The 57,671-nt window shown below is 54.0% G+C and carries 59 protein-coding genes (2 of these 59 cut by a window edge); 57 read left to right on the top strand and 2 right to left on the bottom strand.

Annotated elements, in window-relative coordinates; all coding sequences use genetic code 11:
- The 11 genes from HMPREF1207_RS05780 to HMPREF1207_RS30710 all read left to right on the top strand — a co-directional run.
- On the top strand, positions 1-830 hold the 3' portion of the coding sequence (locus tag HMPREF1207_RS05780) for an NAD-dependent epimerase/dehydratase family protein (protein ID WP_009673340.1). 187 nt of this gene lie to the left of the window's left edge; the window shows 830 of its 1,017 coding nt (coding positions 188-1,017); its start codon lies beyond the left edge, outside the window; its stop codon occupies positions 828-830.
- Positions 831-832: 2 nt separating this feature from the next.
- Entirely contained in the window at positions 833-1,903 is a 1,071-nt protein-coding gene (locus tag HMPREF1207_RS05775) for a dihydrodipicolinate synthase family protein (protein WP_009673301.1), read from the top strand.
- Between the two features lie 470 nt (positions 1,904-2,373).
- Entirely contained in the window at positions 2,374-3,054 is a 681-nt protein-coding gene (sdaAB, locus tag HMPREF1207_RS05770; RefSeq protein WP_009673333.1) for an L-serine ammonia-lyase, iron-sulfur-dependent subunit beta, read from the top strand.
- Positions 3,051-3,938, top strand: coding sequence for an L-serine ammonia-lyase, iron-sulfur-dependent, subunit alpha (sdaAA, locus tag HMPREF1207_RS05765; protein WP_009673351.1), 888 nt, complete (start codon positions 3,051-3,053; stop codon positions 3,936-3,938). The genes sdaAB and sdaAA overlap by 4 nt, the downstream gene beginning before the upstream one ends.
- A 489-nt stretch (positions 3,939-4,427) precedes the next feature.
- The gene (locus HMPREF1207_RS05760; RefSeq protein ID WP_009673321.1) at positions 4,428-5,357 is read left to right on the top strand and encodes an ADP-ribosylglycohydrolase family protein; all 930 of its coding nucleotides are present in this window, start codon (positions 4,428-4,430) and stop codon (positions 5,355-5,357) included.
- Positions 5,358-5,503: 146 nt separating this feature from the next.
- A complete protein-coding gene (locus tag HMPREF1207_RS05755; RefSeq protein WP_009673306.1) occupies positions 5,504-6,097 on the top strand; it encodes a hypothetical protein in 594 nt (197 codons plus the stop codon).
- 103 nt (positions 6,098-6,200) lie between these two features.
- Positions 6,201-6,548, top strand: coding sequence for a hypothetical protein (locus HMPREF1207_RS05750; protein WP_009673334.1), 348 nt, complete (start codon positions 6,201-6,203; stop codon positions 6,546-6,548).
- Positions 6,538-6,888 carry an immunity 51 family protein gene (locus tag HMPREF1207_RS05745; RefSeq protein ID WP_009673332.1) on the top strand — a complete coding sequence of 117 codons (351 nt, stop codon included), beginning with the start codon at positions 6,538-6,540 and terminating at the stop codon, positions 6,886-6,888. Before HMPREF1207_RS05750 ends, HMPREF1207_RS05745 begins: the two co-directional genes overlap by 11 nt.
- A gap of 261 nt (positions 6,889-7,149) precedes the next feature.
- On the top strand, positions 7,150-7,842 hold the full coding sequence (locus HMPREF1207_RS05740) for a hypothetical protein (RefSeq protein WP_009673350.1): 693 nt from the start codon (positions 7,150-7,152) through the stop codon (positions 7,840-7,842).
- Between the two features lie 154 nt (positions 7,843-7,996).
- On the top strand, positions 7,997-8,422 hold the full coding sequence (locus HMPREF1207_RS05735; RefSeq protein ID WP_009673315.1) for an SRPBCC family protein: 426 nt from the start codon (positions 7,997-7,999) through the stop codon (positions 8,420-8,422).
- Positions 8,409-8,501 carry an excalibur calcium-binding domain-containing protein gene (locus HMPREF1207_RS30710; RefSeq protein ID WP_170318645.1) on the top strand — a complete coding sequence of 31 codons (93 nt, stop codon included), beginning with the start codon at positions 8,409-8,411 and terminating at the stop codon, positions 8,499-8,501. Before HMPREF1207_RS05735 ends, HMPREF1207_RS30710 begins: the two co-directional genes overlap by 14 nt.
- Before the next feature lie 44 nt (positions 8,502-8,545).
- Here the strand turns inward: HMPREF1207_RS30710 and HMPREF1207_RS05730 are convergent, their stop codons facing one another.
- Positions 8,546-9,148 (bottom strand): copper amine oxidase N-terminal domain-containing protein, encoded by a 603-nt coding sequence (locus HMPREF1207_RS05730; RefSeq protein WP_009673314.1) that lies wholly within the window; start codon positions 9,146-9,148, stop codon positions 8,546-8,548.
- Positions 9,149-9,508: 360 nt separating this feature from the next.
- Here HMPREF1207_RS05730 and sigK point away from each other — a divergent pair, with 360 nt between their 5' ends.
- The 35 genes from sigK to HMPREF1207_RS05560 all read left to right on the top strand — a co-directional run bounded on the left by sigK (position 9,509) and on the right by HMPREF1207_RS05560 (position 48,978).
- A complete protein-coding gene (gene sigK, locus HMPREF1207_RS05725; protein ID WP_009673339.1) occupies positions 9,509-10,210 on the top strand; it encodes an RNA polymerase sporulation sigma factor SigK in 702 nt (233 codons plus the stop codon).
- 156 nt (positions 10,211-10,366) lie between these two features.
- Complete coding sequence (locus tag HMPREF1207_RS05720; protein WP_009673324.1) at positions 10,367-10,885, top strand: DUF2569 domain-containing protein; 519 nt, start codon at positions 10,367-10,369, stop codon at positions 10,883-10,885.
- A gap of 243 nt (positions 10,886-11,128) precedes the next feature.
- Positions 11,129-12,565 carry a hypothetical protein gene (locus HMPREF1207_RS05715; RefSeq protein ID WP_009673297.1) on the top strand — a complete coding sequence of 479 codons (1,437 nt, stop codon included), beginning with the start codon at positions 11,129-11,131 and terminating at the stop codon, positions 12,563-12,565.
- Positions 12,566-12,634: 69 nt separating this feature from the next.
- Positions 12,635-17,512: a DUF6603 domain-containing protein gene (locus tag HMPREF1207_RS05710; RefSeq protein WP_009673328.1), complete on the top strand. Its 4,878-nt coding sequence runs from the start codon at positions 12,635-12,637 to the stop codon at positions 17,510-17,512.
- A 14-nt stretch (positions 17,513-17,526) separates the two neighbouring features.
- On the top strand, positions 17,527-19,878 hold the full coding sequence (locus tag HMPREF1207_RS05705) for a hypothetical protein (protein WP_016423495.1): 2,352 nt from the start codon (positions 17,527-17,529) through the stop codon (positions 19,876-19,878).
- A gap of 14 nt (positions 19,879-19,892) precedes the next feature.
- Positions 19,893-23,825, top strand: a complete 3,933-nt coding sequence (locus HMPREF1207_RS05700; RefSeq protein ID WP_009673319.1) for a hypothetical protein — start codon at positions 19,893-19,895, stop codon at positions 23,823-23,825.
- Between the two features lie 108 nt (positions 23,826-23,933).
- Positions 23,934-25,580 (top strand): hypothetical protein, encoded by a 1,647-nt coding sequence (locus HMPREF1207_RS05695; protein WP_009673326.1) that lies wholly within the window; start codon positions 23,934-23,936, stop codon positions 25,578-25,580.
- A gap of 359 nt (positions 25,581-25,939) precedes the next feature.
- Positions 25,940-28,033, top strand: a complete 2,094-nt coding sequence (locus HMPREF1207_RS05690) for a methyl-accepting chemotaxis protein (RefSeq protein ID WP_231392015.1) — start codon at positions 25,940-25,942, stop codon at positions 28,031-28,033.
- Positions 28,030-28,410, top strand: a complete 381-nt coding sequence (locus tag HMPREF1207_RS05685; protein ID WP_009673298.1) for a YhcH/YjgK/YiaL family protein — start codon at positions 28,030-28,032, stop codon at positions 28,408-28,410. The genes HMPREF1207_RS05690 and HMPREF1207_RS05685 overlap by 4 nt, the downstream gene beginning before the upstream one ends.
- A gap of 171 nt (positions 28,411-28,581) precedes the next feature.
- Positions 28,582-29,313 carry a metallophosphoesterase family protein gene (locus HMPREF1207_RS05680; protein WP_009673296.1) on the top strand — a complete coding sequence of 244 codons (732 nt, stop codon included), beginning with the start codon at positions 28,582-28,584 and terminating at the stop codon, positions 29,311-29,313.
- Between the two features lie 23 nt (positions 29,314-29,336).
- Positions 29,337-29,861, top strand: coding sequence for an HXXEE domain-containing protein (locus tag HMPREF1207_RS05675; RefSeq protein WP_231392014.1), 525 nt, complete (start codon positions 29,337-29,339; stop codon positions 29,859-29,861).
- Positions 29,862-29,937: 76 nt separating this feature from the next.
- Positions 29,938-30,288, top strand: coding sequence for a VOC family protein (locus HMPREF1207_RS05670; protein ID WP_009673337.1), 351 nt, complete (start codon positions 29,938-29,940; stop codon positions 30,286-30,288).
- 73 nt (positions 30,289-30,361) lie between these two features.
- Entirely contained in the window at positions 30,362-31,102 is a 741-nt protein-coding gene (locus HMPREF1207_RS05665; protein ID WP_009673343.1) for a YdcF family protein, read from the top strand.
- A gap of 26 nt (positions 31,103-31,128) precedes the next feature.
- Positions 31,129-32,175 carry a hypothetical protein gene (locus HMPREF1207_RS05660; protein WP_009673316.1) on the top strand — a complete coding sequence of 349 codons (1,047 nt, stop codon included), beginning with the start codon at positions 31,129-31,131 and terminating at the stop codon, positions 32,173-32,175.
- A gap of 22 nt (positions 32,176-32,197) precedes the next feature.
- Entirely contained in the window at positions 32,198-32,554 is a 357-nt protein-coding gene (locus HMPREF1207_RS05655; protein ID WP_009673304.1) for a glyoxalase superfamily protein, read from the top strand.
- 103 nt (positions 32,555-32,657) lie between these two features.
- Positions 32,658-33,737, top strand: coding sequence for a DUF418 domain-containing protein (locus HMPREF1207_RS05650; protein ID WP_009673327.1), 1,080 nt, complete (start codon positions 32,658-32,660; stop codon positions 33,735-33,737).
- 81 nt (positions 33,738-33,818) lie between these two features.
- Positions 33,819-34,517 carry a cysteine hydrolase family protein gene (locus tag HMPREF1207_RS05645; RefSeq protein ID WP_231392013.1) on the top strand — a complete coding sequence of 233 codons (699 nt, stop codon included), beginning with the start codon at positions 33,819-33,821 and terminating at the stop codon, positions 34,515-34,517.
- Between the two features lie 176 nt (positions 34,518-34,693).
- Positions 34,694-35,275, top strand: coding sequence for a DJ-1/PfpI family protein (locus HMPREF1207_RS05640; RefSeq protein ID WP_009673318.1), 582 nt, complete (start codon positions 34,694-34,696; stop codon positions 35,273-35,275).
- A gap of 143 nt (positions 35,276-35,418) precedes the next feature.
- Complete coding sequence (locus HMPREF1207_RS05635; protein ID WP_009673336.1) at positions 35,419-36,141, top strand: stalk domain-containing protein; 723 nt, start codon at positions 35,419-35,421, stop codon at positions 36,139-36,141.
- Between the two features lie 783 nt (positions 36,142-36,924).
- Positions 36,925-39,141 (top strand): NPCBM/NEW2 domain-containing protein, encoded by a 2,217-nt coding sequence (locus tag HMPREF1207_RS05630; protein ID WP_009674058.1) that lies wholly within the window; start codon positions 36,925-36,927, stop codon positions 39,139-39,141.
- 200 nt (positions 39,142-39,341) lie between these two features.
- The gene (locus tag HMPREF1207_RS29120; RefSeq protein WP_231392012.1) at positions 39,342-39,518 is read left to right on the top strand and encodes a YHYH domain-containing protein; all 177 of its coding nucleotides are present in this window, start codon (positions 39,342-39,344) and stop codon (positions 39,516-39,518) included.
- Between the two features lie 442 nt (positions 39,519-39,960).
- Positions 39,961-40,989, top strand: coding sequence for a serine hydrolase domain-containing protein (locus tag HMPREF1207_RS05625; protein ID WP_009674020.1), 1,029 nt, complete (start codon positions 39,961-39,963; stop codon positions 40,987-40,989).
- 85 nt (positions 40,990-41,074) lie between these two features.
- A complete protein-coding gene (locus HMPREF1207_RS05620; protein ID WP_009674041.1) occupies positions 41,075-41,530 on the top strand; it encodes a hypothetical protein in 456 nt (151 codons plus the stop codon).
- A gap of 177 nt (positions 41,531-41,707) precedes the next feature.
- A complete protein-coding gene (locus HMPREF1207_RS05615) occupies positions 41,708-42,709 on the top strand; it encodes a phosphotransferase enzyme family protein (protein ID WP_009674042.1) in 1,002 nt (333 codons plus the stop codon).
- A 67-nt stretch (positions 42,710-42,776) separates the two neighbouring features.
- A complete protein-coding gene (locus HMPREF1207_RS05610) occupies positions 42,777-43,286 on the top strand; it encodes a GNAT family N-acetyltransferase (RefSeq protein WP_009674021.1) in 510 nt (169 codons plus the stop codon).
- A 10-nt stretch (positions 43,287-43,296) separates the two neighbouring features.
- Positions 43,297-43,776: a GNAT family N-acetyltransferase gene (locus HMPREF1207_RS05605; protein ID WP_009674046.1), complete on the top strand. Its 480-nt coding sequence runs from the start codon at positions 43,297-43,299 to the stop codon at positions 43,774-43,776.
- 37 nt (positions 43,777-43,813) lie between these two features.
- Positions 43,814-44,296, top strand: a complete 483-nt coding sequence (locus HMPREF1207_RS05600) for a tetratricopeptide repeat protein (protein ID WP_009674024.1) — start codon at positions 43,814-43,816, stop codon at positions 44,294-44,296.
- Positions 44,297-44,344: 48 nt separating this feature from the next.
- The gene (locus HMPREF1207_RS05595) at positions 44,345-44,548 is read left to right on the top strand and encodes a hypothetical protein (RefSeq protein ID WP_009674040.1); all 204 of its coding nucleotides are present in this window, start codon (positions 44,345-44,347) and stop codon (positions 44,546-44,548) included.
- Positions 44,549-44,731: 183 nt separating this feature from the next.
- Positions 44,732-45,169: a hypothetical protein gene (locus HMPREF1207_RS05590; protein WP_009674054.1), complete on the top strand. Its 438-nt coding sequence runs from the start codon at positions 44,732-44,734 to the stop codon at positions 45,167-45,169.
- Positions 45,170-45,181: 12 nt separating this feature from the next.
- On the top strand, positions 45,182-45,625 hold the full coding sequence (locus HMPREF1207_RS05585; protein ID WP_009674018.1) for a GNAT family N-acetyltransferase: 444 nt from the start codon (positions 45,182-45,184) through the stop codon (positions 45,623-45,625).
- The gene (locus HMPREF1207_RS05580) at positions 45,595-46,161 is read left to right on the top strand and encodes a DinB family protein (RefSeq protein WP_331271685.1); all 567 of its coding nucleotides are present in this window, start codon (positions 45,595-45,597) and stop codon (positions 46,159-46,161) included. Before HMPREF1207_RS05585 ends, HMPREF1207_RS05580 begins: the two co-directional genes overlap by 31 nt.
- A gap of 182 nt (positions 46,162-46,343) precedes the next feature.
- Positions 46,344-46,742: a hypothetical protein gene (locus HMPREF1207_RS05575; protein WP_009674032.1), complete on the top strand. Its 399-nt coding sequence runs from the start codon at positions 46,344-46,346 to the stop codon at positions 46,740-46,742.
- A gap of 31 nt (positions 46,743-46,773) precedes the next feature.
- Positions 46,774-47,346 (top strand): histidine phosphatase family protein, encoded by a 573-nt coding sequence (locus HMPREF1207_RS05570; protein WP_009674029.1) that lies wholly within the window; start codon positions 46,774-46,776, stop codon positions 47,344-47,346.
- Positions 47,347-47,384: 38 nt separating this feature from the next.
- Positions 47,385-47,954 (top strand): GNAT family N-acetyltransferase, encoded by a 570-nt coding sequence (locus HMPREF1207_RS05565; protein WP_009674033.1) that lies wholly within the window; start codon positions 47,385-47,387, stop codon positions 47,952-47,954.
- A gap of 37 nt (positions 47,955-47,991) precedes the next feature.
- Complete coding sequence (locus HMPREF1207_RS05560; RefSeq protein WP_009674039.1) at positions 47,992-48,978, top strand: aldo/keto reductase; 987 nt, start codon at positions 47,992-47,994, stop codon at positions 48,976-48,978.
- A 256-nt stretch (positions 48,979-49,234) separates the two neighbouring features.
- Here HMPREF1207_RS05560 and HMPREF1207_RS05555 read toward each other — a convergent pair whose 3' ends face one another.
- Complete coding sequence (locus HMPREF1207_RS05555; RefSeq protein ID WP_009674022.1) at positions 49,235-50,074, bottom strand: helix-turn-helix domain-containing protein; 840 nt, start codon at positions 50,072-50,074, stop codon at positions 49,235-49,237.
- Between the two features lie 226 nt (positions 50,075-50,300).
- Between HMPREF1207_RS05555 and HMPREF1207_RS05550 the strand changes: the two genes are divergently transcribed.
- The 11 genes from HMPREF1207_RS05550 to HMPREF1207_RS05505 all read left to right on the top strand — a co-directional run.
- Positions 50,301-51,932, top strand: a complete 1,632-nt coding sequence (locus HMPREF1207_RS05550; protein ID WP_009674047.1) for an alkaline phosphatase — start codon at positions 50,301-50,303, stop codon at positions 51,930-51,932.
- A gap of 217 nt (positions 51,933-52,149) precedes the next feature.
- A complete protein-coding gene (locus HMPREF1207_RS05545; RefSeq protein ID WP_009674051.1) occupies positions 52,150-52,479 on the top strand; it encodes a DUF962 domain-containing protein in 330 nt (109 codons plus the stop codon).
- 52 nt (positions 52,480-52,531) lie between these two features.
- Positions 52,532-52,948, top strand: a complete 417-nt coding sequence (locus tag HMPREF1207_RS05540) for a GNAT family N-acetyltransferase (RefSeq protein WP_009674028.1) — start codon at positions 52,532-52,534, stop codon at positions 52,946-52,948.
- Complete coding sequence (locus HMPREF1207_RS05535; protein ID WP_009674055.1) at positions 52,938-53,462, top strand: GrpB family protein; 525 nt, start codon at positions 52,938-52,940, stop codon at positions 53,460-53,462. The genes HMPREF1207_RS05540 and HMPREF1207_RS05535 overlap by 11 nt, the downstream gene beginning before the upstream one ends.
- 66 nt (positions 53,463-53,528) lie before the next feature.
- Positions 53,529-53,687 (top strand): hypothetical protein, encoded by a 159-nt coding sequence (locus HMPREF1207_RS29650; protein ID WP_009674050.1) that lies wholly within the window; start codon positions 53,529-53,531, stop codon positions 53,685-53,687.
- Positions 53,688-53,701: 14 nt separating this feature from the next.
- A complete protein-coding gene (locus HMPREF1207_RS05530; RefSeq protein ID WP_009674031.1) occupies positions 53,702-54,298 on the top strand; it encodes a DUF1572 family protein in 597 nt (198 codons plus the stop codon).
- 59 nt (positions 54,299-54,357) lie between these two features.
- Positions 54,358-55,134: a GNAT family N-acetyltransferase gene (locus HMPREF1207_RS05525; protein WP_009674026.1), complete on the top strand. Its 777-nt coding sequence runs from the start codon at positions 54,358-54,360 to the stop codon at positions 55,132-55,134.
- Between the two features lie 45 nt (positions 55,135-55,179).
- Positions 55,180-55,866, top strand: a complete 687-nt coding sequence (locus HMPREF1207_RS05520; RefSeq protein ID WP_009674036.1) for a DUF1361 domain-containing protein — start codon at positions 55,180-55,182, stop codon at positions 55,864-55,866.
- A gap of 43 nt (positions 55,867-55,909) precedes the next feature.
- Positions 55,910-56,479, top strand: coding sequence for a hypothetical protein (locus HMPREF1207_RS05515; protein ID WP_009674052.1), 570 nt, complete (start codon positions 55,910-55,912; stop codon positions 56,477-56,479).
- Positions 56,480-56,545: 66 nt separating this feature from the next.
- Positions 56,546-56,956 (top strand): RidA family protein, encoded by a 411-nt coding sequence (locus HMPREF1207_RS05510; protein ID WP_009674045.1) that lies wholly within the window; start codon positions 56,546-56,548, stop codon positions 56,954-56,956.
- A 404-nt stretch (positions 56,957-57,360) separates the two neighbouring features.
- A protein-coding gene (locus tag HMPREF1207_RS05505; RefSeq protein WP_009674056.1) for a GNAT family N-acetyltransferase crosses the window boundary here: on the top strand, positions 57,361-57,671 show its 5' portion. It continues 184 nt past the right edge of the window; only the first 311 of its 495 coding nucleotides appear in the window; it begins with the start codon at positions 57,361-57,363; its stop codon lies off the right edge, out of view.

Below are 57,671 nucleotides of genomic sequence, written 5' to 3'. Positions count from 1 at the left end.
CCCGGTTCTCATCCGGCGGTCTGCGGGAAGAGCTTGAAGGAGACGGGGTCAAGACGTTTGCAGTGGACCTTCTTGACGACGAACAGCTCCGGGGACTGCCGGACGTGAAAAATATCATCTACATGGCGGGCAACAAATTCGGAACGACAGGCAACGAGCATTTTACGTGGGCGATGAATTCGTATTTGCCGGGACGCGTAGCCGAGAAGTACCGGGATTCGAGAATCGTCGTGTTTTCAACGGGGAACGTGTATCCGATTACGCCGGTTCACCAAGGGGGCGCCACGGAGAGCACACCGCCCGCATCCGTCGGGGAATACGGTCAGTCCAGTCTGGGACGGGAGCGGGTGTTCACGTACTTTTCGCACAAATATAACATTCCGATGGCGATCTACCGGTTGAATTACGCCATTGATATGCGCTATGGAGTGCTGCTCGAAATCGCCAAGTCCGTCAAAGCGGGCAAGCCGATCGACATTACGATGGGGCATGCGAACGTGATCTGGCAGGGAGACGCGAACGAAATTGCCATCCGCTGTCTGAATCATTGCAGCACGCCGCCTGCGGTGTTTAACGTCACGGGGCCTGAGACGCTTTCGCTGCGCTGGGTCGCTAATGAATTCGGCAGCAGGCTCGGAGTCGAGCCGATCTTCGAAGGCAGCGAGTCGGATACGGCGCTGCTGAGCAATTCATCGAAGGCAAGCCAGACGTTCGGCTACCCGAAAGTGTCCGTTCTGCAAATGATCGACTGGATTGCGGAGTGGGTGGAGGCGGACGGCCATACGTGGAACAAACCGACCCATTTCCAGGAGAGAGAGGGGAAATTCTGATCATGGCAGCCCGTAAAAACTTAAGTCCCGACATGCTGGCCGCGCTGCATGACGGCGTGGCGATTCCGGCCCATCCTCTCGCGCTCGACGAGAACAGGCAGTTCGATGAAAAGCGCCAGCGGGCGCTGACCCGCTACTATATCGCATCGGGAGCGGGGGGGATCGCCGTGGGCGTCCACTCCACCCAGTTCGAGATCCGAGACGAGGAGGTCGGACTGCTGGAGCCGGTTTTGCGCCTTGCGGCCGAGGAAGTGGAGAAAGCGGACCTCCGGCGTCCTTTTTTCAAAATCGCGGGAATCTGCGGCCCCACGGAGCAAGCGGTCCGGGAAGCGGAGCTGGCCGTAAAGCTCGGCTATGATATCGGATTACTGAGCATGGGCGGCTTAACAGGATACGACGAAGCTCAAATTCTGGAGCGGACCCACGCTGTCGCCGAGGTTATTCCGGTGTTCGGGTTTTACCTCCAGCCTTCGGTCGGCGGACGGATTTTCAGCTTCGATTTCTGGAGGCAGTTCGCGGACATTCCGGGCGTCGTGGCGATCAAAATGGCGCCGTTCAACCGCTACCAGACGATTGACGTCGTCCGGGCCGTCTGCTGCTCGGAGCGCCGGGACGAGATTGCGCTCTATACGGGCAACGACGACAACATTGTCACGGATTTGCTGACGACTTACCGGTTTCAGGCGAACGGACAGACGGTAGAGAAAAAAATCGTCGGCGGCTTGCTGGGGCACTGGGCCGTCTGGACGCATAAAGCGGTGGAACTGCTGGAAGCGGTCAAAAAAGTCAGAGACAACCGCGATATTCCGGCGGAATGGCTGACTCGGAACCTTGAGGTCACGGACGCGAACGCGGCGTTTTTCGATCCCGCGCATCATTTCGAGGGCTGCATTCCGGGCATCCACGAAGTGCTGCGCAGGCAGGGCCTTCTGCAGGGCCGCTGGTGCCTCAACCCGAACGAAGAGCTCTCTCCGGGACAAATGGAGGAAATCGACCGCGTTTACCGGGATTATCCCCATTTGAACGACGACGCGTTCGTGAAGGCGCACCTCAGTGAGTGGCTCGCGGACTAATCGGTGGAAGCCGGGGGCGAACCGGCCGCCCGCAGACCAGGCTGGGCACCCATAGGCCAGGGAAACCGCCTGTAGCAACGGCAAGATGTGATTCCACTTCCAAACTGCCTTTTAACGACAAGCAATCCTAGTCTATACAGCGGCGTTTATGGAACTCGTGAGTATGCGGGTGCATCCAAGCCAAGTTTCCGCAAGCTGTCTGTTGGCCGTTTCGGCTCATTCCGCCCTTTATTGCGCCGTTCTTCCGGCAGTCTGCCGACAGTTCTGCCATAAGTTTTGCCACCAGCTAAACCCCGCCTTGAAAAATGTGCGGCCCGTTACAAGATCCGGCAGTTGAATAGAGACGAGAATCGCAATAGAATAGGAATTAGGTGCTGGTCAATTAATTTGGCGGGATCAGCCCGGCCGAGCGGAAAGGCGTGTAAACGCTGCCGCCCTGCTAAAATGATTAGGACAGGGAGGAATACTGGGTGCGGTTCAAAGATGTTTTTTCGATTATCGGTCCTTCGATGATCGGCCCATCGAGCTCCCATACGGCCGGAGCCATCCGTCTCGGGCGGGTGGCCAGGCAGCTATTCGGTCAGCAGCCGGACAAAGCCGAGCTGACTTTTTACGGGTCTTTTGCCGATACGTACCGCGGCCACGGGACAGACTTGGCGATTGTCGGCGGCCTGCTGGACTATGAGACAGACAACAGCCGGATTCCGGATTCACTGGAGGATGCGGAAGCGGCGGGGGTCGAAATCGTTTTTCATACGAGCAAAGGGCTGACCGTTCATCCGAATACAGCGAAAATCGTTCTCTATGCCGGCGGCCAGGAAATGAGCATGGTCGGCGCATCGATAGGCGGAGGCAATATCGAAATTCTAGGGATTAACCAATTCGATCTCAAGTTCACGGGAGAATTTCCGACGCTGGTCGTTTCTCATCATGACCGGCCCGGAATGATCGCCGACATTACCGCTATTTTGCAGAAACACCATGTCAATATCGGGTATATGGATCTGGACCGCAAAGGCCGCAACGGCGACGCCATGACGGTGATTGAAGCGGATTCCGTGATTACGGATGACCTGATCGGGGAGATTTTGCAGCTGAGCGAGGTAGACGGAGTGAAGATCGTGGATCTGAAGGAAAGAGGGCAATCATGAGATTTCGGACGCTGAAAGAACTGGCGGATATTTGCACGGCCGAGAATAAGTCGATTTCCGAGTTTATGCTGGAGGAACAGGCGAAGGAATCCGGCCGCAGCACGGAGCAGGAATTCGGGAAAATGGCCGATTACTACAAGATCATGAAGGAAGCGGTGCAAAAAGGACTCACCGAGGACACGACGTCCCGCAGCGGACTGACCGGCATGGACGCCCAGCGTGTCATGAGCTATATGTCCGGCTCCGTTCCGTCCGTGGGCGAAGAAGCGTGCCGGGCGATGGCCTACGCGCTTGCGGTGTCCGAAGTGAACGCGTCCATGGGCCGCATCATCGCGACACCGACCGCAGGCTCCTGCGGCATCATCCCCGGCGTGTTCGTCAGCGCCCAGCAGCGGTTCGGCTGGGATGACGACCACCTCGTGACGGGACTGTTCAGCGCCGGAGCCATCGGCTACATCATCGCGAACAACTCGTTCGTGTCCGGCGCCGAGGGAGGCTGCCAGGCCGAGGTCGGTTCCGCCATCGGCATGGCGGCCGGCGCGATGGTCGAGCTGCGCGGCGGAACGCCCGCGCAGGCGGTGCACGCCGTCGGCCTGGCGCTGAAAAACACGCTCGGGCTCATCTGCGATCCCGTCGGCGGCCTCGTGGAGATTCCGTGTATCGTCCGCAACGGCTTCGGCGCCGTCAATGCGCTGGCCGCAGCGGACATGGCCCTTGCGGGCGTGCGCAGCGCGATTCCGTCCGACGAAGTCATCCAGGTGATGTACGAGGCCGGGTCCGCTATGCCCGAGAAGTACAGGGAAACGGCCAAGGGCGGTTTGGCCCAAACGCCGACGGGCAAAAAAATGATGCAGGAGCTGAAGCTCAGCCGCAAACGTACTTAAGAGGTTGTGAGCCGGGCGCAAGTCCTGTTTCAATACATGCTCCTCCAGGGCATGGAGCCGTCTCTGCCTACAGGGGATGAAAACAGTACACCTCGCGCATGGCGGACCACTGCAATGCAGGGTCTCACCGTGCGCTGGAAGCTCGCATGGTACAACACAGACGCGTCCGGACTGCCGGGCGTGTCTTTTTTTGCGGATGGGAGTTGGGCAGAGCAGAGGAAGTCTTGGGACGGACGAAGCGTGCTTAACCATTGCCCAGGACTTCTCACCGCGGGCACCGCACAGCTCCCGGCGCGTCGTGTGGCGCCGCAATACGGCGGTCACCTGCACCGGAACTGTGCGCGATGCGCCGCAAGACAGCGTCACACGCACCGGAACCGCGTGCGATGCGTCGCAGTACACAGCAGGCTTGTTTTAAAGAGAGAAAGGAGATCGGTCGCGCGCTGAAGAATTTTTATACATACAACCAAGCTGGGAGGCTGAAACGTTATGGAATTTACCCTGGACCGTTTTCATGGCTGTCTGGCAGGTCTCGCCGCGGGCGATGCGCTGGGGACGGCGGTGGAATTCAGCAGACCGGGAACGTTCGAACCCCTTCGCGATATGGTCGGCGGCGGTGTTTTTGGTCTTCGGCCTGGCCAGTGGACCGACGATACGTCGATGGCGCTTTGTCTGGCCGAAAGCCTGCTGGAAACGGACGGCTTCGATCCCGCCGATCAGATGAGCCGCTACGTAAGCTGGTTCAGAGAGGGGTATATGAGCAGCACGGGCACGTGCTTCGACATCGGAAACGCGACGCGGGAAGCGCTGCTGCTCTTCGAGCGTACCGGAGAGCCTTTCAGCGGCTCGAACGACCCGTATTCCGCGGGCAACGGCTCCATCATGAGGCTGGCTCCCGTGCCGATGTTCTATGCCGCCGATCCGGCGGCGGCCGTCCGCTTCGCGGTGCAGAGCTCCCGCACGACGCACGGCACGGCGGAGTGCCTGCAGGCCTGCGGGCTGCTCGCCTGCTATCTCCTCGCGGGCCTGCGCGGCTGGAGTAAGGCGGAGCTTCTTGCGCCGGATGCTTACCGCGAATGGATGGGGGCGGCGGGGCTGGAGCTGTCCGACGGCCTCGCCGAGATCCTTGCGGGTTCTTACCGACGCAAGGAGCCTCCGGCGATTAAAGGCTCCGGCTATGTCGTCCAGTCGCTGGAAGCCGCATTGTGGGCTTTCGACAAGTCCTCAAACTTCGAGGACGGGGCGCTGCTGGCCGTCAATCTGGGCGACGACGCCGACACGACGGGAGCCGTTTACGGGCAGATTGCCGGGGCTTATTACGGCTATGACGGCATACCGGAACCGTGGCGGGAGAAGCTGGCGATGCGCGGGAAGATCGAGAAGACGGCGCGGAAGCTGCTTGACTTGCAGCGTGCTTAACGCTTGTTTAATAATGTGTGTTGTCAGAATTAATGCGAATTTTTTCAAAATTTCAGAAAATCATTTTTCAATATTGATGATAAATATATAAATATTCATAACTAAATATAAAGTGGTATAAAGGAAAATGGTGATGATAGAACTATATGGACACTAAAAAAAATATTGAAAATATCAGCCTATTAAAAGAGAAACTGTCTGATTGGCATAAATTGAGTGATGAAGAGCTGTTTCTTGCTGTAAAAGAGTTTGAGAAAACGCCCAGGTTAGAGGTTTCAATTTATTATCAAGATTTATTTAATGATCCGAAGTTTTCTAAAACCCTTCTTGATATCTATAATAAGCATAAGGATAATACTAAACTTGTAGTTCTGCTTGTTTCAGCAATTGGGAATATGATTCAGAGATATGATCTTCCGGAAACTAAGGAAATTTACGAATTCATGCTGGAAAATTGTGACAAAAGTAAGATAGGACCTTATGTCGCAATATTCCTGTCTAGATTGAAGCATTTTGAAAATTACGATAAAAAATGGGCATATTTTATGAATATTAAAAAAATGTCACCCAAAAAAGTAGCCGAAAGTTCTTTTGAAACTATAATGGATTTGTATTTAGAAAAAATTCCGGAACCATATAAAAATGAGGCTATAGAATATTTTAATAAAAAAGTAGAAGAGTCTAACAATGAATACGGTAAACAATACTATCAGGATATCATTAATAAAATCAAGAGTTAATCAGGGTTTGCTGAATGCTCGGAAAACCACTAAAAACCGCGTTACAACAAGGGATTTAAAAGAGACGCTCAGTTTTTCAACTCCTATGAGGAAGTGTTTTAAAATGAAAATATTCAGTACGGCACCGGAAGGAAATGAATTGGCACAATATGTTGGAGTAGATTATATTAAGTTTTCTATTTCGACAATTGAGAGCGTAACTGATTGGATGAAAAAAAATGATAATATGGCTCAACCACTTCTGGCAAATATCGATTTATTGTTAATGATTTCACATAAATATACGACAGATGCTAATTTGTTGTTAGAAAAAAGAAAAATACAAGAATGGAAACAGGTTTTTAATGATTGGTTTGCACGTTGTGAAAGCAAAATACCTGCTAAATATAGAGAGGGTATAAAAGAAAATGGCGATGAACTTTTCAAGGAGTTAGAACAATATGGACACTAATAATTTTGAAGAAACTATTAAACCCTTCTTCTGGGTAACCCATGAAAGTAGCTTTTCTGTATGTTTGAACGCAGGAAGTTATAAACCGGAAATTTTTGAAACAAGAGAAGATGAAGGCTTTGAGGGAAATGGTTATGATTGGGGATCTTTAGCACAAGTTTTTTTAGATGAAAGAAAACCGCATCTGGCAGAAGATATCGGATTTGATCCTGAAGCGGGAATGTTTTGTGCCTATTCTTCAAATCCTGAAAGCTTAAAAGAATTTATTGTAGACTTTAAAAAAGCCTGTGAAGATGAGGCTGTAATAAAGGATTTATTTTCAAGAGCAGAATTGGATTAATACTTATCTAAAATTAAGGGGGCCCTAATTTCTCAATAAATATGACACCACACATTATAAGTAAGCGGCTTCGGGAGAACTTGGAGCGTCGCACCGATATCCATCGAAGCGATAAGCTGAAAAAAGAAGCCCTCAGCGGCTTCTTTTTTCATTTTCCGGCGTGCGAAAAGAATAGGGCAAACGTGCAAAATTTTCCTCTAACTTGAACCGGATTCTGCTATACTAGAAGTCTTGAAACTACACGGGAGGCTGTATGTTTTTATGTGGAATTCGATTGGCATGTTAAGTTTGCTCGGTTGTGTCGTTTTGTTCGTATGGGCCGTTGTCGCCGTTATCCGGAAAAACGGAAAAGCCAAAAAGATTTTTATGGGGTCCGGGGCCTGTTTCGTGCTGATGATTGTGGGCGCGGTAAATGCGGGACCCGAGAAGCCTCTGAACGTGCCGGTGTCAACGCCTGCCGGTGCCAAAGCGCCGTCTGCGGACCAGACCTCCGTTGTCGCACCTGAGCAGGGGACGCAGCAGGGCGGGGCATCTGCCGACGAAAACCGGGAAGAAGATGCCGATACGGACACCACGGTCATCGTACCGTATAAGTCGGCTAAGCCGACCGTAACGCCGAGACCAACCTTGACACCCAAGCCGACGGCAAAAGTATCGCCTTCACCGTCCGCTTCCCCGACGGTTAAACCCGCGGCAACGAACACGTCAAAACCGACGGCGTCGCCAACGGCAAAACCGGGAACCACGCTGTCGCCCAAGCCGACCGCAACTCCATCGCCTAAGCCTGGGGTTTCCGCTTCTCCGAAACCCGCGGCAACACAGAAACCGACGCCGAAGCCGACATCCAAGCCGGAGACCGCCACCGCCAAGCCGACCCCGACGCCGGCGGCTAAACCGTCTACACCTTCGCCGCCTTCCACGCCGAAACCGACTCCGAAAACGTCGAAGGGATGAGGGCGGGAGTTCTCTCTTTTATAGAAGGAGTTTTTAATCTGTTTTTCGTATGAATGATCGGTAATATTGGGTGTTTTTTGAACTATCGTTTCCCATTTGCACAGTGGTATAATTATCGATAGTACAAATCTAATAGAGTGGGGCGATAATTAGAATGGAAACCGGCGATAAAGTAACAATAACGGTAGAAGCTACCGTTCATGCTCCCGTTGAAAAAGTGTGGGAATATTGGACAGAACCACAGCATATAACGAAATGGTCTTTTGCTTCTGATGACTGGCATGCCCCGAAAGCCGAAAATGATTTAAGGGCTGGCGGAAAATTTCTCACAAGAATGGAAGCGAAAGATGGAAGTTTTGGATTTGAATTCGGTGGAGAATATGATGAAGTCAGAATAAATGAATTGATTTCTTACACTCTTGGAGATGGAAGAAAGGTTACGATCACGTTTATTGATCAAGAAAACAACACGAAGGTAATTGAAGCTTTTGAAGCGGAAGCCGCCAATTCCGTTGAGATGCAGAAAGCAGGATGGCAGGCGATTTTAGATAATTTTAAAAAGTATAGTGAATCTGTTTAAAGAAAATCGTTCAAAGCGAGAGCCGGGTCACAGCTCGAAGTTAGATCGTGATGGTGACGGAATCGCTTGTCAGAAATAGAAGAAAGGGTCCTCAATTGAGGGCCCTTTTTTTAATGCTTTCTATTATGAATCTAGCTCGCTCTCTTCTTCTATATCCTCCCTAATCAGGGTATCAAGAAATTGAGTTTCCGTTAGTTTACCGTTATAAAAAGCACGGGCATTTTCTGTAGTTCCTGCTATGGATTGATTAAGCATATCGGCGAAAATAAAATCAGTAGTTCCCAGAGTGATTGCTTGCTTTGCTATTTCTTTGACTGCCTCATTATATTCATTTTCATTCCCCATAAAGAATACACCCTCATAAATAGCAATGAATTCCGTGTGGCCGGATCCATCCGTATGGTAATCAACCGAATGAATATTGTAGTTCTTTAAATGCCTCGCTATCTCATCCAGGCTTTTAAAAGTCGGCGATGATTCTATTTCCGCGGTATAAGTATTCTGATCCCACTTCACTTCTGCTCCCAGCGCCTCAGAAACAGCTCTCACAGGAAGCATGGTGGTCCCGTCCAAATTGATACCAGGTACTTCGCTTTTGACCTCATTGCCGTTAACCGTGACCTTGACGATGGCATTTCCTTTGTAAACTCCATTAATGCTTGAAGCAGATACGACCCCTGCGAACACACTAAACGCAGCGACAAGCATGATAATTTTCTTTTTCATCTTCTATCTCCATTCTAAATATAGGTACAACCCTCATTTAAGCATATTTTTCCAGTGTGGGAAATGGGGGGATTTTGTCGAATAAAAGTGAAGAAACGAGCTTCCAACTAACTGTAATCTGTGCATAAGTATCGAGAACCTGATACATCTATGCTCAATCCAGCGGATTCCCGGACAACTCCTTCCAATAGACAAGGAAGGGAACGAATTCACTTTGAATAGTTCATCGCTGTTCATTCCTTGAATCCCCCCACCAAATCCGCCCGTACAGGCACAATTAGGCACCTGCCCTCATACAATGAGAAGACCGCAGCCGTTAATCCATGGTTGGTACGGGAATTGGAGCAGGAGGTGTCCTCTTTGCCAGGATTGTTTAGCGCCATTGCCTTTTTTATCAAAGAACTGACACTGCTGGTATCGTATGTCAAAAACAACGCGTTCCCGCAGCCCCTCACCGAGGCGGAAGAAAGCAAGTATCTGCAAAAAATGGCGGAAGGCGATGCCCATGCCCGCAATTTGCTCATCGAACATAATCTTCGGCTTGTTGCACATATCGTCAAGAAGTTTGACAACACCGGCGAGGATCTGGAAGACCTCATTTCGATCGGAACGATCGGCCTCATCAAAGCGATCGAAAGCTTTTCTCCGACCAAAGGGACCAAGCTGGCGACTTTCGCGGCGCGCTGTATAGAGAATGAAATCCTGATGCACCTTCGTTCTCTGAAAAAGACCCGGAAAGACGTTTCTCTACACGATCCGATAGGAACCGACAAAGAGGGCAACGAAATCACATTGATCGATATCCTCGGTACGGAAGCGGACGACGTCGTCGACAAGGTGCAGCTGAAGATCGAGAAAAGCAAGATTTACCGCAACCTCGATATTTTGGACGAACGTGAAAAAGAAGTGGTGGTCGGACGTTTCGGGCTGGAGCACGGCGGTGAAGAGCGGACCCAGCGCGAAATCGCGAAGGAATTGGGCATATCACGGAGCTACGTGTCACGCATCGAGAAGCGTGCGCTGATGAAGCTGTATCATGAGTTTTACAAAGCGAAGCGGTAGCAGGAACTTATCCTCAAAAAAATTCCCCCCTCAATATGAGGGTTTTTTTATTTCGATTTCTTTATCCTTTTCGACAAAATAGGCCCGTACTCAAGGAACGCAAAATATGCTTGAATGAACGGGTAAGCAAATTTCAGGAAAAGAGCGGATCGAAATATGGAGCCTTATGTCAGAGAATTAAAAGTCAACAATGAAAGAGAGGTTTATGAGGGCGATTATGGGGGAGCGGGGATATCGGGATTTGGCGGCTGGTTGATTGTGTTTTCGATCGGGTTAATTCTTACGTTTATTTCCGCCGTCTACAGCTTAGTCGATTACCTCTGGCCTATGTACGAGTCGGGCGAAGCGGCCGCTTATTTCAGCGATTATCCCGCACTGGGGACGGCCATCTTGGTGGAGACGGTTTCGCATCTGTTTTACGCGGTAGTTCCGGTCGTTCTGGGCTATTTATGTTACAAACGGAAGCGGCTTTTCAAAACGATGTCCATCATTTTTTTGCTGGTGAGCCTGGCGCTTTCGGGCCTTGCTTATCTCGCTTACTCATTCGTCTCCGAAGCGGCTCCCGATTTTATGGACGGGGCTTTGAGAGATTTAATAAAGACTGGGATTACCTGTGTGATATGGACTTTGTATTTTATTAAATCGGAGCGTGTGAGAAATACGTATACCGCTTAAGGTCTAACGTGTTTACCCAAGATTTGTCCTACCTTAACTAAAACCCTTGACAGTTGGTGTCAGGGGTTTTTCCTTGTTCTTGAGTCAGGTAATTCGTGCACAAAAGTAATCTTGGTCCCCATAACCATTCCACAAATTTCAGCTCTCTTACAGGAGGGAAATGGTAATTATAGTAGAAAAGTATAAGTGATCCAATTCCTTGTTTCTATTTTGAAACGGGATTCAAGACGGGAGGCATGAGCAGTGTCAGGTTCACTCAAGCTTTTATCGTGGAACATTGAAAAATTCGGGGAGGACAAGATGAACGACACGTCGTTTGTCGAGTACGTCGCCCGGGTCATTCAAATGACCGAATCGGATGTCGTCGGAATTATGGAGCTGGTCGGCTGGCTCGGCAACGAAATCAAGGACACGCTCGTCACCTGCCTCAACAACCTGGAGAAGAAAAAGAACAACGGCAAGGGCAGCGGCATCACCTGGACCGGAGAAGCGAGTGAAATGACGCCGGCGCGCCCCAATGAGCAGTATGTGTTTCTATGGAAAAGCGGCCTGTTCAGCAGGCAGGCAAGCCTGCTATGGAACGTCGTCGGCGAGACCATGTTCGACACGTATTTCAAAACGTACAAAGTGAGCAAAAGCGATCAGGAGTTGTTTTGGAAAAGCCTGTTCAAGAACGGATGGCTCGATGCGGCCTTTATGATTCCTTACAAAAAGTTCGAGCTGATGCTAAAAAATTACAAACTGCTGGATTTGACGAAGAAAGCCCCCACGATTGCCTTGACCGACGCCCAGAAAAAGGACATCGTCGATCTGCTCCTGGCCGAATCGCCGGAAGCGTTCCCGCTTCGCGGTTCCCGCCCGCCTTTCGTACTGCGCGCCCTGACGAGCGGAACGAATGTCGACCTCACCCTCGTTCTTTACCATGCACCCGGACCCGGAGACAGCCTGCCGATTATCGCCAGCAACCAATTGAATCCTACCGTCGAGAATGCGGCTGTCGGCGTCATTATGGGCGATTTTAACGTGAACGCGACGGACGCGGCCAAACAATGGGCGCTCAATTATTTTGACATGAGCCTCGGCAGACTCCAATATGTACGCGATGCCCAGAACGCCTACATCTATGCGCATCCTTTTCAGCGCATTACCGGCCCCGATTTCCCCAAACCCGCCAGCGATCCGGCCTTGTCAACCGTACTCAATTACGGAAAAAGGCTGTGGAACAGCAAAACGAGTCTCACTTCAATCCTTGTGAATCCCTCCACCACCGTTGCAAGTCCCACGAATATCGAAAGTGTGCTGTCCAGCGAGTACGATAAATTTTTCGTAAAAGCCCCCAAAGCCGATCCTTCGGCGGCCTTTGTGGTCAATCTGATGGATGCCATGATCCCTAAAAGCGTACAAATCGGCGTTCAGCCCGGCGGTACTCCCATTATGGAGACGCGGTCTACAACGACTGCTTCCTATTCCCCCGAACTGGGAAGTCTGGCCCAAACGATTTACAACAACTGGTGGGACCGGCAAAATGCGAAGCAACGCAAATCGAAAGCGGTTACCGATATGCTTAATGCCGCGCCTAAGCTGGCGGGACCGCCGTCTTCCTTGTTTGAAGCCCATTATGTGTACCATTATGCCATCAGCGATCATTTACCGATCCGGATGGAGCTTCAATATGTATAAGGCTGGCAGGAAGCGCTTGGGCTCCGGGATGTATTGGAACTTGTGTAAAAAAGGAAAGGGGGAGTGCGCGTGAGCTTTCTGTCCGATCTTCAAACTATGTACGAAGCGGGGAGCGGCACGCTGACGCTGGATACGGCGAAGCTGGGCCCGACAGGCGAGAAGCTCCGTCAATTGACGGGAAGCGGCACCCTGACCGTGACCGGGGTACGGACGGCTCCTGCGGAATCGGGGGGGATCATTACCTTTGAAGGCGCGGGTCTTCAACTGGCCGGCAGCCCGGCGAGGATGTTTTTTTCGGCGAAGAAAACGGCTTCGGTCCACGGCGCCGTATACGGGGCGGACTCGGAACCGGTGCTCGTGCTCTCGGTTTTCGTAACGCCGGACTGGCGCTTCGGGGATGCGCTGCCTTGGCTGACGAACACGTTCTGGCAGGACCTGGCGCTTAAACCCGGTACGGACGGAACAGCTCCGAGATGGCTGATCGCCGCCGGAAAAGCCGCGGAACCCGAGCTGAACCTCGACATGGACGGGGCGGTTTATTTCTACGGCGCGCTTGACGAAACAAAAGGGCTGCTGCAGGAAGCGGACTGGGTAATCGGCGTAGGTCCGTTGGCGTTCGGTCCCGCGGTTTTGCGGGATACTGGGGCGCCGGGCTTGTCGCTCGACCTGAAGCTGCCGGATGACGGCGGCGGGTTATCCGGGCTTTTTCAGGCGATGAAGGTGCCCGTCGACGCCAGGCTCGTTCATGACCCTGCGGCAGCCAGTGCGCCGTCCGGGCTGGAAATCACGGCGACGATCCAGTGGAACGGACAGCCGGTTCGGATTACCTCGCTGATTCTGCCCGCGGGGGGAGGAATTGCCGAGCTTTCCCTGGAAGGCCCGGTGGATCTTCCTTCCCCTGACGACATCGCCCATTGGTTCGGCGGCGTCAGCATCACGGAGTATCTTCCTCCGTCGTTTGAAAGCATGCTTGCGTCCGTCAAGATCGGACGTTTGGCCCTTGGTATAGGTCTCGGCTCCAGAAGCGTGGAGTACGTGAAGGCGACGCTTACCGCACTTGAGGACAAGCCGCTGACTATCGTCCCCAATTGGGTTGAAATCGGCGATATCGAGGCGGCCGTGGCCGTCCGGAACCCGTTCGATCATCCGAGCGCTTCCTACAAAATGTCCGGGATTCTGGACATCGGGGGCGTCGATCTGCTCGTTTCGGCGAACCTGGTTCCCTCGCCAAGGATTCCTGATCTGTCGGTCGTCGTACGGATGGAGCCGTGGAGCGAAATCGACCTCACGATGATCGCCGCCAAATTCGGCCTGCCGACGGGCGCGTACAAAATAGCGGTGGAGGAGTTCCAGATGGGCGGCTCCACCGCCGGCACATACTTTATCCGGGCGGGGTTGGCCCAGCATCCGCTCGGAACGGGCCCGAACACGTTTGTGATGAACAATCTCGTGTTCGAACTGGATTACGACGGCCAGCCGAGCTTCAATCTGGAAGGGACGATGACCATCGCCGGAGTGGACGCCCGTCTGTCGCTGGAGGCCGGTTCGGGCGATACTTCCGGCGGCACGTCTCGGGGGGGCTGGAACATCGTGGTCCAAGCGGGGAAAGAGAACCCAATACCGATGGGGGAATTGCTGGACGATCTCGCGGCCAAATTCGACGTGGGCATTCCTGCTCCCATACGCGGGATGACGCTAAAAAATCTGGAGCTGAAATACGCTTCCTCCGATTCGGGGAACAGCTTCTTTTTTACGGTCGAGAGCGATTTCAAAGTGAATTCCGTGCCCGTTGCCTTAACCTTGAGCATCCGCGTCGTTTCGAACCAGACCGGAACGGGCGATCCAGCCGGAGCCCGGTATGAGGCTTTTTTCGGCGGTCAGATCGTCATCGGATCGCTGGAGTTCGATCTTTTGTTTGACCGGCAGGATCTGACCTCGCAAACCTTTATAGCGACATACAGCCGGAAAAGCGGCTCCCCGCCCGCCGTTTCCATCCGCGATCTGGTTGCGTCCCTGTCACCGGAGCTGGCGGCGGAAATCCCGCAGAGCCTGGCGATCGATCTTCGGGATGTGAAATTCATTTTTTACAAAGACGAGAAAGAGAGCAAGTTTGCCCTCGGGCTTGACCTTGACGCGCATGTAAGCTTGACCGATCTGCCCCTTATCGGCAAAGAGCTTCCTGCCGACGATACGATTGCCGTTCAGCAGCTGCAGATTTTGTACGCATCTGCCCCGTTTACACCGGTCCAGGCGGGACAGATCAACAAGCTGCTGCCGGAATCGGTTCACCCGCTGCCGTCGGGAGTGGAGGCGGGTCTGACCGCGGGCGCGGATCTCCGTTTTGGCGGTACGCCGCAAACGTTGTCTTTCGCGCTTATACCGGGGGGAGGGCAGAAACAGCCCGCTCTCCGGGAGCCCTTGGCTGCGGAAGCGTCCGGGCAGCAGGACCCGGCCAATCCGGATGCCTGGGAATCGCCCGCGGCTTACGAGTCGGTGTCCGCACCGTCCGGCGGCCCTCCTGTCCCGGCTTTCTCTTCCGTGTCCTCCACATCCCCGGCATCTTCGGCTAAGTGGTTCCTTGTGCAGAAAACGTTCGGCCCCGTTTCGATCACCCGCCTGGGCATCGGTTACGGGGACGGGACCCTCTGGTTTATGCTGGACGGCTCTTTAACCTCATCCGGTTTGACGATCAGTCTGGCCGGCATGGGCTTCGGTTCCCCGCTCGATCGTTTCGAGCTTAAATTCCAGCTGCTCGGAATCGGCGTGGATTACACTCAGGCACCTCTGGAAATCGGCGGCAGCTTTATGGAAGTCGTGCCTCCGCCGGAGGGCGCCCGGTTTATGTATGACGGGGCCGCTACGATCCGGACGGCCGATTTTGCCTTGGAAGCGCTCGGTTCGTACGCGCAAATGCTCGATGGGCAGCCGTCGCTCTTCGTGTTCGCGAATGTGGATACGCCGCTCGGCGGTCCGCCCGCACTGTTTGTGACCGGGTTGTCCGCCGGTTTCGGCTATAACCGGGACGTAAATATGCCCGCGCCCGAGGAAGTATTCGAATTTCCGCTGCTCGCCCTGACCCGGGACACGGGGCCTAAACTGTCGATGAACGACGTAATGGCGCAGCTGGAAGGAACGCAGGAATACGCTCCCGGCAAGAAAAGGGCATGGATCCGTCCTCAAACCGGCGAGTACTGGCTGGCCGTGGGCGTCGATTTCTGGTCGTACGAGCTGCTGCATACCCGCGCCCTGCTTATCGCCAAATTCGGCAGGGAGCTGGAGCTGGCCCTGCTCGGGCTTTCCTCCATTCGTCTGCCCCAGGCCGGAAACACCATGTACGCTTACGCGGAGCTGCAGCTGGAAGCGGACTGGAAGCCGTCCGCCGGTTTCTTCGGGTTGACGGCTCTTTTGACTCCGAATTCTTTCCTGATCGATCCGAACTGTCATTTGACGGGCGGCTTCGCTTTTTATCTATGGTACGAAGGGGAGAGAGAAGGGCAGTTCGTCGTCACTTTCGGCGGCTATCATCCGAGCTTCAAGCCTCCGTCCTTTTACCCGGCCGTGCCGCGGATCGGCTTCAATTGGGCGGTCAGCGACTATGTGAACATACACGGCGAAGCTTATTTCGCCCTGACTCCGGCAGCCGTTATGGCCGGCGGGGGTTTGGAAGTTCTTTTTCACGACGGCGACCTAAAAGCCTGGTTCACGGCCCGTGCGGATCTGCTGATCACCTTCCATCCGTTCCATTTCCAGGCGGGTATCAGCGTGAGCATCGGGGCCTCGTACCGTCTGGACCTGCTGTTCGTAACCAAAACGATCAGCGTCGAGCTGGGGGCATCCGTAGAGCTGTGGGGACCGCCGACGGGCGGAAAGGCCCACGTGCACTGGTGGGTCATCTCGTTCACGGTCGGATTCGGAGCGGACCGCTCGGACGGGGACGAAAGCCCGATCGAGTGGGGCGAGTTTAAATCGCTGCTCCCTTCTCTCGACAACGTCTGCAAAATTACGGCCGTGGCCGGTTTGACAGGCTCGCTTTCTCCCGGCGCCTCGGGTACGGCTTTGAAATCAGACAGCGAAGATGCTGCGGGGAGCGGGGAGGGGGACATGGCGGTGCCGCCGGTTCAGACGTCCCAACCGTCTCAATCATCCGAACCGTCCCAACTGCATGAAGCGTTCCTGCCATCCCAACCATATGAACTGTCCCAACCATCTCAACCATCTCAGACATCGGAACTTTCCGATCCGGCGGGGCCATCCCCTTCCGGGCCGGGACCGGATATTTGGCTGGTCCGTGCGGGCTCCTTCAGCTTTACGACACAGACGGCGATTCCGGCCAGTCATTTCACGGCGGGCCAAGCGACGAACCCGGTGACGGACCCGAAATACCCGGAAGCCTACCCCGTACACATCCGGACAATGAACAAAACGAACGTCTCGTCCAAGCATCACCTGACGGTCGAAAAAGACGGATTGGACCACGATATTTCCGGTTGGCAGCTCGTTCCGTATTACCGGAACATGCCGACGGCGCTGTGGGGAGAGCCGCTGAAGGACGCGGACGGCCGGTTTATGCGCAATCCGCAGGTGCCGGGCAGCGATACGACGCGGAATACGCCCGCGGGCTTAACGGTTACTCCTCCCGGATCGAAGCTGGGTTATTCGGCGGCAGGCCTGCAGGCGGACCTGCTCGCTTACGATGACGTGGTGCCGCAGGGGCGGCTCCCGTTCGAGCCCGGAGGGGCCGCGAATACCGATTATGCGCCCGTTCCGGCCGATACGACACCGGGAGACATTGCGGGAGTTATGGGTCCCTCCGCGGCCAACCGGGCCGCCATATTTGCGGCGCTGCAAGGCATGCAGGCCTACAGCGGCACGAACGGACCTTTGCCCCGTCTTGCCGAAGAAGCGGGAGATCTCTTTACCGATTCTCCCATGCAGGTGAAGCCGTGAAAGGAGCGGAAAACATGAGTGACGAACCCCAGCAGGGTCAAATCCGGTTTTATGATCATGATTTACCCGGCTTACCCGCCGGAAATTACAAGGTAACCGTAAAGCAGTCCGTGCAGGATATCGGGATTACCGCTCAGGAGCAAGCTCTTCTGATGGCCGAACAACCCTTTATCGTGCACGCCCCGCAGTTTGCGATCGACCCTTCGGAGATCCACAGCCTGGTGCCGCCCGCGGGCAGCACCGGCAAATTTGCCGACGAGCTTCCGCACTTGGTGCTGAATACACGGGTCCTGCCGTGGGAGCGTGAGATGAGCGGGCCGAACATCCCCTGGCTGGCCCTGCTTCTTTTCCAGGAAGAGGAGCTTCTGGCCGGTCCTGCCGACCGGACGGATGCCGAGACGCTGGCCATCCGTTCGACGGCCGGCGAATTTATGGGGCTGAAAAACAGCCCCGACGTGTATGTCCCCCAGACTCTGGTCCGGGAGGCGGACGTGACCGAGGGCCAGACCTGTTTTTACATTCAAATGGATGCGGGTGTGTTCCAGTCGATCATCCCTCAGCTGAATGAGCTGCCTTATTTGACGCACGTCAGGCAGGTAAATACGCAGGATAAGGCAGCCGGGCACGAGGAGGACGGGTGGTACAGCGTCGTAACGGGCAACCGGTTTCCTTACGCGCAGGAGACCGATGAAGGCGGCTCGAGAAACATTGTTCATCTCGTATCGCTGGAAAAATTCGACGATCTTCTGCAGCCCGGCGCAAAGCCGCCTAAAGAGAAAATCGCCCTGTTGTCCCTCGCCAGGTGGACATTCCGCTGCCGTCCCGACAGCAAGGAAGATTTCGCCGGCCTCATGCATCGCCTGGTGGCCGAGGAAATGTCCGGCGCCGCGTATGATCCGGGCGCTTTGCTGCTCCGGCTGCCGCAAGGGGCGGCGGACGGAGGAGAGGAGCGGACAGCGCCGCCGGACGACGCGGCCGGTGCCGAAGCGAGGAAGCGGCTGCGCAGCGGTTATGTGCCCCTTCCGTTCCATATCCGGAGCGGGGAGGACACCTTCGCCTGGTACCGGGGGCCGCTCGCTCCGGTCCGGCCGGCTTCCTTCCTGCCCGCGGAACCGCTGCTCACGGCGGATGCGGCCTTGATTTACGACAAGGCGAACGGCTTGTTTGACGCTTCTTTGGCGGCCGCCTGGCAGATCGGGCGCAGTCTTGCTCTGTCCGACGCCACGTTCGGCTCGCTGCTCCTGGATTACCGCCGCCGCTGCCACCGGCTGACAGACCTGCTGTATCACCGGCTGGAGGCTTCGGGGCTGACGGACGCCGCCGATTTGAAGGAGCTCGCGCAATCTGGCTTGATGCGGGAGGCGCTGCTCGGCGCGATGAAGGGGGATTTGCTGGAGCAAATTCCGGAGCCGCCTCTCTACGGTTTGCCGCAGGACAGCCCGCAGCAGAATCTTTCCGCGCGCCGGCAACTGCTCCAGGAAGGCTCCGGCGTAAGTCCCGTTGCCGCGCTGCAGCAATTTTTGGCCGGGGATGAGGTCAAAGAGGCGGTCGCGGAGCTGACGCGGGACGATCTGGAGCCGATTGCGCTGTGGCTCGCCTACAAGCTTCTACTGTACGACGTACCGTTCTATTATCTGGTACCGGAGGAGCGAATGCTGCCGTCCGAATCCATCCGGTTTTTTTACCTGGATTCGAACTGGCTGGACGCCATGCTGGACGGCATGCTGGCAATCGCGATGCATTCCAGCCGCGACTCGTTTACGTACGGCATGACCAAAGGAACGATCCGGGCGGCAGCCGAAGCGGCCGCGCAAACCGTCCGTACCCGCCCCGGAGATGGGCGGAGCGCGGCGCCTGGCGGGGAAGCCCTGCCCTTGGCGGGCTTTCTGCTCCGGTCCGCTGCGGTTGCCGGATGGCCGGGACTTGCGGTGCGCGCCTTCGACGCCGTGGGGCTTCCGCTCGGGATCGCCCGTCTGGAGCGGCTTTCGTCCAGCGTGCTGCTCGCCTTATTCCGCGGCATCCCTGACAGGATTGAGCTAAGCGAGCCTCAGGAAGGGTTCCAGTTCGGTCTGAACGAGGAAGGGGAAATTAATTTGCGCAGCGTGCTGCCGGACCGTTCCGGATCTCCCTTCGGTTCGGAATTGAACGTGCATTTATCGGTTCGCGACCGGCATTTGAGACCGGGACGAGTTCTGGACTTGAGGCCCGACCAGGCGGACGGGCTTGTGCAGCAGTCGGCCGATGCGATCAAGCAAGCGCTGAAATTGGACCAATTGACGCTGAACCCTTCCGATTTTGCCCTGCAGATAGTTAAATCTCCGGAGCGGATCGTGTTTCAACCGGGCATGACAGTTAAGCCGCAGTAGAGTGGAGGAAAATCATGGATAATTCAACCTTATTGGTTCCCGTCGAGGTCAGTGCTCTTGCGGTAAACGCGTATGTTTGGGCCAACCAGCCTTTCCGGCGCTGGGAGCACAATTATACCCAGGTCAAAAGCTTCGGAAGCTCCGAGCCCGATCCGACGGACCGGGGCGGAGGCTTCGCGGGAAATCCGGACGATCATACCGGCGTTTACGTACACTGGACGCTTCCCGACGCGTTAAAACACGGTGTTCAGGACCCGGTCACACGGCGCGTGGAATTCCCCCTGGTCCCGAACCGCTGGCTAGTCGTGCGCTTTGGTGGAACTTCCGCCGGACGCGTATCCAAAGCGTATCTCGTGGAAAGCGACGCACCCGGCGGAGCGGGTTCGGCGGCTTATGTTTTTGATCCGGCCGTTATAGAGGCGTGGAAAGGAAGCAAGGATCCTGTGCGGCAGCAGGCTGGCGGGCGGTTAGGGGGCAGCGGCCGGCAAATCGCGGATGTGCTCGGACAAGTATTCGATTTGAGCGGCTGGTCGGAAAAAGGCATCGAACAACTGTTTGTGAAAGCCGTCGCTCCGGGCAATCCGCTTTTCAGCGCGTTTCAAAGCCACTGCAGCCAGGTGTTTTCCTTCCGGGATCCATTGGATGATGCCGAGCCGGAGTGCGCGGTGAGTTATCTGGTGGCCGGCTGGTATTCCAATCATGCGGAAGATCCCCTGCAAAAATGCCAAAGCGCAAAGCCTTCCGGAAGCTCGCCGGTTGACGCTTACAAACGGCAGCTTGCGGAGTTCTCGTGGACGGTTCAGAAAGCCGCCTCCGCCGGACCCGCTGACGGCTCCGCCGTGCCGGACGGCGACGTCCCGCAGGCCAGCTTGTACCACGGAATGGTGCTTGGCGTGAAGTGGAGCCGCTCGGGCGTGCTGCCGACGGTCAAGGACAAATACAAAGATCCCGCGGGCAAAGGGATACATGTGGCGGTCGGAAATACGTCGGCCGATGCTTTTAAAGCGATGATTGAGCGCCAGCTGAACGACCGAGCGAAGAACGGCGACGTTAAAGCGCAGCAGCTGCTTGCGAAGATGCCCAACGCGGCCGGACTGCTCGAAGCGTTTCAGTACGATATGCTTCATATACTTGACCAGCCGAGCGGCTGGGATCTTCTTGATCTCCGTATCCGGCAGGAATGGTTCGGCTCGAAGCCGGGCGGATACCGGTGGACGGTCGTGGATGCGAAGTCCGACCGGCCGGACAATCTCGGAGAACGTCCGCCGGAACAATGGCTCACGGCACTGAACGGTACGCAGGCCGCGCTGGACGAAAAACTGAATGAATTGAAAGCCGCCCGGAGGCGGCTTTACGACACGTGGTGGAAGCGGGGGAAATACGAATCCTACCCGGTATTCGCACGGCCGGACGGGTTGACCGAGGATCAATTCGCAAAGGCGCTCTCCGCCGAAAACGATCCGTCTTACGATCCGTCCAAGCCTGAAGGACCGGACAATATCGCCAGCCTGCCGAGGAAGATCATGGATCTCATCGGCGAGGCAGGATCGTTGATCGGCCAAGGCGTGCCCCGGCCGGCGGAAGGGGAGGGCCAGACCCCGGAAGAGGCGCTGGCGGCCGGGATCGAAGCTTTCGAACGGGCGAAGCGCGCCCAAGGGGAACTGAACGCGGACCGTAGCCTTAAGCCGGTGGCAGGACCCCGCTACTGGCGGGCCAATGATCCCGTCGTCTTCATCAGCGGTGCGGGAAGTACGGGCCGGATAAGCGGTCCGGACAGTTCTTTGTCCTGCCGCTTGTCGGCGCAAATCGTCGGCGGGATCACCATCGGCACCGACAGCGTGACGGCGGATGAGCTGGCAGCGGCGCTGCCCAAGCTTCCGCTGAGTCTGCCGGAACTGGCCTCCGCTCTTCAGGGCGATTACATCCCGCCGGACACTGCTTTGCAGCTTGCCGGCGCAGTCGGTTTGCTGCTGGCCGAGTTTTTCCTGCTCGATCCGGACAACGCTCCGGTCATTTCCGCGGGTCATCCCGGGATCACTCGGGAAATAATTGCGGGGCACGATCCCGCCCGTTTTCAAGGCATACTCCCCGCCTTCGTCCCCGGAGACTGGCAGCAGCCCTGGAATCCGCTCCTTCTGAAATGGGTGGCGGACTGGTATCCGATCGGGCATTCCAACTGGACGTTCGACGGAACCGATTACCGGTATGACGGCAAAGCCTCCGGTTCGAACGACCGGCAGATCGGGGGAGACATTTTGCTGACGCCGCAGACAAGCTTTCTTTTCCGGGACCGGTTGAAAAAACTCGTCCATACGCGCCAAGGCGAAGCGGAAGATACGGACGAAGGGCTGTTGGATCAGCTCGACGGTTTAATCGAAGATATCGACGGCTGGGATTTTATCTCCCAATCGCTCGGCGGTTTCGGCAGCCAGCTCGCTGTACGCGATACGCGTGTAAACCGGTCGCCGGATCCCGGATTAACTTTTACGTTTAAGGACGGCGGGCAAAAAACGCTGGCGGATCTCGTCGGCGACGAATATCACGATCTCCCTTATATCCGCTCGACCGGCGATACGCTGGAATTCCAGGGAGTCCGGCAGGGACAGTTCGCCTTCGCCTATTTAGCCGTGTACGATGCGTTCGGGCAAGTGCTGGAAGTAATCGGCGATTCGGGGCTCAGCCGCTCCGACGTGTTTGAGCCGATTTTGTCGGAAGGTCTTGCGCCGGACGCGCCGATCGAGGCGCAGAATGCCCAGCGGTTCATCCAGCTGCCGCCGAGGCCGAATCAGCATATCCGCCTCGATTTCCGTCTTATTGACGCGCGGGACGCGGGAAGGTTTGCCGACTTGGACAGCCTGGCGAACCCCGTTGCGGGCTGGCTGCTCCCGAATCATCTTAACGGCTCGGTATCCGTATACGATGCGCAGGGCGGCGCTGTCGGGGACGTCGGCCTGATCACGGGAAAAGACGGCGTCAAACGGGTTCATCTGCTCTATGCGCCGCTGGGTACTTACGGTAATCTTGCGGATATTGAGAAGCGGGCGCCCGAGCTGGCCAAAATGCTGCAAAGCTTGACGGCTGCGGACGAAGTTGCCTTCAGCCGCTTTCTTGAGGCGATCGATGCCTCCTTGTGGACGATCGATCCTCTCGCCGCAAGCAGCGACCGGAACGTGTCGGTCCTCGCGGGAAGGCCGCTTGCGCTCGTGCGCGCCAATCTGAAGCTGGCGCTGGACGGACCGGCCGCGAGGTATACCGGCTGGGCGGCCACCTTCAATCCGCCGCCGTCCGATTTTACCGGTAACGATTACGAGGTGAGACTGGGCGACACGGAAATCCGGAAGGACGGCTTGATCGGCTATTTTCTTAACGGCGCTTACGACCGGTTTAACAGCGTCCACCCGCTTGCAGCGGGAGAGGAAGCGGCCGGTTATGTCCGGCCGATCGGACCCGGCAATTTCTTCTCGCTGCGGTTTGACGGCGCACGGCAGGCCGAAGTGATGCTGCTGCTGGATCCGCGCGCTGCGGTTCACGCGGTTACGGGCATCGTTCCGGTGCAGGCTCTGGAGCTGCCTGCGCGTTTTACCGATCCCGTGCTGAGCGCGTTAAACCTCCAATTCCGGACGGGGCCGATCCTGACCGTGCTTCAGCCGGCTCCGGATAAGACAGCCGGTGGAGAGAACGGACCGTCAGGCGTTATAACGCTCCCCGTTCCCTCGGATAACGGAGGACAGTGGAAGTGGCTGGAGCCGCAATCCCGAGAAGACGGACCGTCCGCTTTTCTGACGTACACTTTGACCGAAATCGGCCAGCAGGCCCGGCTGAACTCCCGGTCGCTGTCGCTGCGCGAAGGCACGCTGCAATTCCGGAGCGGGTTCGCTCAAGGGACCGGAACCGGACCTTCGGAGCCCGGCAAGAGGGACACATCCGAATCTGAATCTGAAGGCTAAACCCAAAGCCCAAAGCTAAACCCAAAGCTAAACCCAAAGCTAAACCCAAAGCTAAACCCAAAGCTAAAGCAAACCATAAGAGCACTTAAACCCATGGAGGTTCAAACGATGAGCAAAGCTGATCTCCCCGCACTTTTGAATTACAGTATATTGACGTCACCGAGTCCCCTGCAGGCAAGTACGCAGACATATTCCGCTTCCGGCACCGTAACCTTGGTCGTGACCCCTCCCCCCGGGAAGGAAGTTTATTGTCCGGAAATCGATCTGTATATTCCTTCGGGGGTGCTTAGTCAGAAGGATATCTTTGACCCGGGTGTCAATACGGATAAGTGGCAGTACGCGGTCGGAAAGATCGTCCAAGGCAGCGAGGTGGGGCTGGCCGACATATCCTACATTCCGCTCAAATTTACGGCCAAGTCGTCGCAGGATTACCTGATTAACTATCCACTGATCTTGACGGTAGGCGTCGGCTCGGTCTCCGCCGCTCTCGGCGACATCCGCAACCTGCACATCCTGGAGACGTCCTCCTCGTTCTCCGGAGACTATCAGCCGCGCGATCTGCCTTTCGGCTTGACGATCGGGCTTCCGGAAATTTTTGTACGCAATTTTGTGGCGGGCGCCTACGACAGCTCTAAACCGGACATCGTGCCGGGCGGCAGCTTTGCGAACGGCCAGGCGTTCAAGCTCAGCTGGGAAGGCAACGCCAGCCAGTATCAGATTGTTACGACGGCAGGCACCGCTCCCCTGTACAGCGGAACCGATAATTCTTTCGTTGTGACGAAGGGCCTCAGTCAGACGACCACCTTTATTCTTATCGCAAGCCGGACCGATGGGGTTCGCGGCGAAACGCTGTACGTGTACGAAGCGGTGACCGTACATATCACGAACCCGGACGAAACGCCGAACACGGTGTCCGCAGCGGGAAACATTGCGACAGCCGCCGGATTGAACGGTAAGACGCTGCAGGTGTCGGGCTCCGCATCTTTGAACGGCGGCGCGGACGTAACCGGCACGCTGAACGTAACCGGCATGCTGAACGCGAAGAGTGCGCTGAACGTAACCGGCACCGCAACGATGTCCGGTGGGACGGTTACGGGCCTGCTTACGGTTCAGGGCTCCGCATCGCTCGGTAGTTCTTTGGTGCAGGGAGCGCTGACGGTCGGCGGCGGGTCAAACCTGTCCGACACCACGGTTAAAGGGGCTTTAAGCGCAGCGGGCAGCGTCGGGATTCTCGGGTACAACCAGCGGATCAGCACCGGTACGCATATGGCGGGAACGGACGGCTTTGTGATCGGCTATGTTCACCTCCCCTGGAAGCAGGTTTTATCGGTGGGCTGGATTTACGGAGGGACCGACGGATATATGGTACAGACCACCGGAGGGAATACGGGTGGTTTTACCGGCAACTGGACGAAGTACAATTATTCGAACCCGAACACGTTTATGTTTCCGGTACGGAGGGGAGCAAGCTACTGGGTCGGCGAAAGCTTTTTCAAAGACAATGAGGTGAATCCGAGTACGGTTTATTATTTTGTTCCTCTAGGAAGCGGTTCGAGCGGGGAAGAAGCTACGGTGAAAATCTCCGATGAAATTCCCGAAGATATCGTTCTGCCGTACGACGGCCTGGAGAAAACGAACGGAGCGGAACGTGCCGAACGAGTGGAGCTCCTGACCCGGCTGCTGGAGGAGATTTTGGAGAAACCTATTGGGGAAGATAAGAAGAAAGCCTTAATCGATGTGCTGGGAACCTTGTAGCCGAACGGATCGTTAGCCCTCCACTCTCATAGAAGAGGAGAATTCCAATAAGAGGAGAAATCCAATTAAGAAGAGAAGTCGAAGTGAGTATGCTTTTCGGAAAAACACCCGGCATTTTCATGGCAGCTGATAAGTAAGAAACAACAGAACCTACCCAGGAAGAAACGGCAGAAACTATCTAATAAGAAACAGCCTCTTTGTAAAGAGGCTGTTTCTTTTGTCCTATATAAAATAGTTCCAGAGAAACAATTTACTTTGAATATATGTCGAATTCAATAAAATTACTATCAACATTTTGTCTTTTTTTGTCGATAAAGTAGATATCTATTTTTAGCGTACGCCGCTATATGAGGGGGAGCATGATGTTAAAAAGCAAGGCAAAACAGACACGAGGCATACTCGGCAAAATCAATCTAACCGGGTTATTCGCGAAGATCATGCTGATATCGGTTGCTTGTATGACTATTCCAATGCTAATCGCGCTGTGGTTTGCAAGCAGCTCATCGGCCGATTCGCTTGAAGCCGAAGCAAGGGAGTCCATGACGAACATCGTTTCGGAGAAGGTGAACCAGATGGATCTGGCGTTCACCAATTTATCGTTAAGTTCTTCGACGATGGCGAACAATCCTTTTTTGGTCAACACCTTCAAGGAAATTAAGAAAACCGGCAACCCAAAATCGGAAAACGCGGCCACGACATCCGCTTATCTGGGCAAGCTCATCACGGATGCGAACGGCTTGTACGAAAATATTTATGCCGCGTACAACAGCGCGATCGTATCGGACGGCATCGGCGGACAATCCGTCGGCATCGATATCGGCGTGGCCGATCTCGACAAGTCCCTCCTGGAAGGGATGAAGAAAGGTCCCGTCCTGTACGGACCGGTCGAGTCTCCCGTAACCGGAGGGCCGATTATGGCGCTGCTGGCGCATATTCCGGACGGAAGTACGGATGCGATGCCATCCATCGTAGGGACGGCGGTTGATCTGACCAAGCTGTCGGCGAATATTGTCAAGTCCACGGAGAAGGGCAACGTCAAGACGTTTATGATCAATGCGGCAGGGGTTCTCGTCGCTTCGGAAAACGGCAAAGAAGTGCTGAAATACGATATGACCAAAGCGGAAGGAGACGTGCCTGCCTTTTTTAAGGAAGTCAGCGCGAACAAGAAAGGGATCGGGTATTTCACGCTGAACGGTCAGCAGCAAATCGCTTCTTACGCTAAATCGTCTCTGCAGGATATGTTCATTATTTCCTTCAAGCCGGTCGATGAGTACATGCATAATGTTACGGCCCTGAAAAAAGGTCTGGTCATCGTCATCATCGGCAGTATTCTCGTGTTTGCGGCCATTCTCGTGCTGCTTTCGTACCGGATTACGACGCCGATTAAAGTGGCGACCGGGCACTTGAAAGTGATCGCGGGCGGTGACTTCTCGCATCCGGTTCCGCAGAAATATATGAAGTCCAAGGATGAGACGGGCGTTTTGATGCAGTCCATGCACACGATGCAGGCCTCGATCAGCGATACGATCCGCACGGTTGTGGAAGAGTCGGATAAGCTCGGCAGTTCGGTAACGGCGGTGAGCAGCCATTTGACGGATCTGAACGGACAAATTCAGAACGTGTCCGGCACGACGCAGCAAATGGCCGCCGCCATGGAAGAAACGGCCGCATCGACGGAAGAAATGAACCATTCGTCCTCGAGCATCCGCCAGTCCGTCGACCGGATTGCGGACAAAGCGAAGCAAGGCGAAGAGGCTTCGAAGGAAGTCAGCAAACGGGCGGAGGATTTGCGCGAAACCGCGGTCGCATCGTCCGAGCGGGCGGTTGAGATCGGCCGGCAAATGCGGGAGAGCCTGGAGAGCGCCATCGAGCAGGCCAAAGCCGTCGAGCAGATTCAGGTACTGGCGAACTCCATTCTGGAGATTACGGCTCAAACCAATCTTCTGGCCCTGAACGCCAATATCGAGGCGGCGAGAGCAGGGGAGGCGGGCAGAGGCTTTGCCGTTGTGGCAGGGGAAATCCGCAAACTGGCCGAGGTATCCGGACACTCCGCGAACAAAATTCGCGAAGTCGTCCAAATCGTCACCTCTTCGGTGCAGAATTTGAAGGCGAACTCCGAAAGCATGCTCACCTTTATCGATACGACCGTTATCAACGATTACAACGCGATGGTCGAAACGGGCCAGCAGTACTACCAGGACGCGGAATTTTACGAAAAATTGCTGGGCGACTTCAACGCGACCGCGCATGAACTGAGCCGGGCGATCGAGGATATGGCGCTCATGATCAACGAAATATCGATTGCGAACAACGAGTCTGCCGCCGGAACGGGAAGTATTTCGGACCAAGCGAGCGTTGCGATGGACAGTTCGGACAAAGTGCTGAACATCGTGGAAGGAACACGGGAAAGCGCCGAGCAGTTGAAGCAAACGATCGCCAATTTCAAAATATGACGGGTGGGCCGGAACAGCCCCCCGCACCACACGCAAAGAAGCCTGCCGATCCGGCAGGCTTCTTTGGCGTAGGTCGCCCGGAGGAGCGGGCGGAGGAGGGAGGTATCGGCGGCAAGGACTCGCGGGGTCCCGCCCGGCGTCCCAAGCGTCTGACGTGCCCGGAGACCTCCGGCTGCATAAGACATGGGGATACGGGAACTACCCTGTTCGAAGTCGCTGAGGGAGAAGAGCGGTTCCGGCTGACCCCGGGCATGCACGCCGTATTCTTCCCGGAGGACATTCACCGGCCCGGTCTGAGGAGCGGAGACGGGGAACCTGCTTCTCCGATTCGCAAAGCGGTGTTCAAAATCCGTACAACCTTGTTTGAAGAAGCCTGAACGAAAGACTGCGATGAGCCATCATTGCAGTCTTTTTTTTCGTCTATTTCGTCTAAGGAATGAAAGAATGTTTGGGAGGGAAAAGAAGGAAGCCGCCTCGGGCGGATCGAAAGTAGATACAACCCAATACAGAGAGCAGGTTAACCTGCCGGACTTACGGAGGACAAACGTGTGGACAAAATAGCGATCCTGTCAGACATTCACGGAAACATACCGGCGCTGGAAGCCGTGCTGGAAGATATCCGGCGCAAAGACATCACGAGAATCTTTTGCCTGGGCGACCTGATAGGCAAAGGACCGCATGGCGATAAGGCGGTCGATCTGATCCGCGAGCACTGCGAGGAGGTTGTGAGCGGGAACTGGGACGATTTCATCACCCGGGAAACGGAGATCGAGGATCTGAAGTGGCATCAGAACGTGCTCGGGAAAGAGCGGCTGGAATACTTGGCGGGACTGCCTTTTTCGCTCGAATTTTATATGAGCGGCAAATACGTCCGGCTGTTCCACGCTTCGCCCCGGAGCCTGTACGAGCGCGTACAGCCGTGGGACGAGCTGGAGAAGCGGCTTTCCCTCTTCGAATCGTCGGATAAATGCCGGGAGCAGATTCCCGCCGATATCGTCGGTTACGGCGATATACATAACGCGTATCTCCAGCATTTGTACGGCAAAGTGCTGTTCAATGTCGGAAGCGTCGGAAATCCGCTCGATCTGACCCAGGCTTCCTACGTCGTTCTGGAGGGCAGCTTCGATTCCCCGACGGCGGCCCCTCTTGAAATTCGGTTCGTAAGAGTTCCTTACGATATCGAGCGCTCGGTCAGCCAGGCCGTGGAGTCGGGCATGCCGGCGCTGGATGCTTATATCAAAGAGCTTCGTACCGCGAGATACCGGGGCATCAAAGACTAGAGTAGACGGGGGAACCTATGCTCATGGACGATTATCTTTCGCTGAACGCGGTCGTCTGGCTGTTCCTCGCGGCGTTTATGATTCACGATTTCGAAGAAATCATTTTTGTGGAGTCGTGGATGAACAGAAACTACGCGAGGCTCCGGCCGAGAGTCCCGGGACCGGGACAAAAATTGTTCAAGGACATGTCGAACGTGAAATCTTCGCAGTTTGCCGTGGCCGTGTTTGTTGAATTTATTCTTTTTATCCCGGTTACGTATTTGGCGGCCGAGAGGGGAATTTGGGCCTTGTTTATCGGGTTCAATGCGCTCCTGTTCGTGCATGTATTTACCCATCTGGGACAGTCGGTCCTGCTGAGATCTTACACACCGGGTGTGGTGACCGCCGTCGCGGTAAGCCTGCCCTACTCGGTTTATTTGTTTTACAGGCTGCTCCGGGACGGAGCGGCAACTTGGCAGGACCTGCTGACCTGTGCGCCGCTGGGGCTGCTTTTGCTGCCGGTCGTGCTGGCCGGGCATAAGCTCGGGAAGAAGGTCGTGCCGGATTAAGAGCGGGAATACGGCTGCAATTAAGCTGCCGCCATGCCATCGCAAATGAATGCCGGATCGAATAGGAGGAACGAAAATGAACAGTCCCATCCAAAATAAGATTCTCACCGTCTTTATCCCGGTAAGCGATATTGAACAAGCGGCGAGCTGGTACTGCAAGATACTGGGCCTCCCCGCGGACGGCGAGGTGCTGTTCGGCCACTTGTATATCCTGCCGATGCAGGGGGCGGGAATTGTGCTCGACAGTAAAATCTACTCGCCGGAGACGGTATTTAAAGCGCCGGTGGTCCAGTTCGCAACAGACGATATCGAGCAGTCCTATGCATACATGAAAAGCCTTGGCGTCCGGCTGGTCTCCGACATCGAGCACGGGCACTGGTTCAATTTTACGGACCCGGACGGGAATCTCCTTATGGTCTGCAAATAAGATTTACCAAAAAAACGATTTCGTTCTGCAAATCCGCCGGTTATAGGCGGGGAAGATTAAGGAGAACCGTGACATGAAGAGATGGTCTGGAATCAGGAAAGCGAAAGTGGCGGACGTGTTGTTGGTGCTGACATTTTTGAGCTCTCCTTTTTTGTTTAGAGGACGGTTCGGGATGATGCTTTTTTGCGCCGCAGTCGTCCTTCTCCTGATAATCAGGAGGATTGATTTTAGCAAGCGCGTGAGGCTGCGAAAAACGCTGTGGGCGGGCTCGCTGCTGATCGCCCTTTCTTTTGCGGTCGTGGAATCGTTCGTGCTCTCGCAAATGGGCGCCGACGAAGCCGGAACTTCGGGAGCGGATACCGTCGTTATATTGGGATCGGGCCTGAAAGGATTCGAGGTATCGCTCACGCTTCAGCAGAGACTGGATGCGGCGCTCGCTTACGTTTCCGGGAAGAAGGACATCACCGTGGTCGTATCGGGCGGTCAAGGCCCGGGCGAGAATGTGCCGGAAGCGGTGGCTATGAGGGACTACCTGGTGAAGAAAGGAATCGCGGAGAACCGGATTCTTCTCGAAAGCAGATCGACAAGCACCCGCGAGAATTTGAGGTTTACCAAAGCCGTTTTGAAAGAAAAGGGCATCCACGATCCGCAGATCCTCATTGTCACAAGCGACTATCACATGTACCGGGCCAAGCTGCTGGCGAAACGGGAAGGCTATGAAGCGTACGGCCTTTCGAGCCCGTCACCGGCGCATCTCAAACCGATTAATATGATCCGGGAATACTTCGCGATGATCAAGACATGGGTAAGTTGATTCGGGGAAAGGAGGCGGGATAACAGGTGTTCGAAGTCAAAACAAAGAAGCTCGGTTCACGGCTGGATGAACGTATAGTTGATACGAAACCTTTGTTAAAGTCGATGAAATTCATCGTTGTCACGGAAAAAGGGAATCTTTATACGCTGGATACCGTATCGGATTCCATTGAACGGATTTGTTCCGTCCAGTGCCCGGAAATAAATTTCGAAGAACGCGTGACACTTGCGGTTTCCGTTCAAGAGGAATTCATTTCAGTCGTCAATACTTATGGGAAAAACGGAGTAATTGTGGATATCGCACAAAAAAAGGTCCTCCGTCCGTTCGAGAGAGACGACTATCATTACGAACAGTCCATATTTCCCGCGGTTTTTCTGGAAGACAACAATCGCACCCTGTTTGTGCATGGTACAAAATGGAATCGGCTGGACATTACGGACATGCATAGCGGAGAATCTGTAGTCCCCAGACCGGATCCTTATTCTGTTACCGATGAAGACGGCTCTAGTGAAGCGGAGCATCTTCTGGATTATTTTCATGGACAGCTGCTCGTATCTCCTGAGGGCGACTGGATAGCGGATAACGGCTGGATATGGCATCCTACCGGTTCCGTTACCGCGTGGAACGTTAAGAAATGGTTAACGGAAAATGTTTGGGAATCCGAGGACGGGGAAAGCAGAACGACGCTTTGGTGGGGCAAATATGACTGGAACGAGCCTATTTGCTGGATTGGAAAAACAAAAATCGGAATCATCGGGCGTTACGATCCCGACCTGTTGGCGGGAGAGGAAGAAACGCCCCTTTCCGAGGATTTTTTCATAAGAATCCTGGATGTCCGTGACGGGAAGGAGTCGATTTCCTTTAAGATTGCCTTCGGCGATCTGTATTATGATGACTATCTGTACTGCACATCCGCTGAGAGCGGCTTCAGAATTTACGATTCCGGAACGGGAGAGGAATTGTACGCCAATTCGGGCTTATCCGCATCGGCCTATCATCCCGGGGTCAGACAATTTCTGAGTTTGATCGACCGGGAAATCACCGTTTTTACGGTTACGGAACATTCTCAATAACACTTACGGAGGCGCCAACGAAATGACCTTAACGGGAATAACCCCTATTTTGCGCATATTCGATGAAAAGAAAGCCAAACAATTTTATGTGGAGTTTCTGGAGTTCACGCTGGATTGGGAACAGCGCTTCGAGCCCGGCATGCCTTTGTACATGCAGATTTCCCGGGATGAAATCGTTCTTCAACTCAGCGAGCATTACGGAGATTGCAGCCCCGGAGCGGCGCTCCGGATTGCGGTTTCCGGCGTAGAAGATCTGCAGAAGGCGCTGATCGGCAAAAATTATCCCTACGCTAGGCCCGGGATCGAACTGACGCCCTGGAAAACAAAAGAATGCACGGTAACCGACCCCTTCGGGAATAAACTGATTTTCTTCGAATAAGCAAACAGGGTGCATATTAAAAAATGTCCGGTTGCAGACCGGTCTTTTTTCGGTTAGTATTTTACTTACCGGTAGGTAAAATACTAAGCTGGAGGATTTTATTATGATGGTCGTTAAAAAAGAAGCGCGAGTTTCCGGGCTGGATTTGGCCCGGGCTTTATCCATCTTCGGGATGATCGTGGTGAACTACAAGATCGCGATGATGGCGGATGGAAGCGGGCCCTCGTGGCTGGCCGGATTCGCCGGTTTGTTCGAGGGGAGAGCCTCCGCGGTATTTGTCGTGCTGGCGGGGATCGGCATTTCCCTCATGACCCGCAGAGCCCGGCGGGGTGACAAGCCCGAGCTGGCGAAGCAGAAACTCGTCCTCCGCAAAAGGTCGGCGTACCTGCTTGCGCTTGGACTGTTTCTGCTCGCATTGGGATGGACGGCGGATATTTTGCACTACTATGCCTTGTTTTTGTTTGCGGCTTCATTCCTGATCCGTTCATCTGACCGCTTCCTTGCGGGTGCGGCCGTTACCGCCGTATTGGCGGGTCAATGCGCACAGCTCGCGCTGGATTATGGGGCGGGTTGGGATGCCTCTTTTCATGCTTACACGGATTTTTGGACGGTCGGCGGCTTTATCCGGAATCTGTTCTTTAACGGGTTCCATCCCGCGCTTCCGTGGTTTTCTTTTTTTGTGACGGGGATGTTGATCGGCCGTCTGGACCTTACCGATCCGTCTGTGCGTATCAAGCGGGTGACCGCCTCTCTGATCGTGTTCGCTTTGAGCGAACTGATCTCACGGCTTGCCCTAAAGCTGAGCTCTTCCGCGATTGGAGAAGAGGGAGCACGCTATCTTTTTGAGACGAAGCCTATGCCGCCCAATTTGCTCTATATGGTTTCCGCGACGAGCACGGCCGTGCTGGTTATCTTCGCGTGCATCTACGTGACGGAGAAAGCGCCCGGACAGCGTATGCTCACCGCTCTTGTCCGAACGGGGCAAATGGCGCTGAGCCACTATATTTTGCACGTCATTGCGGGCCTTGGTCTTCTGGAGGCGCTGGGGGTGCTGGAAAACGGCTCCCTGCCTTTCTCCGTCGCGTATTCTATCGGTTATTTTGCCGCTGCGGTCGGGGCGACTCTTCTTTGGAGACGCAAATTTAGCAGAGGGCCGCTGGAAGCCTTGATGAGAAAGCTGTAAGCGTAGAACGGACCTTGTATTAGACGAAGGGTGGAATCGAATGTATAATTGTGGAAAAAGGATTCGGGGAGATGAGCAGGAATGAGTATGTATATCCAGCCGAATTTAGCGACATGCGCGTTATTGACGATCGACACGCAGAACGATTTCAGCCTGCCCGGCGCCCCCGCCGAGATTCCGGGTACGAGCGAGGTGCTGCCCGTTATGGGCCGCCTCCTCGAACAATGCCGGGCCCATGGCATCCCGGTTATCCACGTGATCCGGATTTACGAACGGGACGGCTCCAATGCGGATCTGTGCCGCAAAGAAATGATCGAGGCGGGAGCGGCTATCGCAGCGCCCGGGACTTGGGGCGCGGATCTCGCGGATGCGATAAAACCGCCCCATGCGGAGGAGCTGCGGTTCGAGGCGCTGCTCGGCGGAGAGATCCAGGCGATCGGTGAGCGGGAGTGGGTTCTATACAAACCCCGCTGGGGAGCTTTTTACAACACGAAATTGGAAAATTTCCTGAAAGAGCGGGGCATCGACACCCTTATTTTTACGGGCTGTAATTTCCCGAACTGTCCCAGGACGAGCATGTACGAGGCGAGCGAGCGCGACTTTAAAGCGATCATGGTGGAAGATGCCGTTTCCGGCGTGTACGAGAAGGGGAAGGAAGAAATCGGAAATATCGGAATTTCGATTTATGATTCGGCTTCTTTAATCAGGGACATCGGCCAAACTTTCGCGCAAATTGCGGACCGTCCGTCGTCTGATCGGGCATCCTCTTCCGCTTCCTGAAAAGGCTCGGTTTTCGATGAATCCGGGGTGCGTTCTTCCTGGTCCGGCGGGTCAGTTTCCTTGAATACATAACGGTAAGAGATGGCGAGCTTCAGGGCCATCTGCACGGATTTTTAGAAGAAATAATTCTGTTTTATATATATTAATCTGAGTTTTTTCCATGAGGAGGTATAGGAATGAAAATCGCATTTGTCGTGTTTGACGGAATCACGTTTCTGGATTTTATCGGCTTCTACGATGTCGTCAACCGGCTCCGCCTGTTCGACAAGACGAAAGGAACGACATGGGATATTTGTGCGCTTGCGCCAGAGGTAAAGGACGAGCAGGGCTTGACGATCCGTGCCGGCAAAATAAAACCGGACCTGTCGGAGTATGACCTGCTGTTTGTTCCGGGCGGTCTCGGGACGAGAAAGCTCAGGTTTCAGAAGGAGTTCGTGGACTGGCTGAGTCAGGCGATAGAAGTCAAACACGTGGTTTCGGTATGCACGGGTTCGCTTTTGCTCGGGGCGGCCGGATTTCTGAAGAACCGGAAAGCAACCACGCATCCGAAAGCTTATGAGCTGCTGGAACCGTATTGCAAGGAAGTGGTCCGGGCCAGAATCGTCAAGGACGGCCATGTCGTCACGGGCGGAGGGGTATCGGCTTCCATTGATTTAGGACTCTATGTGGTCGAAATGCTCGCCGGGCGGGAAGCTGCGGACCAAGTGAAGGAACAGATCGACTACCCGTATCAGCAAAGCGGAATGGTCGAGGTTTAAGAACACGCTGTTTAAAGACCTGTTTTAGACATCTGAATTTACAATTTTGTTAAAAATAAACAGTTGTATTGTGCTACACTTATTTCTGGATCGTTTTAAGGAAGGGGTCACTCCTTTCAGAAAACCAAGGAGAAGGAGAGAAAATGATGAAAAAGAAGTACATGACCCTATTGGGTGCATGCGGATTAGCCGCCGTGTTGGGGGCGACCAGTTATGCCTCCGGCGGAGTGGAGAAAATCGAAGCCTATCTGAATCCTGCTATCAAGATTACGCTCAACAATGAAGCCTGGACCCCGAAAAACGGGGAAGGGAGTGAGCTGGCCCCGGTCATTATCGACGGGACTTCCTACGTTCCGGCCAAAGCGGTCGTGGAGGCGATGGGCGGACAAGTCCAGTGGAATAATGATGCGAAAACGATCGCGATCACATCCGTTCCCGGCAAAGACGTCCCTGTTTCCCCTCCGCAATCCGGCGAGTCTGACAGAGACAAGCAGATCGCGCAAAAAATTGCCGAGATCAAAGAGAAATTGAAGCCAGGCTTGTCTCGGGAAGAAGTGGCGGCCCGGCTCCAAGTAAAACTTGAAAATGCCACTGATAACGGAGATGTTGAAAACGGCAGCGATTCTTTTTCGAAAGTTGACTATTTCAAAGAGGCCGGATACGAGCGTCCCGAGGGGACTCCGGACCACGTAATCGATTACGAAGGCTTGAACAACAAAAAGGTCGGAGCGAGTTTATTTATCGGCTGGAAAAACGATAAGCTGCACTTTTATTCCATCTCCTACGTGAACCCGGCCGATAAGAAGGTACATTTATTTGTGGTGGGTCTGGACGGGACATCGGAAGACAGTCCTGCCACAAACTAAAAAAGCTCGGCAGGCTCCGCAGGCTATAGAGGACTACCGTTATGCGCGATCACATCCCGCACTTGAAGCCGCAGTCGGTATCAATAGATAAAAAAGGAAGTTCTTACTCTGTAACATTAAAGGTGGAGGAAGTCCAATAAAACCAATAGCAATAAGCAATTGAATACAAGGGTAGACGTTATAAAAAAGGATGAGTCATGTAAAAGGGATATCCCCTTATGCGTGGTACTCATCCTCTTTTGTTTTATAAAGAAATGAGTGAATTATAACGTGATCTCATTGATGTAACAAGTGATTAAGCTTTCTAAGGATATGGAGGGTAAGTCCGCTATCGATGCGCTGGTGAAAGAGGGCTAGCAAATAGACTTAGACTGGCATGCCAACTGCAGTTGGCCGTCGTTGCCGTCGTGCCGAACCGGCGCTTCCTGAAGAACAACCAGGAGCGGGCTGCAGCTTCGCTGCGCAGCTCGAAGCCGCGTAAGCGTCAAATAGCCCCCGCCTATTTGACGCTTACCTCTAAGGAGTTTTGGACAAATAAAGAGATTCCAACATTTGTATCTCTGAAAAAAACCCACAACTTACGTTGTGAGTTTTTTTATTTTGAAAGAAGAATAAAGATGGTATTGAAGAAATAGAGATAAATGGTGTTATTTTACAAATGGTAAAAAGTGGAATGAAATCGTGTTCTATTAGTCTGAAATTTATTTAATACATACCAAGATGGATATGCCGGCATTTAAATGCTGGCTATGCATAAATTTAATTTATTTTGGGAGGGATTTGATGAGAAAACTTAAGAAGTCACTTCAGATTTTATCTCTAATGGTGGTAACAGCAACAACAGTTGTAGTACCTGTCTCGCCATCTGGGGTACTAGCCCAAACTTCAGAGGCAGCCGTCACACAGCAAAGTAATCTTGTTGTTCAGCGAAATTTTGAAGTAAAAGCCCTTGGAGATATATGGGCGGAAGGCGAGCGGGAGCGTAGAGCGAAGGGGTATGCGGATGGTCGAAAAATATTTCAGCCAACAGGTTTATATGCAAAAGCCAATGAACAAATTGAGATTGAAGTCTCAGGCGATAAACCAATTACAGCGATTATTGGGACACATCGTCATGATAAAGAGTGGGCGATCAGCTATCCATTAAAAGCGGGTAAAAACACGATTTCCTCACCAAATGGCGGTTTGTTGTCTTTTGATAACAGCAACAATGAAGGTAGTATTCAGATAAATGTAGTGAGCGGGGGCAGTCCTGTTCCGTTCTTTGTATTAGGCAAGAACACAAAAGCGGATTGGCAGGCAATGATGAGTGCTTATCCTAATGCACCTTCTGTTGTTCTTCAATCAGAAAAAGCTCTCTTAGTCTTCACATATGCTTCTGCTAGAGACCATATCTTGAATCAAGACCCGGTTCCTGTTTTACAGACTTATGATAAGTTTATTGCAGCACAGGATAAAATTTCGGGATTATCAGATTCTGATTCTGATCCTAGACATCATTTAGACAAACATTTGATTGGCTTTATTGAATCACCATTTGACACAGGATCGTATTATGCAATAGCAACTTGGGATGGGGCGATTATGCCTACAAGGAATGGAGCCAATGCGGATGCCTTAAACCTTACAAGAATGGGGTGGGGGCAGTATCATGAGGCAGGTCATTTGAGACAACAAGGGCCTTGGAATTGGGCTGATGTGTTTGAAGTGACAGTAAATATTTATACTCTAGCTGCTAAGAAGGTGCTTAAACCTGCTGAGCCTGTAAGGTCGCAAGGCGAATACTTAGCCGCTTTCTCCTTTGTAGATCAGCCAACCAAGAATTTTAAAGACTCTAATTCAAAATTAGAAATGTTTTGGCAACTTAATCTTGCTTTTGGGGATAACTTCTACCCGGATTTACATCGATTATATCGTGAGTTGGCAAAAACTGAACTGCCAACTACAGATGATCAAAGAATACAGGCATTTATTCTAAACACTTCAAAAGTAGCTCACTATGACTTGACGCCTTTCTTTGATAAATGGGGTTTGCCTGCAACAGATGACACACGAAACAAGATTAAATCATTAAATTTACCTCTTTTAACTGCTCCTATATGGTTTGGGTCAGAGTATAACATCATTAAACCGACTGATGGAATGGATAAGGTAAAAGGTATTGGGGGTATCATTGCGGCAACAACGAACAGCCAAGAGACTTCAGGTGAAAATAATGCGGCAGCATATGCATTTGACGGAAATACAAATACTTTGTGGCACAGCGAATGGAGTAAACCCAATCAGTTTCCTTACAACATTACAGCAAAGTACTTAAATCCCTCAACATTCACCAAACTAACCTATCTACCACGACAAACTCAAGAAAATGGCATTATTACAAAATATAGAATCCTAACTAGTCTTGATGGGGTATCCTTCACTGAGGTTGCCACAGGCACTTGGGCAAAAGATAAAACAGAGAAGACAGTAACTTTCCCGCCTACGCTTGCTAAATATGTTCGACTTGAAGTACCTCAAGGTGGCGGGACAAATGGTTTTGCATCTGCAAGTGAAATTAAAATCTTTGAAACAGAGCAACCTGTTACAACGTATCTCAGCGATATAAATTGGTTTTCTGCCACAATAGGTTGGGGAACCATCCGAAAAGATCGTAGTGTTGATGGAAATACACTTAAGTTAAATGACAAGGCCTATACAAAAGGTTTGGGCACACATGCTAACAGTGAAATTGTCTACAAACTGGATGGAAAGTACACATCCTTTGCCGCGCTAGTTGGGGTAGATAGTGAGGTAGGTTCTGTAGCTGCAGTGGAGTTCCAAGTTCTTGTAGACAATCAAGTTGTATTCTCTAGCGGTAAAATGAATAAAACTACAGAGGCAAAAGAGGTAAACGTTAATCTTTCCGGAAAGAATGAGCTAAAACTTAAAGTAACAGATGGTGGAGATGGTATTGATAGTGACCATGCCGATTGGGTAAATGCTCGTCTTATCAAATAGTATAGTAAAGTTAAAGCGCGTTAAAAAGAGAGGGGTCATTCCCTCTCTTTAGTTTTAGGAATGATTGACAAATTGACCGCTGGGGCGGTATAAATTCTAAAGAATTGATAAATTGTAGGGCCAAATCGTATCCCGATTTTTGAAACTGGTTTAGAATGGGATAGAATTCCATTAAGCCCTGCATATAGGGTGTACATAAGGTGAGAACATTGAAAAAAACGGTTATTTTTATCGTCGCTATTGTGGTCGTTATGGCTACATCCGCTTCGGCTTACGCGCATCCCGGAAGATTAGACAAAAACGGGGGCCACAACTGCTCCGCGAAATCTAAACAAAAAGGGTTATGCAGCGGGTACCATTACCACAAAAAGAAATAGCAGGCCCATTTGCGTAGAAACTTAACCGGTTTCCATGAAGGCCAATCCCCCATTAAGTAAGCAACGAAAAGAAACAAAACAAGCCGGCACCGTATCGGGGCCGGCTTGTTTTGTTAGACTGCCGAGACTTCACGTAAAACCGCCTATAGGGTATTATTGGAATGCAATTAAATTTTACATATATCAGGATATTACTTCATTGTGTATAATTATCCGTTTATGGATTGGGAATTTCTCGGAAAATATCACAAAAGCGCCTGGAACTTTGTAAAAACGTTTCTCGACAGCCTGAAAAGCCTCAAATGGAGAGCCTCCAGTATTATTGCCCGAGTCTAATGTTAATTTATATTCACAAGAGGAATTCATATAGATGGAAGCTTCGCCAGCTGAATTTGGAAGTGTGATACCGTGATAAAGAGATAGTCCGGGAAGGAGATGACCCATGGATAACGAACAGAGTCTTGAACTTCGCCGCAGAGATGCATTTTCTCCGCTGAATCAATATGTCCTCGAAGTAAAGGAGAAGATTGAGGCTTCGGCGGCCGCCGTCTATATTCTGCATAGCGGAACCGTCGTTAACGAATGGTACTCGGGCACACACGGCTTCTCTCCAGGCAGTCGTGCGGTCGGGGCGGATTCCCGATTTAACGTCGCTTCGGTAAGAAAAACCTACCTGGGCTTCGCCGTCTCTCTGGCCATTTACGAGGGACGGATCGGCGGCCTGGATGATCCGGTTTCGGACTATATGGCCGATCCGGACGGCGCCTTGCTGGCAGGCACGACGATCCGGCATCTGCTCACCCACACGCACGGTCTTGCGAGTCCGCAAAAGCGGATATTTCCTCCCGGAGCGGACTGGGCTTACAACAATGTGGGCGTTAACCTGCTGATCCGCATGATCGGAGAAGTGTTCGGAAAGCCTCTTGCACAGCTATTGAACGAAAAGGTATTCCGTCCCGGCGGATTTACGGAAACGGGCTGGCGCAAACACAAAACGGACGGGCTCGTTTGGCTGAATGAAGCTTATTCAAGCGATGAAGGCACAGACATAAACATGTTCGTCAGCGCCAGAGAGCTTGCTTTCTGGGGACAGCTTCATCTGTCCAAAGGCATGTGGAACGAGATGCAGCTGGTCCCTCGTCCGGTATGGGAGCAGACCGCCGAAATCATCAGTCCGGAAGGGCTCGGGGAAGCTCTGCCGAGAAACGGATTTTTCTGGTTCGTGCAGGACCGGCCGCGATCCTTGACGGAACTGGGTCAAGAGCTTCCTGTCGGTTCTTATCAATCTCTCGGAAGTACGGGCTGCGCCTGTCTTGTTATTCCCGAGAAGGAAGCCGTTGCGGTTCGGATGTATAACCAGACAGGACCGAATCCCGGCGGCTACAATTACCTGGATGACATTCGAACGTTCGGTAACACCGTATATGACTGCCTGAATGGTATCGGCCTGCAGGCAGATCGGTCTCCGTAAATTTTAATCCGCTTCCGCCCAGTCCCCGGCATCCGTCCCGGCATACAGTATAGGAGCCTACTTAAGGAAGAGGAGTGAAAGCAGCATGGGATTTTTCTTCCCTCAAGGATCGTTTACACAGCCGCAAGGAAGTCAGGGGACTCAAGACGGCCAGAGATCGTTCGGCACGATGGGGCCGTTCTTTCCGTCACCGGGAGGCGGACCGGGCCAAGGGCCGTTCTTCCCGTTTCCGGGACAACAGGGACCGGGCACGCCTCCTCCGGGGCCTCCGGGATTCCCGGGGGGCAGCCCCGGCCAGCAGGCGCCGACGGCGCCCCCGCCGCAGTTCGAGCCGCAGGTGGCTCCCTTTGCGGTTGACCCGGGCGGCATCGTCGGCTGTCTGTTCCGCAATACGTTCATCTGGTTGAATGACGGCACGCGGTTCTGGTACTTCCCGACTTTTGTCGGCCGCACTTCGGTGGCCGGCTTCCGGTGGACGGGGTTCAGTTGGGTCTATTTCGGAATCGATCTGCGGCGGATCAGCTCGTACACTTGTTTCTAAAACTAAGCGGGTCGCTCATACGGTAGGTATCATTAGGAAGGATATGTGGACTTTTACCGGTTCGGATATCCTCTTTTTTTATGACCCGGAAAGAGGAAGGCGAATGTGCACATCGAAGGTATATAAGGTATATATGGAAGGGACATACAGAAGAACCGATGGAAAGGGAGAACATTCATGAATGAAAAGGTCCCGCTGTCCGCTATTCTGGCCGCTTACCCGGTCCGTGAACCGTCCGTACGGTTTATCCGGCACAACGAAAACATGACCTACCGGGTAACGGACGGCACCACGGGACAATCTTACCTGCTCCGGATACATAAACCGGTTACGGACAAGCTGCACGGACTGCAGCATTCCCGGGAAGGGCTGCATGCGGAAATGCAGTGGCTGGCGGATCTTGGCGCCGCTACGGGAATGCGGGTGCAGAAACCGGTCGCAAGCCATGCGGGCGAGTGGGTAACGTCTGTGAACCTTGGTGCGGAATCCGGAGCCCAATCCGGCGTCTTTTGTACCCTCCTCGAATGGATCGAAGGCCGGGATGTCGGGCATGGAGAGTCATTTTCGCGGGAGATGGTGGAAGGGCTCGGCCGGCAGCTCGGTATCATGCACCGATTTTCGCAAACATACGCCGGGGCTGCCGAATTGAGGAGACCCCGCTACGCGGGTGTGGAACAGAATGAGGAGATGCTTGCACGAATCCGGTCGGGGCTGTCCATGGACCTTTTCAGGGAAGAGGACCTTGAGATCGTCGGACGGACGTTTACGCGCATAGCGGACAAGCTTGAACGGCACAGCCGGTCCGGGAGTTCTTGGGGACTGATTCACGCCGATATCAATAAAGGCAACCTGATCGTGACGGAGCAGGGCTTTTCGCTCATTGATTTCTGCCTGTTCGGGCACGGGTATTACGGGTATGATCTGGCGGGCTGCGCGCTCACCATGAAAACCGAGTTGAGGGATTCGTTGCTGGAGGGTTACTCGCTTGTCCGGCCCGGCGCCGTTACGGAGCGGCTCGATCTGTTGGAGGGGTTTATGCTTCTGTCGATTTTCGGTTTTTATTCGTTTCACTTACATAATCCCGACAAGCATCCGTGGATGAAAGAGAGGATGCCTGCTTTTTGCAAAAATTACTGCGTTCCTTTTCTTGAGGACCGTAGCCTTTTTTATACGTTGTAGAAGGGACGGAAACACGCATGAATCACGTCAAAATATACGGCCGAAGGCCGCAAGGAGGTTCACGACTATGACACATGGAGTGACGATTCATGAACTGGAATCGATGGAGGCGGGCGTTCTGAACGATTTGACCGAGCTGCTGATCCGGGTAGTGGAGGATGGAGCTTCGATCGGATTTTTGCCGCCGTTGAGCTGGGATGACGCGAACACTTACTGGAAAAAAGTGATAGAACCCGGCGTATTGGCCTGGAACGCCGTATGCGACGGCAAAATTGTCGGGACCGTCCAGCTACACTTGGCGATGAAAAGAAATGCCGCACACCGGGCGGAAGTCGTCAAGCTGATGGTTCATCCCGAATACCGCAGAAAGGGCGTCGCTCATATGCTGATGCAGGCTTTGGAGAAAACGGCGGCGGAGGAGGGAAGGTCGCTTCTGGTGCTGGATACCCGTGAAGGAGACGCGTCCAACAAGCTGTACAAGTCATTCGGGTATGTGGAGGCGGGCCGCATCCCGCATTTCGCCAAATCGTCCGACGGGAGCCTGCACACGACGATCTTTTATTACAAGCTGATCTAGGAGAACGTACATGACCGAATATGATGCTTTTGTAACAAACAGCGGGGACGTGGTGTACAGACAAGCGGTTGTCTCCGATGCTCCCGGCATGGCCCGGCTGTCCGCTCAGCTTGGCTATCCCGCCGGCGAAAACCGGCTTGCGGAGAGGCTCGGACACATCCTGGCTCTGCCCGATCACGTCATCCTCACGGCGGAATACGATGGAGAGGTCATCGGCTGGATTCACGCCCATGCCCGCTGCCTGCTGGAATCCGAGCCCTTCGCCGAAATCGCGGGATTAATCGTGGACCGGAAATTCCGGGGACAGGGAATCGGGCGGTCACTCGTAAAACGATGCGGGGAATGGACAAGCTCCGCCGCACTAGGCCGGCTGCGCGTCAGGATGAACGTAAACCGGCAGGACACGGTTTCGTTTTACGAGCAGATGGGATTCGAGCCGGTCAAAACCCAGCGCGTTTTCGATAAAAGCATCCGGCCCCGGCTTAAATAGCCGGCTTGTTCAAACCACAACCGGGAGGAAGAGGACCATGACTAAGCTGGAAGAAGCCATCCGGCTGAGAGAAGCGGGGCGGCATGCGGAAGCACAGACTTTGCTGCTGGGTCTTGTCCGGGAAGAGCCGCTCGTTCCATCCAATTGGTACCAGTGCGCCTGGATTCATGACGCCATGGGACTGGAAAAGGAAGCCGCGCCTTTTTATGCGAAGGCGCTGGAGCTTGGCCTCGCGGACGAAGAGAGACGGGGCGCCTGGCTCGGTCTCGGCAGCACTTACCGGACGCTGGGCGAGTACGAATCGGCCCGGACGTGCTTTCGTCAGGCAATCCGGGAATACCCGGAAGCCCGGGAATTTCAGGTTTTTTACGCGATGACGCTGTATAACCTGGGGGAACACGCGCAAGCCATGGAGCTTATGCTCCGGCAGTTGGGCGAAACGAGCGGGGACGAAGGAATCGCTTCATATAAAAAAGCCATTCTTTTTTATGCCGACAAATTAGATCGGGTTTGGAAGTGAACCGCAGATTGAAATAGAAAAAGCATACAACGAAAAGGAGTTGGCAGCTTGACGAACAACGTGATCAATACCGTGCTTGTTGTCGTGCTGGCCGTCGTCTCTTTTTTTACCGGGGAAGTCGTCACGTTCATTATGCTCGGGTTTATTCTGATGAGTCTGATCACGATTACGGCCTATCTGCGCAAAATATACGAGACGCTGAACCGCATGGCTTCGGAGAAGGATCGGCCACCCGGTCCACCCGGGCAATAGAAAGGAGAGCTGCTTCACCGGGCCGTTTTGCGGAATTACAGGCGGCAGCGAAACAAATGCCGGAGATTTGCGTACGATCCTAGTACAGGTGAACGGCAGAAAGCTAACAACCCCTGCATCCCTGCGCGGACCTCAGCCGTATGCGTCCGGACTTGATGTTGTGAAAAGGAGCGAAGGGGCCGGATGTTGACAGCTTTGACAATCGTTTTTGTACTCGTGCTTGTTACCGGACTTGTTCTCGCCATGGTGTTCCGTAAGAAGCAAGCTGTGTTTGTAGGCATTATTATAGGAATCTTCCTCATAAACACGCCTGTTTTTTTCGGTATGGTAGCCCTAATGGATCAAGTTCTCAGACAGGAAATAAAAACAGTTATTATGGCACGCGGGGGAGAAGTTCAGGAAATCCGGGAAATTAGCATGGACGATTCCGACAAAACTCCGTTCGCCGCCGAGGCGGGTAAATACAATAAACTTTACCGGGTCACTTACTTAAAAAATGATTTAACTTGGACTGCTTGGTACCGGGGAGTCAACACTATGAATGACATCCATAACCAGTCTCCCGCAGGGAACGGGATGGGATTCGGAGAGAAATGGATTTTTGAAGACGGCGGATTGTAGAGGGAGGGCAGCATGGCATACATCATCAGGGAAGCGGAAGAGCGGGACTGCCTTGCGTTGAGCGGGCTTATGTCGCAGCTGAGCGGCGGGGAAGTCACCGGAGCGGATATGGCAAACCGTCTGGAGTTTGTGGCAATCAGTCCCTTCGATTCTTTGTACGTATATGAGCAAAACAGCCGGGTACGGGCAGCGCTTGGATTCAGAATCCGCGAGAATCTGGAAGAGGTGTCCCGCTACGGGGAAATTTCGGTGATTGTCGTCGACGAAGAGGAAAGAGGCAGAGGAATCGGCCGGATTCTCATGAATTATGCCGAACAGTTGGCCATTCGCCATGAGTGCAAGGGGAGCTGGCTTGTTTCGGGCGTTAAACGGGATAAAGCCCATTCCTTTTACAAGGAATCGGGTTATGAAGTGAACGGCTACCGATTTGTCAAACATTTGACCGGGCCGGAGTAAAAAGGAGTGAGTCCATACTTACAAAACCGCCGCTTGGAGAATATCCGGCGTACTATGAAACTTACGTTAAGCTGGTTCAAGAGGGCAATCTTGCCGAGATTCTAGTCGAACAGCTTCAAACCACGACCGAATTGATGCAGTCCCTTACGGAAGAAACCGGGGACCGCAAGTACTCTCCGGGCAAGTGGAGCATCAAGGAAGTATTGGGCCACGTGGCGGATACGGAACGGATCATGGCCTACCGCATGCTCTGTATCGCGAGAGGGGACCGGACGCCGCTTCCGGGTTATGACGAGAATGAGTATATGGCCGGGGCGTCTTTTGCGGCAAGCGGCCTGTCCGACATTCTCAAGGATTACTCCGCCGTCCGCTGCTCCACGCTGACTTTACTGCGCGGCATTATGGAGGAAGCCTGGCTCCGGACGGGAACGGCCAATAACGGCCTCATATCCGCCAGAGCGCTCGCGGCGATCATAGCCGGACACGAGCGGCATCATATTCACATTATTCAAGAGAGATACCTGAGTATCGTGTAAGCTATCCACGGCAGGTTTACTCCATCGCACGACTGAAGAGGCTTCCGGGCAAAGACCAGACGACTAAACCTAAGACAAGGCAGGTTTTCTCGTCTTTTTTATTCCCGGCAAGCCGGATGGAGGGTACAGGCCGGAGGCGCGGGATGACCCGCTTATTACGACGAACAGAAGGAGGCAGCGGAATGTACAGTATCAAATCGCCGGGAGGTTCCCTTTTTCCGTATTACTATAAAGGGGGCGAGATTCACTGCTTAAAGTACGGGAGCTTCTTCCAAGATGAGGCAGGACTGTTCAAGCTGATGCTGGAGGAAGAACAGTTTATCGGGCAGAGAAGCCAGAAATTGAGAATTTGGGTCGATTTTTACGAAACACGACTGAGTGATGACGTTATCGCGGCTTTTGTCGACCATATCGGACGTCTTAACGCGCATATTTACAAGCTGACCCTCGTGGGCTGTTCCTTCGGGAGCAAGCTCAAATTAAAGAAAAGGCTGAACAGGCTCGATCCGCCTTTAAAACGCCCTGTCTCGTTTTTCAGCGATCCCGAAGTTGCGAAGACATGGCTGGTCCGGGAAGGATAGTTTTTTTTAACCAGGAAGGGAAGCGGTACACATGACGACAATCGGATTTATAAGGCACGGGAGTACACATTGGAACAAAGAAGGAAGAGCGCAGGGAAGCTCGGATATTCCGCTCGATGAAGACGGGCTGGCCGATGCGGAAAAGCTGGCGGAACGGATCGGGTCGGAGAAGTGGGACTATGTGTATTCGAGCCATTTGCTCCGCGCAAAACAGACGGCGGACAGAATCGGCGGCCGGGCCGGAATTCCGGTGTGGAGCGACGAAAGAATCCGTGAAGCGGGCGGGGGAGAAATCGAGGGGACAACCGAGCAGGAACGTATCGCGAAGTGGGGTGCGGGATGGAGAGAGCTTGACTTGGGCATAGAAAAGCCGGAAAGCGTCATAACCCGGGGCCGCTCTTTTCTGGACGAGGTTTTGAGCAGGCATAAGGGGAAAAGGATACTGATCGTCAGCCACGGCTCCTTTATCCGGACGATGCTGAAACATTTGCTGCCCGATTCCGAGTACGACGGACATTTAACGAACACATCGGTCACGACTTTAGTTCTGGATGACCGGGACTGGACTTGCGGTTTATACAACTGTACGAAGCATCTGGAATAAAAGAGGACAGCAGCAATGGATACAGAAAGGGTGGGGGCATGAATATTTTAGTCAAGCCGCTCGACAGCGAGGAGCTTAAGGTGATCTGGATGCAGGCTTTCCGCAAGCACGGGCTGCACCGGGAGGTCGCCTACTACGATCAGTGCCTTCATGAAAATGTGCTGGGTACCCGTGTCACCCTGCTCGCTTTCGTGGAAGAGACGCTGGTCGGCTGCGGCCATTTGAAGGTGGAATCGGAGTATGCGTATTTCCGGGACCGGCGGATTCCCGAAATCAATGATTTGAATGTTTTTCCCGACTACCGCCGGAGCGGAATCGGAACCAAACTGCTGGAGCAGTTCGAGGCGCTGGCAAGCGAAGATTTTCACCGGATCGGGCTGGGAGTCGGACTCTACAAGGACTACGGGGCGGCGCAGAGGATTTACTGCAGGAGAGGCTACGTCCCGGACGGCAACGGCCTCATGTCGGGCAACCGGGAGGCGGCCGCCGGAGAGATGGTCCGCGTGGACGATGACCTCCTCCTGTATCTGGTCAAGGACCTGCGGCTGGATTCGTTCTATAATCTGCACGCCGGCAAGGCGGAAATCCAGCCCTTTTTGAATCACTGACATTATTTCAGGAAAAACGGGAGAGGCGGAATCTAGGATGGATCAGAGAAAGCTTGGAAGCGGCGGACTGACAGTGTCCGCAATCGGTTTGGGATGTATGGGCATGTCGGATTTTTACAGCGGACGGGACGAAGCCGAATCCGTTCGCACGATTCACCGCGCGCTCGAACTTGGCGTGACGTTTCTGGATACGGCGGACATGTACGGGGTAGGCCGTAACGAGGAGCTGCTCGGACAAGCTCTGAAGGACCGCCGCAGCGAGGCGGTCATCGCCACCAAATTCGGCAATATGCGCAGTCCGGACGGGGCTTTCCTCGGCGTGAGCGGCCGCCCGGAATATGTCCGGGAAGCCTGCGACGCGAGCCTGCGCCGGCTCGGCACCGACTACATCGACCTCTACTATCAGCACCGGGTAGATCCCGGTACCCCGATAGAAGAGACGGTCGGCGCCATGGCCGAGCTGGTCCGCGCCGGCAAGGTCCGCTACATCGGCTTGTCCGAGGCCGCTCCCGCAACGATCCGCCGCGCTCACGCGGTTCATCCCGTCACGGCGCTGCAGACGGAATATTCGCTGTGGAGCCGGGACGTGGAGGACGAGATCCTGCCGGTCGTCCGCGAGCTCGGCATCGGATTCGTCCCGTACAGTCCTCTCGGAAGAGGGTTTCTCACGGGACAAATCCGGACGTTTGAAGATTTGGCGGAGGACGATTACCGCCGCTACTCGCCCCGTTTCCAGGGCGATAACTTCCGGAGAAATCTCGATCTCGTGAAGCGGATCGAGGAAATCGCCCGCGAGAAGGGATGCCGGCCTTCCCAGTTGGCGCTGGCCTGGCTGCTGGCGCAGGGCGAAGACATTGTCCCGATCCCCGGCACGAAGCGAGCCGTGTATCTGGAGGAGAACGTTCAGGCCCTCGCCGTCGGCCTGACCGCGGAAGAAGCCGCCCGCATCGACGAGGCGGCGCCTAAGGGAGCGGCTTCCGGTGCCAGGTACCCGGAAGCGAGCATGAAGAGCGTCAATCTCTAGGTGATTGACGCGAAGCCTTGCCCCTGCGGGCCGCCCCCGCCGCCAGCGGCCCGCCTCGGCGCCAAACGGCGCCTACCAATCCGCCGGAGTCAGGCGGATTTTTTGCCGTCCATCCGGGGGCTTTCCGTCCTCGCCGTTTTGCGGCCCGTCCGCTCGCCCGTCCGCCAGCGGCGCCTCGGCGCCAAACGGCGCCGCCTTCCAATCCGCCGCAATCCCGGCGGATTATTTGGCCATCCCCGCCCGTCCGCCTCGCCGCTCACGGCTGCCTGCGGCGGTAACGGACGGGCGAGCAGCCTGTCATCTGCTTGAAGGTTCTGCCGAAATGAGTCAGGCTGTCAAAGCCGACGCGCTCGCAGATTTCGAGCACTTTCCAGCTTGTTTCCCTGAGCAGGGCGCACGCTTTTTTGATCCGGACGGTGTTGATGTATTCGATTGCGGTATAGCCGGTCACTTCTTTAAAGGTGCGGCTGAGATGGGAAGGGCTGATTTCGAACGTTTGCGATAGATCTTCCAGCGTAAGCCGCTCGTAAAAGCGGCTGTTTATGTACTCCACGAGGGCGTAAATTTTTTTGTGGGTGGGCAATGCGCCGCTCCCAGCCTGCTCCCGGTCCGCTTCGCGCACCTTGCGGTTCATAAACAGCAGCAGCTCCATCAGCAGCACTTTCTGATACTGCTCGAACCCTATCTGCTTGCGGACGCCTTCGTGGAGCATTTTATGAAAAAGCTCCTCTGTAAAGGTCTGCTCATATCCGGAAAGGTTAACGGCATGGAAGTCCGCAGAGAAAAAAGACAGAAGATCCCCGCCGTCTTTCAGACGGAAAAAATCGTGCAGAAACTCCTCTTTGAACAGCAGCGTAACGCGCTCGAAGACGGCCTCGCCCGCGTTGACTAACTGATGCGGCACATTGGCGTTAATGAACAGAAGGACGCCGCCTACGACCTGGTACGTTTTGTCCCCGATAAAATAATACAATTGACCGGATACGAGATACATAATTTCGAAAGCATCGTGGGTGTGGCGCGACGGCATACTCGTGTAAGCGAGCTCCTTGCGGCTGATATGCAGAGAACCGCAGTCATAACAGACGTTTTTCAAATGAACTCCTCCTCGCTCCGTGGGTGTCCTACTCAGTTTAGCGTGTCCTCCGGCTTCTTTTTAACCCTTTCGGCCTAAATCACATAAAAAAACAAAAATAGAACGAAAAAAGAACCGCAAAATAAGGTGGCTTTTTCTCCTTGTTGGAAGATATGTGCAGAAAACGGAACTAAATTCGCTTATAATGAAAGAGTGAATTACTACATAACGGTTCAGGAGGTAAAAAATGGCTAAAAATATGCTTGGGATGCTTCTGACTTCGGCTCTGCTGTGCGGCAGTCTGGGGACCGGTACGGGACATGCGCAGTCAGGCCGTGCTTTGCCGGCGGAGAAGAAAGAAGTCAAAAACGTGATTTTGTTTATTACGGACGGCATGAGCTTGTCGGACGTGAATTTGACGAGATGGGTCCAGGGCGGCAAGCCTTTGGAGATGGACGCTTATTTCAAAGGGCTCGTCCGGACGTACGCGTCGGATTCGCTGACGACGGACTCGGCTGCGGGCGCGTCGGCTTACGCAACCGGTCATAAAGTGAAGAGCGAGACGGTATCGATCTCGCCGGATAAGGTCACGATGCCGTTCATCGACAAGCCCCGCGAACGGGAAGCGGCCAAGCCACTGCCGACTCTCCTGGAAGGGGCCCGCCTGAAGGGCAAGGGCACGGGACTTGTGTTCACGTGCGAGCTTACGGACGCTACGCCGGCGGTTTTCGCCAGCCACGCGGAAAGCCGCGACAACGCTCATTCCATCGCGGAGCAGATGGTATACAGCGGCGTGGATCTCGTCCTGGGAGGCGGATCGGGTTATCTCGTGCCGGGCGATAAAGAAATCAACCGCAAGGACGGGGAAGATCTCACCAACGTGCTGAAAGCAAACGGCTACGAATATGCGACGAGCCGAATTGATCTGCTCAGTTCGCAGACGAACAAGATTTGGGGCCTTTTTAACGAGGGGGCGCTCGACGCCGATCTTGACCTGGACCCGCAGAAGCAGCCTACCCTGGCGGAAATGACGACGATCGCGGCCAACAAGCTTTCTTCGAACGAAAACGGCTTTTTCCTAATGGTAGAAGCGAGCCAGATCGACTGGTTCGGACACGACAACGACCCGGTCGGCATCGTTACCGAGACGCAGGCTTTTGACCGTGCCCTGAAAGCGGCGATTGATTTTGCCAAAAAAGACGGAAACACCGCCGTTATTTCGGTATCCGATCATGCCACGGGCGGACTCAATATGACCAACTATGACACGATGAAGGATCTTCAGCCTATCTTTACGAAGGCCAAACATACGAGCTACGGGCTGGAAGGCAGAATTAACGAATCCAACTACAAGAAGATGCTCGAGGAGGAATACGGGCTATCCGATCTGACGAAGGAAGAAGAGGAAGCCGTCAAGAAAGGGCTGAAAGACAATCTCTCTCCGGTGATCGGCGGCATATTGGGAGAGCGGGCAGGCGTTTCGTTCTCCACCGGTGACCATACCTCGGAAGAGGTCGGACTGTTCGCTTACCATCCGAATGATTTTCTTCCTACAGATTATGCCGGAAGCGGCGTGGTCGAGAACACCGACGTCGGCAAATACCTCCAACTGATTCTGGGACTGGACCTGCCCGCGCTGGAAAACAAGCTGTTCCTTCCGGCAAGCGACCTGGAGGCCAAAGGAGCCAAAGTGACCGTAGACAAATCGGATAAGGAAAACCCGGTCGTCGTCGTGACGAAAGGAACGAAGACGATCAAGCTCCCGGTAGACAAAAATATCGCTCTGACGGACGGCAAGACGATCAAGCTTAGCACGCCGACCCTGCTGATCAAAAATAAAGTTTGGGTGTCGCGCGACGCGGCGGCTTTGATTCAATAAACGGGGTTTATTGAACTTTTTTGGCCAAATCTTACCCGCAATCTCTTGTTGAAATTGAAATCCGCACTCGCTGCGGATTTTTCTTTTTGCCGTTATTCGCGGGGCGGGCAGGCGGGGAAGGAAAATATACCCTAACAGGACCGTTCAATGGTAAAGTAGAAAGACAGGTGCAGAAACAGCAGCGGAGAACAACCGGAAACGGGAGGACAGTCGTTGAATGAACTTGGGGCGCATCAGACGGGATATGAAAAATTATTTGGAGGAGCACCGGAATCCGGTAAACCGCACGCTGCATTATTTTGCGTTCCTGGCCGCATTTCTGGCCTGGATCTTTCTGTGGATCGACATCCGGATTGCCTTGGCGCTTGCCGTTCTACATTATGCGTTAGCCTGGACCGGACACTTTTATTTCGAAGGCAACAAGCCGGCGTCTTTCCGCTATCCGCTGATCGGTTTTTATGCGGGGTTTCTCTGGTTTTTTCTGAGGACGGCGGAAGTGGTGACACGGACCGATCTAGTCGACGCGTGGGTGAGCAAGTCCGAATAGGAATGGACGCAGCCGCCGCATGGAAGATCACGGCCGATTAAGGAGTGAAAACATGAATATTGTGTATTCGGACGAAATTCCTTCGGGTGAAGCCATTTATGATCTGTATGAGCAATTCGGCTGGAACGAATTCCTTAAGCTGTCCGCACGGCAGCTCCACGATACGATGCGGGGAAGCTGGTATGTGGCGAGCGCTTATGATGGGGGCCGCCTGATCGGCACGGGCAGAGTCGTATCGGACGGCGTGATGACCGCGTTTCTATGCGGCCTCGCCGTCCATCCGGACTATCAGAAGAAGGGAATCGGAAGCGAGCTGATGAAGCGGCTTATTCAGCGGTGCATCACTCGTCAATTACATATGGAGCTTTTTTGCTCGGATCCGAAAATCGGTTATTATGAACGGTTCGGTTTCGAGGTGTTTGCCAGCGGCATGAAATACAGGAAGGAGGGGCATCCCTGTGGTGAATAAAACGAAAGAAGTCCGGATAGTTCCTTACGACCCGGCGTGGAAAACCGCTTTCGAGAGCATACGAGCCGAACTCGAACAGCACATCGGCGATCTCGTTATTGCCATCGAACATGTAGGCAGTACATCGGTGGAAGGCTTGGGAGCCAAACCGATCATTGACATTGATGTCGTTATGGACAGCTATGAAGTGTTTCCCGCCATTGCGGAGCGTCTGGGGAAAGCGGGCTTCCGGCATGAGGGCAATCTGGGTGTGGAGGGCCGTGAAGCGTTCAAACGGACGTACGAGGATGGCTTTATGGCTTATCATCTCTACGTATGTCCCAAGGACGGTCGCGGCTATCTGGAGCATATCGCTTTTCGCGATTATTTGCGTGCCCATCCTGCGGCACGGGAGCGGTATCAGCGGCTTAAGGAAGATTTGGCGGCCGAATTCCGCTATGATAGAGATACTTACTGTGAGAAGAAAACCGGTTTTGTCCGGGACATTTTAAACAAGACTCTCTACAAGGAATAGAGCAGCAGGGGCATCAGCAGCATCCGAGGAACCGGCAGAGGGAGACCAGGGAGGCTGGGCGGTACGATGGAGACATTCGGCAGAGGTTGCCTGTATATTATTTTGGGTATAGTGGTTCTTATGGTTTTCGCTTTGCTTGCCGGAGGGACGGTTACGATTCCGTGGATCATCGCGATTCCGCTGGTCGTGCTGGCTTTCTGGACCGCGTCGAAAAAAAACAAATAACCGGGGTGACCGAAATGAGTGCGAATCAGACTTACCTGGAAAGTGCCCGCAAACAATTTCTCTACTACAAAACACTCGGGGAGAAAGCGATGAACCAGCTGGAGCCGGAGCAGTTGTTTACGGCTTACAACGAAGACACGAACAGCATTGCGACGATAGTGGCCCATCTGGGCGGGAATATGCTTTCCCGCTGGACCGATTTTCTTACGACGGACGGGGAAAAAGACTGGCGCGACCGCGACGCCGAATTCGGGCACGGCCTTTCGGACAAAGAGCAGCTTCTGGACAAGTGGAACGAAGGCTGGAACTGCTTATTCCATGCGCTGGATTCCTTGAGTCCGGGTCAACTGGAGCAGATTATTTATATCCGCAACGAAGGCCATACCGTGATCGAAGCCATTAACCGGCAGCTGGCCCATTATCCTTACCACGTCGGGCAGATCGTCTATGCGGCCAAGCTGCTCAAAAAAGAAGAATGGAACAGCTTGTCCATTCCGAGAAACAAATCCGCGCAATTCAACAGCGAAAAATTCGCCAAACAGAAATCGGTCCAAAATTTTACCGATGAAGAGATGAAAAGATTGTCCGCCAACACGGACAGCATGCAGTAAAACGGCTCCGGCAACCGGAGCGGCATCACGACGGACACAGACTGGAGACAATCAAGGCCATGTACACGATGACAAAAGTAAACGCCGCCATAAGGCCGCATCTGACAAAACTGTTTGAAGAGGTCCGCCGGGTGGACGTCTGTATAGACAGCGTGCTGGAAGGTCAGGCCGCCGGTGATATTCGAATCTTCGTCGATTCCTTGACGAATCCTTCGAGCGCGCAGATCAATCAGGGGAGCTTCGCCTATTTCGCCGGTGATTCCGCCGGCCCTTCCGCCGAGCAATGGCTGGAGGAGCTTCCCGCCCACTGCTATATTATGCCTTCATCCCCAGGCTGGGTGCAGCGGGCACGGAGCATCCACGGCGGCAAGCTGATCCGAGGCGAGCGGTACATGTTTTCCCCGGCGTCGCTGCGGCCCGGCTCTTTGAAGGAGCTGGCGGAGCATCCGGATTACATAGTGGAAAAGATCACGCCGGAGCTGGCGCGGGACATGTTCCGCGACCCGCTCCAGCATTATCACTTCGTGAATTATGACACGGCGGAACAATTTATGGAGACCGGGTTCGGCTACTGCATCCGAGCGGAAGGCGAAGTCGCAGCCGCCTGCACGACCGCGATGGTATGCCGTACGGGCGTGGAAATCGGCATTATGACCCACCCGGACTACCGGAAGTTCGGATTGGCGACCCGGGTTGCGGCCGCGTTTCTGCTGCACTGCCTGGAGCACAATCTGTATCCGAGCTGGGATGCGGCAAATTTGAAGTCCAAGGGGCTTGCGGAGAAATTGGGGCTGATCTATGCCGGATCTTATGAGGTTTTCTCCCTGCAGGATTAGGCGGATGAGAATGACGCCGTTGTCCCCGCGGAAGAAGGAGCAAGAATGGTACACCTGTCTGCGTGGAAATCGGCCGCGTTTCTGGCGGCTCTGTCGGCACTTACGCTGCTGGTCTATTCCGTTTTCCGGAACAAGACGTATTACGATTTTTTGACTTGGAATTTATTTCTGGCCTGGGTTCCGTTCGTGTTCTCGTTTATCGCTTACGAGACCGGACGCCGGGTACAAAGCGGGATGAGAGCCGCTATCATCGTCGTTCTGGGGGGAGGCTGGCTGCTGTTCTATCCGAACGCCCCTTATATCGTGACGGACCTGGTTCATTTAACCGCGATGAAGGGGCTCTATGCCTCCGCTCAAGGAACGTTTGCGTTCCGGTACTGGTACGATCTGCTCGTTCTCGTATTATTTGCGTGGAACGGTCTGCTGCTCTGCGTATATTCCCTGTATCAGGTTCATTCGCTTATTCGGCTTGCCGCAGGTTCCCTGCTTGCCTGGGGCTTTGTGGCGGCGACAGCGCTGCTCGGCGGCTACGGCGTACTGCTGGGCAGAGTGCACCGGCTAAACAGTTGGGACGTGCTGACGGATGTAAGCCTCATTAAACAGATCGCCATGGAGAGCCTTCATGCTCCGGCGATGCTTTTCTCCCTGCTGTTCGGTCTTATGATCGGGATTGTTTATGTGTCGTTTTATTTTGTTGTCCATCAGGCGGGCCGGGCGGCTGCGCGTGCATAAGAAGCTCCCATAGGCAGCTTGTTTAGGCGGAGAGGAGAATGTTATGCTATTTTCGAAAAAAGATCCGGCCGATCCAAGGACGGACTTTGAACGGGATCTGCTGCGTCAAGCCAGGCGTCTGATTCCGGGAGAACCACCGCCGCCCTGGCGTCTGCAGACGGTTATTGCGGCTGCGGGAGTAACGGCCGGCGGCTGGGACGGAGACGGCCGGATCGTCCTGATCGGCAGCGGATACAGCATCACGGATGCCTTTTCCGGGCAGCGGCTTGTCAGGGAACGCGACGAGGCGAAGACCGAACGGCATCTCGCCGGTTGCGGGTTAAAATTCACCGTGCCCGAGACGGGGGAAGAGATCGGCGTCTTCGGGCTGGACGGCGGAGACGGCATTCAGATGAACGCCGAAGGCTGGAGGCTGGAGGTCATTTACCCGTGGTGGCCGAGAGCTTCCGTGATCCTGGAGAATGTTTTCTCCAGAGGGTACCGGTATTTGGCCGGAGCTGTTATGCTGGAGATTCCACGGCTCGACGGCTGGCAGAAGGGCGGTTTTTCACCGTCCGGGGAAGCGTTTATGGTGCTCGGATCGGGCGGAGCGGCCGTTTTTGCCAAGCGTTAATCGCAGGTCTGCGAAAGAATAAAGAACGGACGGCAATCAGATTTATCGGAGAGGAAGAGAGAAATCATGACCAAAAGAAAGAATATCTCATCCGGTTCGCCGTGGGAGCCTGTTGTCGGATACAGCAGAGCGGTAAGGGTCGGCAATATCGTTGAAGTAGCGGGAACGACCGCCATGAAAGACGGAGCCGTTGTAGGCATAGGCGACGCGTACGCCCAGACGAAATTCGCACTGGGCATTATCGAAGAGGCGCTTAACCGGGCGGGAGCCAAACTGGCCGATGTCGTAAGGACGCGCATGTTCGTAACGGATATCGGCCGGTGGGAAGAGATCGGCAAAGCCCACGGGGAATTTTTCAAGGATATTCGTCCGGCATCCACGATGGTGGAGGTGCGGGCCTTAATCGATCCCGAACTGCTGGTGGAGATCGAAGTTCAGGCCATTGTGAAGGAAACTTCCTCCGGGTTCGGAGATTGACCCCCTCAGGGCCTCCTCCTTTGTAGAGGGGGCCTTTTTTAGTTGCGGAGGGGATAGAACCCTATGGTATAATCAGGAAAATAACGGCTGTGCGGCAAAGGGATGAACAGGCGTGAACGCTTTTCTCAAATTGAACGGAATCAGCGCCTTGTGGCATGAATCGGCCGAAAAAAAGCTGACCCGGCGTGAAGCCGAAAACGACGTCCCGTAAGGCTGAAGCTGTCAGCACGGATGGCTGCGTTCATGCGGTTTTTGGAACGGACCGGCCGACCGGCCGTCTATGACCTTGAAATCCGGCTGGACAGCCCTTACACCTGTTTGGCCAAAGACACTCTCTTTGCTTAGGACCCCCGGGTTTTACTTGCCGAGGGCGCAAGACCACGATTAACGGGAGGCATTCACTTATGATCCGAATTTGTACCGAACAAGATATCCGTGATATTTACGACATTATTAACGATGCGGCGGTCGCCTACAAAGGAATTATACCGGCCGACCGGTTTCACGAGCCTTACATGACGATGGAGGAACTGCAGAGCGAAATCGGCGGCGGGGTCGTGTTCTGGGGGTATGAGGACGGCGGGCGTCTGATCGGGGTGATGGGCATCCAGGACAAAGGCGACGTCTCCCTGATCCGGCACGCCTATGTGCGGACAGACCAGCGCAAGGGAGGCATCGGCAGCCGGCTGCTGGCTTATTTGACGAACCTGACGGA

Origin of the sequence: Paenibacillus sp. HGH0039, assembly GCF_000411255.1 — a bacterium.
In the GTDB taxonomy this organism is placed as follows: domain Bacteria; phylum Bacillota; class Bacilli; order Paenibacillales; family NBRC-103111; genus Paenibacillus_F.
This window is presented reverse-complemented; position numbering and strand designations above follow the sequence as displayed.

Bases quoted from the DNA above. Each gene is read 5' to 3' on its own strand.
- HMPREF1207_RS05775 (WP_009673301.1), top strand. From the start codon at position 833: ATGGCAGCCCGTAAAAACTTAAGTCCCGACATGCTGGCCGCGCTGCAT.
- sdaAA (WP_009673351.1), top strand. From the start codon at position 3,051: ATGAGATTTCGGACGCTGAAAGAACTGGCGGATATTTGCACGGCCGAG.
- HMPREF1207_RS05760 (WP_009673321.1), top strand. From the start codon at position 4,428: ATGGAATTTACCCTGGACCGTTTTCATGGCTGTCTGGCAGGTCTCGCC.
- HMPREF1207_RS05755 (WP_009673306.1), top strand. From the start codon at position 5,504: ATGGACACTAAAAAAAATATTGAAAATATCAGCCTATTAAAAGAGAAA.
- HMPREF1207_RS05750 (WP_009673334.1), top strand. From the start codon at position 6,201: ATGAAAATATTCAGTACGGCACCGGAAGGAAATGAATTGGCACAATAT.
- HMPREF1207_RS05745 (WP_009673332.1), top strand. From the start codon at position 6,538: ATGGACACTAATAATTTTGAAGAAACTATTAAACCCTTCTTCTGGGTA.
- HMPREF1207_RS05740 (WP_009673350.1), top strand. From the start codon at position 7,150: ATGTGGAATTCGATTGGCATGTTAAGTTTGCTCGGTTGTGTCGTTTTG.
- HMPREF1207_RS05735 (WP_009673315.1), top strand. From the start codon at position 7,997: ATGGAAACCGGCGATAAAGTAACAATAACGGTAGAAGCTACCGTTCAT.
- HMPREF1207_RS05730 (WP_009673314.1), bottom strand. From the start codon at position 9,148: ATGAAAAAGAAAATTATCATGCTTGTCGCTGCGTTTAGTGTGTTCGCA.
- HMPREF1207_RS05720 (WP_009673324.1), top strand. From the start codon at position 10,367: ATGGAGCCTTATGTCAGAGAATTAAAAGTCAACAATGAAAGAGAGGTT.
- HMPREF1207_RS05705 (WP_016423495.1), top strand. From the start codon at position 17,527: ATGAGTGACGAACCCCAGCAGGGTCAAATCCGGTTTTATGATCATGAT.
- HMPREF1207_RS05700 (WP_009673319.1), top strand. From the start codon at position 19,893: ATGGATAATTCAACCTTATTGGTTCCCGTCGAGGTCAGTGCTCTTGCG.
- HMPREF1207_RS05695 (WP_009673326.1), top strand. From the start codon at position 23,934: ATGAGCAAAGCTGATCTCCCCGCACTTTTGAATTACAGTATATTGACG.
- HMPREF1207_RS05690 (WP_231392015.1), top strand. From the start codon at position 25,940: ATGATGTTAAAAAGCAAGGCAAAACAGACACGAGGCATACTCGGCAAA.
- HMPREF1207_RS05685 (WP_009673298.1), top strand. From the start codon at position 28,030: ATGACGGGTGGGCCGGAACAGCCCCCCGCACCACACGCAAAGAAGCCT.
- HMPREF1207_RS05675 (WP_231392014.1), top strand. From the start codon at position 29,337: ATGGACGATTATCTTTCGCTGAACGCGGTCGTCTGGCTGTTCCTCGCG.
- HMPREF1207_RS05670 (WP_009673337.1), top strand. From the start codon at position 29,938: ATGAACAGTCCCATCCAAAATAAGATTCTCACCGTCTTTATCCCGGTA.
- HMPREF1207_RS05665 (WP_009673343.1), top strand. From the start codon at position 30,362: ATGAAGAGATGGTCTGGAATCAGGAAAGCGAAAGTGGCGGACGTGTTG.
- HMPREF1207_RS05655 (WP_009673304.1), top strand. From the start codon at position 32,198: ATGACCTTAACGGGAATAACCCCTATTTTGCGCATATTCGATGAAAAG.
- HMPREF1207_RS05650 (WP_009673327.1), top strand. From the start codon at position 32,658: ATGATGGTCGTTAAAAAAGAAGCGCGAGTTTCCGGGCTGGATTTGGCC.
- HMPREF1207_RS05645 (WP_231392013.1), top strand. From the start codon at position 33,819: ATGAGTATGTATATCCAGCCGAATTTAGCGACATGCGCGTTATTGACG.
- HMPREF1207_RS05640 (WP_009673318.1), top strand. From the start codon at position 34,694: ATGAAAATCGCATTTGTCGTGTTTGACGGAATCACGTTTCTGGATTTT.
- HMPREF1207_RS05635 (WP_009673336.1), top strand. From the start codon at position 35,419: ATGATGAAAAAGAAGTACATGACCCTATTGGGTGCATGCGGATTAGCC.
- HMPREF1207_RS05630 (WP_009674058.1), top strand. From the start codon at position 36,925: ATGAGAAAACTTAAGAAGTCACTTCAGATTTTATCTCTAATGGTGGTA.
- HMPREF1207_RS05625 (WP_009674020.1), top strand. From the start codon at position 39,961: ATGGATAACGAACAGAGTCTTGAACTTCGCCGCAGAGATGCATTTTCT.
- HMPREF1207_RS05620 (WP_009674041.1), top strand. From the start codon at position 41,075: ATGGGATTTTTCTTCCCTCAAGGATCGTTTACACAGCCGCAAGGAAGT.
- HMPREF1207_RS05615 (WP_009674042.1), top strand. From the start codon at position 41,708: ATGAATGAAAAGGTCCCGCTGTCCGCTATTCTGGCCGCTTACCCGGTC.
- HMPREF1207_RS05610 (WP_009674021.1), top strand. From the start codon at position 42,777: ATGACACATGGAGTGACGATTCATGAACTGGAATCGATGGAGGCGGGC.
- HMPREF1207_RS05605 (WP_009674046.1), top strand. From the start codon at position 43,297: ATGACCGAATATGATGCTTTTGTAACAAACAGCGGGGACGTGGTGTAC.
- HMPREF1207_RS05600 (WP_009674024.1), top strand. From the start codon at position 43,814: ATGACTAAGCTGGAAGAAGCCATCCGGCTGAGAGAAGCGGGGCGGCAT.
- HMPREF1207_RS05590 (WP_009674054.1), top strand. From the start codon at position 44,732: ATGTTGACAGCTTTGACAATCGTTTTTGTACTCGTGCTTGTTACCGGA.
- HMPREF1207_RS05585 (WP_009674018.1), top strand. From the start codon at position 45,182: ATGGCATACATCATCAGGGAAGCGGAAGAGCGGGACTGCCTTGCGTTG.
- HMPREF1207_RS05575 (WP_009674032.1), top strand. From the start codon at position 46,344: ATGTACAGTATCAAATCGCCGGGAGGTTCCCTTTTTCCGTATTACTAT.
- HMPREF1207_RS05570 (WP_009674029.1), top strand. From the start codon at position 46,774: ATGACGACAATCGGATTTATAAGGCACGGGAGTACACATTGGAACAAA.
- HMPREF1207_RS05565 (WP_009674033.1), top strand. From the start codon at position 47,385: ATGAATATTTTAGTCAAGCCGCTCGACAGCGAGGAGCTTAAGGTGATC.
- HMPREF1207_RS05560 (WP_009674039.1), top strand. From the start codon at position 47,992: ATGGATCAGAGAAAGCTTGGAAGCGGCGGACTGACAGTGTCCGCAATC.
- HMPREF1207_RS05550 (WP_009674047.1), top strand. From the start codon at position 50,301: ATGGCTAAAAATATGCTTGGGATGCTTCTGACTTCGGCTCTGCTGTGC.
- HMPREF1207_RS05545 (WP_009674051.1), top strand. From the start codon at position 52,150: ATGAACTTGGGGCGCATCAGACGGGATATGAAAAATTATTTGGAGGAG.
- HMPREF1207_RS05540 (WP_009674028.1), top strand. From the start codon at position 52,532: ATGAATATTGTGTATTCGGACGAAATTCCTTCGGGTGAAGCCATTTAT.
- HMPREF1207_RS29650 (WP_009674050.1), top strand. From the start codon at position 53,529: ATGGAGACATTCGGCAGAGGTTGCCTGTATATTATTTTGGGTATAGTG.
- HMPREF1207_RS05530 (WP_009674031.1), top strand. From the start codon at position 53,702: ATGAGTGCGAATCAGACTTACCTGGAAAGTGCCCGCAAACAATTTCTC.
- HMPREF1207_RS05525 (WP_009674026.1), top strand. From the start codon at position 54,358: ATGTACACGATGACAAAAGTAAACGCCGCCATAAGGCCGCATCTGACA.
- HMPREF1207_RS05520 (WP_009674036.1), top strand. From the start codon at position 55,180: ATGGTACACCTGTCTGCGTGGAAATCGGCCGCGTTTCTGGCGGCTCTG.
- HMPREF1207_RS05515 (WP_009674052.1), top strand. From the start codon at position 55,910: ATGCTATTTTCGAAAAAAGATCCGGCCGATCCAAGGACGGACTTTGAA.
- HMPREF1207_RS05510 (WP_009674045.1), top strand. From the start codon at position 56,546: ATGACCAAAAGAAAGAATATCTCATCCGGTTCGCCGTGGGAGCCTGTT.